General features: G+C 69.3%; 52 protein-coding genes and 9 pseudogenes (1 of these 61 only partly in view). 35 read left to right on the top strand and 26 right to left on the bottom strand.

Going from position 1 to position 55878, the window contains the following annotated elements:
• Positions 1-417, bottom strand: the 5' end (the start) of a protein-coding gene (locus ACFVV1_RS12180) for a M20/M25/M40 family metallo-hydrolase (protein ID WP_389988454.1). 927 nt of this gene lie to the left of the window's left edge; only the first 417 of its 1344 coding nucleotides appear in the window; it begins with the start codon at positions 415-417; its stop codon lies off the left edge, out of view.
• Complete coding sequence (locus tag ACFVV1_RS12175) at positions 410-1243, bottom strand: M55 family metallopeptidase (RefSeq protein WP_389988451.1); 834 nt, start codon at positions 1241-1243, stop codon at positions 410-412. The genes ACFVV1_RS12180 and ACFVV1_RS12175 overlap by 8 nt, the downstream gene beginning before the upstream one ends.
• A gap of 838 nt (positions 1244-2081) precedes the next feature.
• Here ACFVV1_RS12175 and ACFVV1_RS12170 point away from each other — a divergent pair.
• From ACFVV1_RS12170 to ACFVV1_RS12140, 7 genes and pseudogenes are all read left to right on the top strand, one after another.
• The gene (locus ACFVV1_RS12170; protein WP_389988448.1) at positions 2082-2312 is read left to right on the top strand and encodes a hypothetical protein; all 231 of its coding nucleotides are present in this window, start codon (positions 2082-2084) and stop codon (positions 2310-2312) included.
• 31 nt (positions 2313-2343) lie between these two features.
• The gene (locus ACFVV1_RS12165; RefSeq protein ID WP_389988445.1) at positions 2344-2910 is read left to right on the top strand and encodes a YcxB family protein; all 567 of its coding nucleotides are present in this window, start codon (positions 2344-2346) and stop codon (positions 2908-2910) included.
• A 498-nt stretch (positions 2911-3408) separates the two neighbouring features.
• Positions 3409-3556: pseudogene (locus ACFVV1_RS12160) on the top strand (IS5/IS1182 family transposase); the annotation flags it as partial.
• Positions 3533-4057: a transposase gene (locus ACFVV1_RS12155; protein ID WP_389989071.1), complete on the top strand. Its 525-nt coding sequence runs from the start codon at positions 3533-3535 to the stop codon at positions 4055-4057. The pseudogene ACFVV1_RS12160 and the gene ACFVV1_RS12155, both read left to right, overlap by 24 nt.
• Before the next feature lie 421 nt (positions 4058-4478).
• Positions 4479-5423, top strand: coding sequence for an ABC transporter ATP-binding protein (locus tag ACFVV1_RS12150; protein WP_389988442.1), 945 nt, complete (start codon positions 4479-4481; stop codon positions 5421-5423).
• Positions 5420-6394 (top strand): ABC transporter permease, encoded by a 975-nt coding sequence (locus ACFVV1_RS12145; protein WP_389988439.1) that lies wholly within the window; start codon positions 5420-5422, stop codon positions 6392-6394. Before ACFVV1_RS12150 ends, ACFVV1_RS12145 begins: the two co-directional genes overlap by 4 nt.
• 44 nt (positions 6395-6438) lie before the next feature.
• Positions 6439-6843 carry a GntR family transcriptional regulator gene (locus ACFVV1_RS12140; protein WP_389989069.1) on the top strand — a complete coding sequence of 135 codons (405 nt, stop codon included), beginning with the start codon at positions 6439-6441 and terminating at the stop codon, positions 6841-6843.
• A gap of 95 nt (positions 6844-6938) precedes the next feature.
• Here ACFVV1_RS12140 and ACFVV1_RS12135 read toward each other — a convergent pair whose 3' ends face one another.
• From ACFVV1_RS12135 to ACFVV1_RS12110, 6 genes are all read right to left on the bottom strand, one after another.
• Positions 6939-7496 (bottom strand): DinB family protein, encoded by a 558-nt coding sequence (locus ACFVV1_RS12135; protein ID WP_389988436.1) that lies wholly within the window; start codon positions 7494-7496, stop codon positions 6939-6941.
• Positions 7497-7527: 31 nt separating this feature from the next.
• Positions 7528-7791, bottom strand: a complete 264-nt coding sequence (locus ACFVV1_RS12130; protein ID WP_389988433.1) for an alpha/beta fold hydrolase — start codon at positions 7789-7791, stop codon at positions 7528-7530.
• A gap of 221 nt (positions 7792-8012) precedes the next feature.
• Positions 8013-8519, bottom strand: coding sequence for a DinB family protein (locus tag ACFVV1_RS12125; protein WP_389988430.1), 507 nt, complete (start codon positions 8517-8519; stop codon positions 8013-8015).
• Positions 8520-8596: 77 nt separating this feature from the next.
• Entirely contained in the window at positions 8597-8740 is a 144-nt protein-coding gene (locus ACFVV1_RS12120) for a hypothetical protein (RefSeq protein WP_389988427.1), read from the bottom strand.
• 118 nt (positions 8741-8858) lie between these two features.
• Entirely contained in the window at positions 8859-11309 is a 2451-nt protein-coding gene (locus tag ACFVV1_RS12115; protein WP_389988424.1) for an MFS transporter, read from the bottom strand.
• Between the two features lie 187 nt (positions 11310-11496).
• The gene (locus tag ACFVV1_RS12110) at positions 11497-11940 is read right to left on the bottom strand and encodes an SRPBCC family protein (protein ID WP_389988421.1); all 444 of its coding nucleotides are present in this window, start codon (positions 11938-11940) and stop codon (positions 11497-11499) included.
• A gap of 159 nt (positions 11941-12099) precedes the next feature.
• Here ACFVV1_RS12110 and ACFVV1_RS12105 point away from each other — a divergent pair.
• The 3 genes and pseudogenes from ACFVV1_RS12105 to ACFVV1_RS12095 all read left to right on the top strand — a co-directional run.
• Positions 12100-12554 (top strand): annotated as a pseudogene (locus tag ACFVV1_RS12105) (radical SAM protein); the annotation flags it as partial.
• Between the two features lie 163 nt (positions 12555-12717).
• Complete coding sequence (locus ACFVV1_RS12100) at positions 12718-14322, top strand: alpha/beta hydrolase (protein ID WP_389988418.1); 1605 nt, start codon at positions 12718-12720, stop codon at positions 14320-14322.
• Positions 14323-14389: 67 nt separating this feature from the next.
• Positions 14390-14959, top strand: a complete 570-nt coding sequence (locus tag ACFVV1_RS12095; protein ID WP_389988415.1) for a GNAT family N-acetyltransferase — start codon at positions 14390-14392, stop codon at positions 14957-14959.
• On the opposite strand, the gene ACFVV1_RS12090 is transcribed toward ACFVV1_RS12095, so the two are convergent.
• Positions 14931-15509, bottom strand: coding sequence for an adenylosuccinate lyase (locus tag ACFVV1_RS12090; protein ID WP_389988412.1), 579 nt, complete (start codon positions 15507-15509; stop codon positions 14931-14933). The two genes, ACFVV1_RS12095 and ACFVV1_RS12090, sit on opposite strands and share 29 nt — an antisense overlap.
• Before the next feature lie 458 nt (positions 15510-15967).
• Here ACFVV1_RS12090 and ACFVV1_RS12085 point away from each other — a divergent pair, with 458 nt between their 5' ends.
• The 10 genes from ACFVV1_RS12085 (at position 15968) to pssA (ending at position 27683) form a co-directional block, all read left to right on the top strand.
• Complete coding sequence (locus tag ACFVV1_RS12085; RefSeq protein WP_389988409.1) at positions 15968-17749, top strand: 3-hydroxyacyl-CoA dehydrogenase family protein; 1782 nt, start codon at positions 15968-15970, stop codon at positions 17747-17749.
• Between the two features lie 91 nt (positions 17750-17840).
• Positions 17841-18656, top strand: coding sequence for a TetR family transcriptional regulator (locus ACFVV1_RS12080; protein WP_389988406.1), 816 nt, complete (start codon positions 17841-17843; stop codon positions 18654-18656).
• 72 nt (positions 18657-18728) lie between these two features.
• The gene (locus ACFVV1_RS12075) at positions 18729-19523 is read left to right on the top strand and encodes a GNAT family N-acetyltransferase (RefSeq protein ID WP_389988403.1); all 795 of its coding nucleotides are present in this window, start codon (positions 18729-18731) and stop codon (positions 19521-19523) included.
• A 360-nt stretch (positions 19524-19883) separates the two neighbouring features.
• Positions 19884-21293 carry a crotonyl-CoA carboxylase/reductase gene (gene ccrA / locus ACFVV1_RS12070; RefSeq protein ID WP_389988400.1) on the top strand — a complete coding sequence of 470 codons (1410 nt, stop codon included), beginning with the start codon at positions 19884-19886 and terminating at the stop codon, positions 21291-21293.
• Between the two features lies 1 nt (position 21294).
• Positions 21295-23307: a protein meaA gene (locus ACFVV1_RS12065; protein ID WP_389988397.1), complete on the top strand. Its 2013-nt coding sequence runs from the start codon at positions 21295-21297 to the stop codon at positions 23305-23307.
• Positions 23304-24266, top strand: a complete 963-nt coding sequence (locus ACFVV1_RS12060; RefSeq protein ID WP_389988394.1) for an HpcH/HpaI aldolase/citrate lyase family protein — start codon at positions 23304-23306, stop codon at positions 24264-24266. The genes ACFVV1_RS12065 and ACFVV1_RS12060 overlap by 4 nt, the downstream gene beginning before the upstream one ends.
• A 2-nt stretch (positions 24267-24268) precedes the next feature.
• Positions 24269-24802, top strand: a complete 534-nt coding sequence (locus tag ACFVV1_RS12055; RefSeq protein ID WP_389988391.1) for a MaoC family dehydratase — start codon at positions 24269-24271, stop codon at positions 24800-24802.
• A gap of 2 nt (positions 24803-24804) precedes the next feature.
• Complete coding sequence (locus tag ACFVV1_RS12050) at positions 24805-26010, top strand: acyl-CoA dehydrogenase family protein (protein WP_389988388.1); 1206 nt, start codon at positions 24805-24807, stop codon at positions 26008-26010.
• Positions 26011-26191: 181 nt separating this feature from the next.
• Positions 26192-26839: a phosphatidylserine decarboxylase gene (locus ACFVV1_RS12045; protein ID WP_389988385.1), complete on the top strand. Its 648-nt coding sequence runs from the start codon at positions 26192-26194 to the stop codon at positions 26837-26839.
• Positions 26840-26861: 22 nt separating this feature from the next.
• Positions 26862-27683: a CDP-diacylglycerol--serine O-phosphatidyltransferase gene (gene pssA / locus ACFVV1_RS12040; protein WP_389988382.1), complete on the top strand. Its 822-nt coding sequence runs from the start codon at positions 26862-26864 to the stop codon at positions 27681-27683.
• 128 nt (positions 27684-27811) lie between these two features.
• Here the strand turns inward: pssA and ACFVV1_RS12035 are convergent, their stop codons facing one another.
• On the bottom strand, positions 27812-28843 hold the full coding sequence (locus ACFVV1_RS12035) for a zinc-binding alcohol dehydrogenase family protein (protein ID WP_389988379.1): 1032 nt from the start codon (positions 28841-28843) through the stop codon (positions 27812-27814).
• 128 nt (positions 28844-28971) lie between these two features.
• Between ACFVV1_RS12035 and ACFVV1_RS12030 the strand changes: the two genes are divergently transcribed.
• The 3 genes from ACFVV1_RS12030 to ACFVV1_RS12020 all read left to right on the top strand — a co-directional run bounded on the left by ACFVV1_RS12030 (position 28972) and on the right by ACFVV1_RS12020 (position 31464).
• Complete coding sequence (locus ACFVV1_RS12030) at positions 28972-29799, top strand: PP2C family protein-serine/threonine phosphatase (protein ID WP_389988376.1); 828 nt, start codon at positions 28972-28974, stop codon at positions 29797-29799.
• 102 nt (positions 29800-29901) lie between these two features.
• Positions 29902-30840 (top strand): MASE1 domain-containing protein, encoded by a 939-nt coding sequence (locus ACFVV1_RS12025; RefSeq protein WP_389988373.1) that lies wholly within the window; start codon positions 29902-29904, stop codon positions 30838-30840.
• A gap of 129 nt (positions 30841-30969) precedes the next feature.
• Positions 30970-31464 (top strand): SRPBCC family protein, encoded by a 495-nt coding sequence (locus tag ACFVV1_RS12020; protein WP_389988370.1) that lies wholly within the window; start codon positions 30970-30972, stop codon positions 31462-31464.
• 116 nt (positions 31465-31580) lie between these two features.
• Here ACFVV1_RS12020 and ACFVV1_RS12015 read toward each other — a convergent pair whose 3' ends face one another.
• Positions 31581-32696 carry a glycerate kinase gene (locus ACFVV1_RS12015; protein WP_389988367.1) on the bottom strand — a complete coding sequence of 372 codons (1116 nt, stop codon included), beginning with the start codon at positions 32694-32696 and terminating at the stop codon, positions 31581-31583.
• A gap of 131 nt (positions 32697-32827) precedes the next feature.
• Here ACFVV1_RS12015 and ACFVV1_RS12010 point away from each other — a divergent pair, with 131 nt between their 5' ends.
• From ACFVV1_RS12010 to ACFVV1_RS12000, 3 genes are all read left to right on the top strand, one after another.
• Positions 32828-33328, top strand: coding sequence for an NUDIX domain-containing protein (locus ACFVV1_RS12010; protein WP_389988364.1), 501 nt, complete (start codon positions 32828-32830; stop codon positions 33326-33328).
• A 203-nt stretch (positions 33329-33531) separates the two neighbouring features.
• Complete coding sequence (locus ACFVV1_RS12005) at positions 33532-34758, top strand: hypothetical protein (protein WP_389988361.1); 1227 nt, start codon at positions 33532-33534, stop codon at positions 34756-34758.
• Positions 34759-34817: 59 nt separating this feature from the next.
• Positions 34818-35567, top strand: coding sequence for an NAD-dependent deacetylase (locus tag ACFVV1_RS12000; protein ID WP_389988358.1), 750 nt, complete (start codon positions 34818-34820; stop codon positions 35565-35567).
• Positions 35568-35676: 109 nt separating this feature from the next.
• On the opposite strand, the gene ACFVV1_RS11995 is transcribed toward ACFVV1_RS12000, so the two are convergent.
• Entirely contained in the window at positions 35677-36081 is a 405-nt protein-coding gene (locus ACFVV1_RS11995) for a (2Fe-2S) ferredoxin domain-containing protein (RefSeq protein WP_389988355.1), read from the bottom strand.
• A 338-nt stretch (positions 36082-36419) separates the two neighbouring features.
• Between ACFVV1_RS11995 and ACFVV1_RS11990 the strand changes: the two genes are divergently transcribed.
• Positions 36420-37004 carry a TMEM165/GDT1 family protein gene (locus ACFVV1_RS11990; protein ID WP_389988352.1) on the top strand — a complete coding sequence of 195 codons (585 nt, stop codon included), beginning with the start codon at positions 36420-36422 and terminating at the stop codon, positions 37002-37004.
• A 112-nt stretch (positions 37005-37116) separates the two neighbouring features.
• Here ACFVV1_RS11990 and ACFVV1_RS11985 read toward each other — a convergent pair whose 3' ends face one another.
• Positions 37117-37641: a methylated-DNA--[protein]-cysteine S-methyltransferase gene (locus ACFVV1_RS11985; RefSeq protein WP_389988348.1), complete on the bottom strand. Its 525-nt coding sequence runs from the start codon at positions 37639-37641 to the stop codon at positions 37117-37119.
• Between the two features lie 19 nt (positions 37642-37660).
• Complete coding sequence (locus ACFVV1_RS11980; protein WP_389988345.1) at positions 37661-39133, bottom strand: AlkA N-terminal domain-containing protein; 1473 nt, start codon at positions 39131-39133, stop codon at positions 37661-37663.
• 135 nt (positions 39134-39268) lie between these two features.
• Here ACFVV1_RS11980 and ACFVV1_RS11975 point away from each other — a divergent pair, with 135 nt between their 5' ends.
• Positions 39269-39562, top strand: coding sequence for a hypothetical protein (locus tag ACFVV1_RS11975; RefSeq protein ID WP_389988341.1), 294 nt, complete (start codon positions 39269-39271; stop codon positions 39560-39562).
• A gap of 236 nt (positions 39563-39798) precedes the next feature.
• On the opposite strand, the gene rpsN is transcribed toward ACFVV1_RS11975, so the two are convergent.
• Together rpsN and rpmB are read right to left on the bottom strand one after the other, a co-directional pair.
• Positions 39799-40104, bottom strand: coding sequence for a 30S ribosomal protein S14 (gene rpsN, locus ACFVV1_RS11970; RefSeq protein ID WP_389988337.1), 306 nt, complete (start codon positions 40102-40104; stop codon positions 39799-39801).
• Positions 40104-40340: a 50S ribosomal protein L28 gene (gene rpmB / locus ACFVV1_RS11965; protein ID WP_389988334.1), complete on the bottom strand. Its 237-nt coding sequence runs from the start codon at positions 40338-40340 to the stop codon at positions 40104-40106. The genes rpsN and rpmB overlap by 1 nt, the downstream gene beginning before the upstream one ends.
• Positions 40341-40405: 65 nt before the next feature.
• Between rpmB and rpmG the strand changes: the two genes are divergently transcribed.
• From rpmG to rpsR, 4 genes are read left to right on the top strand one after another with little or no spacing between them, the layout of a single operon-like run.
• Positions 40406-40570 carry a 50S ribosomal protein L33 gene (gene rpmG / locus ACFVV1_RS11960; protein WP_389988331.1) on the top strand — a complete coding sequence of 55 codons (165 nt, stop codon included), beginning with the start codon at positions 40406-40408 and terminating at the stop codon, positions 40568-40570.
• Positions 40571-40601: 31 nt separating this feature from the next.
• Entirely contained in the window at positions 40602-40856 is a 255-nt protein-coding gene (locus ACFVV1_RS11955) for a type B 50S ribosomal protein L31 (protein WP_389988328.1), read from the top strand.
• A complete protein-coding gene (locus tag ACFVV1_RS11950; RefSeq protein ID WP_389988325.1) occupies positions 40856-42010 on the top strand; it encodes a CobW family GTP-binding protein in 1155 nt (384 codons plus the stop codon). The genes ACFVV1_RS11955 and ACFVV1_RS11950 overlap by 1 nt, the downstream gene beginning before the upstream one ends.
• Before the next feature lie 49 nt (positions 42011-42059).
• Entirely contained in the window at positions 42060-42296 is a 237-nt protein-coding gene (gene rpsR, locus ACFVV1_RS11945) for a 30S ribosomal protein S18 (RefSeq protein WP_389988322.1), read from the top strand.
• Between the two features lie 106 nt (positions 42297-42402).
• Here the strand turns inward: rpsR and ACFVV1_RS11940 are convergent.
• The 5 genes and pseudogenes from ACFVV1_RS11940 to ACFVV1_RS11920 form a co-directional block, all read right to left on the bottom strand.
• Positions 42403-42663 (bottom strand): annotated as a pseudogene (locus ACFVV1_RS11940) (macro domain-containing protein); the annotation flags it as partial.
• Positions 42664-42998: 335 nt separating this feature from the next.
• Positions 42999-43406 (bottom strand): DUF6223 family protein, encoded by a 408-nt coding sequence (locus tag ACFVV1_RS11935; protein WP_389988319.1) that lies wholly within the window; start codon positions 43404-43406, stop codon positions 42999-43001.
• A gap of 251 nt (positions 43407-43657) precedes the next feature.
• Positions 43658-43920 (bottom strand): annotated as a pseudogene (locus tag ACFVV1_RS11930) (IS5/IS1182 family transposase); the annotation flags it as partial.
• Between the two features lie 57 nt (positions 43921-43977).
• Positions 43978-44358, bottom strand: a pseudogene (locus tag ACFVV1_RS11925) (phenylacetate--CoA ligase family protein); the annotation flags it as partial.
• 193 nt (positions 44359-44551) lie between these two features.
• Positions 44552-45577 (bottom strand): annotated as a pseudogene (locus ACFVV1_RS11920) (aspartate kinase); the annotation flags it as partial.
• Between the two features lie 353 nt (positions 45578-45930).
• Between ACFVV1_RS11920 and ACFVV1_RS11915 the strand changes: the two are divergent.
• The 3 genes and pseudogenes from ACFVV1_RS11915 (at position 45931) to ACFVV1_RS11905 (ending at position 49839) form a co-directional block, all read left to right on the top strand.
• Positions 45931-47906 (top strand): annotated as a pseudogene (locus tag ACFVV1_RS11915) (anthranilate synthase family protein).
• Between the two features lie 146 nt (positions 47907-48052).
• Positions 48053-49183: a sensor histidine kinase gene (locus tag ACFVV1_RS11910; RefSeq protein WP_389988316.1), complete on the top strand. Its 1131-nt coding sequence runs from the start codon at positions 48053-48055 to the stop codon at positions 49181-49183.
• On the top strand, positions 49180-49839 hold the full coding sequence (locus ACFVV1_RS11905; protein ID WP_389988313.1) for a response regulator: 660 nt from the start codon (positions 49180-49182) through the stop codon (positions 49837-49839). The genes ACFVV1_RS11910 and ACFVV1_RS11905 overlap by 4 nt, the downstream gene beginning before the upstream one ends.
• Positions 49840-49926: 87 nt before the next feature.
• Here ACFVV1_RS11905 and ACFVV1_RS11900 read toward each other — a convergent pair whose 3' ends face one another.
• The 5 genes and pseudogenes from ACFVV1_RS11900 to ACFVV1_RS11880 form a co-directional block, all read right to left on the bottom strand.
• Positions 49927-50820 carry an aromatic prenyltransferase gene (locus tag ACFVV1_RS11900; protein WP_389988310.1) on the bottom strand — a complete coding sequence of 298 codons (894 nt, stop codon included), beginning with the start codon at positions 50818-50820 and terminating at the stop codon, positions 49927-49929.
• 253 nt (positions 50821-51073) lie between these two features.
• Positions 51074-51739 carry a hypothetical protein gene (locus ACFVV1_RS11895; RefSeq protein WP_389988307.1) on the bottom strand — a complete coding sequence of 222 codons (666 nt, stop codon included), beginning with the start codon at positions 51737-51739 and terminating at the stop codon, positions 51074-51076.
• Between the two features lie 587 nt (positions 51740-52326).
• Positions 52327-54504: an MMPL family transporter gene (locus tag ACFVV1_RS11890; protein WP_389988304.1), complete on the bottom strand. Its 2178-nt coding sequence runs from the start codon at positions 54502-54504 to the stop codon at positions 52327-52329.
• A 405-nt stretch (positions 54505-54909) separates the two neighbouring features.
• A pseudogene (locus ACFVV1_RS11885) lies at positions 54910-55388 on the bottom strand (transposase).
• A gap of 264 nt (positions 55389-55652) precedes the next feature.
• Positions 55653-55878, bottom strand: a pseudogene (locus tag ACFVV1_RS11880) (hypothetical protein); the annotation flags it as partial.

The raw sequence follows: 55878 nt of genomic DNA, 5'->3' as shown, positions 1-55878 counted from the left end.
CCGTGCCCAGGCCCGGACGACGGCCAGGACCATCGCGTCCATGTTCTTCATGTCGATGGCGCCGCGCCCCCATACGACGCCGTCGCGGACCTCGCCGGAGAAGGGGTGCACGGCCCAGTCGCCGGCCTCGGCCGGGACGACGTCGAGATGGCCGTGCACGAGCAGGGCGTCGGCGGACGGGTCGGTGCCCTCGATCCGGGCCACCACGTTGGTGCGTCCCGGGGTGCGCTCCAGCAGGGTGGGTTCCAGTCCGGCGGCGGCCAGCCGCTCCGCGACGTATTCGGCGGCCGGACGTTCCCGGCAGTCACCGCCGCCGCGGTTGGTGGTGTCGATCCGGATCAGTTCGGAGGTGAACGTCACCGATTCGTCGAGCGCCCGCTCGTCGACGCTCTCCTGCGGGTCGGTCGCCTCAGCCATACTGCTCCTCCACGGCGGAAGACACGATCGTCGTCACCGCCTTGAACGTGCGGATACCTTCGTACATCGTCGCGCTGGTGTAGGCGACGCGCCGTTCACCGCTGGGCGCCACGCCGGGGACCACGGTGGCCGCCGCGGCCAGATGCTCGGCGTCGAACTCCAGCTCGACGGTGAAGGGGCCGCCCTCCACCGGGGTGTGCCGCACGGCGAGCGCGGTCGCGTCCTTGGCCGCCGCACGGATGTCCGCGGCGGTACGGGCCGGGGTGCGGCACACCGCCGCGTACCGCGACACATAGTCCTTCACGGCGACCTTGCGGGCCCCGGGAGCGTACCCGTCCGCGTCCACGCAGGTCAGGTCGTCGCCGGTGACGAGGATGACGGGAACGCCGTACTCGGCCACGACATGCGCGTTGAGCAGCCCCTCACTGGCCCGGGTGCCGTTGAGCCACACCCCGGTGATGGAGTTCGCCAGATAGGTGTGGGCGAGGACCCCCTCCGTACCGGCGCCGGTGTGGTAGCCGACGAAGGCGATGGCATCGACGTCGCCGTGCTGGATGCCCTCCACCATGGAGAGGGACTTGTGCCTGCCGGTGAGCATCTGGACCCGGTCGTCGAGCTGCTCCAGCAGGAGGTTGCGCATGGACCAGTGGGCCTCGTTGATGAGCACCTCGTCGGCGCCGCCGTCGTAGAAGCCGAGGGCTGCAGCGTTCACATCGGAGGTGAACAGGGCACGGCACCGCTCCCACTGGGGAGTGCCCGGCAGCACATCGGCCGGCCAAGTGACGCCGGTGGCGCCTTCCATGTCCGCACTGATCAGGATCTTCATGATGAGTCCGTCTTCTTACAGGTCAGGGGTTATCCGGGCCGGTCGTGACACCAGTTGCTGACATCAGATCCTGAAGGCCATCAAGCAGGCACCCAAATCGGCGCCCCCATACAAGCATCTTTGCTGGCCAACCGTCTCCCCTCCTCCGTCACCGGGGCCGAAACGCCCCGATGGGGCGGTCTTTGCCGGGTCGCCCCGCGAAGGTGTGGCCGCGCCGCTTGTAAGGCAACGTTCCGGGCAGTCCGCCCGCATGAACGATGCATCAACAAATCTGTGGGAAGAGGGACTTGGCGAACTGCTCCTGCGGATCGGGGACCGCCCGTGTCCCCGACGACCGCGTCTTCGCCACCAAGGGCGAACTGGCGCGGGCCATCATCCTGCGGGCCCTCGCCTCACCCCTGCCCATCGGCTGGGTCACCGCGGACTCCGCCTACGGCCAGGACACCTGGAGCGCCGGTACGGCACCGAGTTCTGGATCGAGACCCCCAGTTCTCCCCGCCGGTGCAGAAGTTCCTGCAGAGCAGGAAGGTCGATCTGTCCCGCTGGGGCGGACCGAGCCCTGGCATTACTGCGGTTGAACTCGCGGTGTCGTACGGGCTGACGGTCCTCGACCTGGGCTGAGGTCGGCCCGCCCGCTACGATCTCGGCTCGTCACCGAGCAGCACCGGGGAGGGGCCGTGACAGAGGGGCGGAGTGTGGCGGCGGGCGCCGTCGCCGAGCTGAGAAACGAGCTGGGGTGGCCGGACTGGTCCGACGCGTTCCACGCACGCGGGCGGGTACGGGGGATCAAGGGCCGGCTGCAAGGACTGCTACCGCCGGTGCTCTTCACGGTGACGCCGTGCGCTTCGCGGGCACGCGCGTGGAGACCCGCCGGGGCTGGCGGAGCCTCGGCGGGTACGTGGAGACCGCCGCCGGATTCGTCCTGCTGATGCCCCCGCCGTACCTGCTCGTTGTGCACTATCTGCCGAAGCGCGCCATGGGCAGGGACGACACCGATCGGTTGCGCGGCGTACTCGATCGCCACCTGCCCCGTCACGGCGGCCGTCCGCCCGGCACTGAGGTTCGGTAGGATCCGCAGGTCTTCGTACCGGGGAGGGATCATGGCCGAGAGCCGCAGCGCCGAAGGCACCAACAACAGCGCGGAAACCTCTGACGATGTCGTGGACGAGCAGCCCGCGGTCCAGCTGGTGTACCGGCCCCAGTCTGCCGACACACTGGTCGGCCTGCGGGTCCGCGAGCGGATCAAGCGGACCGGGCTGCTGCTGCGGGGCGTGTTCCTCGCACTGTGGGTAGGGCACTGGCTGGTCTCCGCCGTGGGCCGCGGGAGTATCGACGTGGTCTCGACGGTGCTGTTCTTGTTCGTCGTCCTGGTGGTGTGGGGGTACCCGCGGCTACAGGCCGCCCACGTGCAGCGGATCACCGCATGGCAGGGCGAGTACCGCGCCACCGTGTCTCCGGCCGGGATCACCTGCCGCAGCGACCACAGCACGTTGGTCCAGAAGTGGTCCGTCTTCCAGGGCTACCGGGAGACGGCAGGTCACTTCGTCCTGCTCAGCCGGGACCCCAACATCATGTGCCTCGATGTCCTGCCCAAGCGGGGCGTGCATGAGGCCGAGGGCCTCGACCGGCTGCGGGCCATCCTGGACCAGCACACCACTCGCGTGTGACGGACTTGAAAGGCACCCGGCGCCGGCCAGGAGCTGCCCGGTCGATCATGTGTCTGTCGCTTGATCAGCTCGTTGTTGCGGGCATGGGGCGGGGTGCACGCGGTGATCTGTCGGATGCGCAGTGGGAGCGGCTGCGGCCATTCCTGCCGGTAGGCAACGGTCGGTGCGGGCGGTGGCGTGATCGACGGGATCCTGCACCAGGTACGGACCGGTGTTCGATGGCGTGACCTACCGGAGCGAGTGGGCGAAGGCCGCCACTGTCAGCGCGGGGGCCACCAAGACGCCCGCAAAGAACTGCAGGACTCTGTGCGCGGCCCATCGGCGTGCGGGCGGGCGGGGTTTCGGCGGCCCGGCGTTCGCCCTGTCAGCCGTGTCGGGAGCCGGCGGAAGCAGAGGGCCGAGCTTGCGCGTCGACGCAGGCGGCGGCACGGGCTCGGTCTCAGCCTCGTGGCCGGTCGCTTCCGTACGGAGGTTCGTGAGGCGCTGATGTACCGCTGACTGGGCCGCCACCGCTCGACCATCGAACGCAACGTCCTGGCTCACCGGCTGTCGCCGTCTCCATCGACGCTACGAGCGCAAGGCCGAGCACTTCCTCGCCTTCACGAGCATCGCCTGCACCCTCATCTGCTGCCGCACACTGGCTTCGCTGCGAGCGGCCCGCACTTCAGCCCGGGAAGTCGCCTGGCTGCAGGCCGCCGAGACCGGCGAGGGCATACCCGCTGTCCGGGCCGGCGGACGAGAACTTCCCGGCCTGGTCCTGGACCTCGACGCCACGCTGATCACCTGCCACTCGGAGAAGGAACAGGCCGCGCCCACCTATAACGGCGGCTTCGGCTTCCATCCACTGGTGTGTTTCCTCGCGAACACCGGCGAGGCCGTGTCCGGCCGACTGCCACCCGGCAACTGCGGAGCCGACACTGCCGCCGATCACATTGCGGTGCTGGACGACGCCCTCGCGCAGATCCCCGCCGCTCACCGGCACGGCACCGCGATCCTGGTCCGCGCCGACAGCGTCGGATCCGCGAAAGCCTTCCCGGCCCACATCCGAACCTTGCGCGGGCACGGGTTGGACCTGCGGTTCTCGGTCGGATACGCGGTCACCGAGCCGGTCCGCCGCGCGATCCGCTCGCTGCCCGAAGACCTCTGACATCCCGCCCTGGACCAGAACCGGACACTGCGCGACGGTGCCGAGGTCGCCGAGCTGACCGGCATGGTCGACCTTGCCGGCTACCCGGCCGGCACTCGCATCATCGTGCTCCGAGAGCGTCCGCACCCCGGAGCACAGCTGTCCTTGTTCAATCACGACGAGGGCCTGCGGCACCAGGCATTCCTTACCGATACCCCTTACCCCGGGGGTCACGCCACGCGCCGAGGAACCGCCAGGGCAGAGGCACATCAACGTTCAATGGTCCAGTCCTCCGAAGGGAGCGCCACCCACACCCCGAACAGGCGCAATTCCGGGCACCTCACGCCCGGGCGGCGGGCGGACCCGCTTGCGTCACCTTGACAGCCCTCTCCCACCCAGACCATGATTCCATTAATTGACTAATGGAATTGAGGCGAAGTGCATGGCAGACGCATTGACTCCGGCCGGCGCGTCCGGCGCCTGGGCGCTGGAGGCCCGCGGCCTGGGTAAGCGCTACCGCCGCGGCTGGGCGCTGCGCGACTGCTCGTTCCGGCTGCCGGCCGGGCGGATCTGCGGTCTCGTAGGTCCCAACGGGGCAGGAAAGAGCACCCTTTTGGGGCTCACGACGCGGCAGGTCCAGCAGACAGAGGGTGAGCTCCGCATCTTCGGCGTGCCGGTGGACGATCCCGCGGTGATGCCGCGATTCGCGTTCCTCGGGCAGGACAAGCCGCTGTTCAAGCGGTTCACCGTGGCCGAGACGCTGCGCCTGGGCAGCGAGCTCAACCCCGACTGGGACATGCCCGCCGCGGAGCGGATCGTGCGGTCGGGCCAGGTGCCGATGCACGCCCGTATCGGCACTCTCTCCGGCGGCCAGCGCACCCGTGTCGCGTTCGCGCTCGCCTTCGGCAAGCGGCCCGATCTGCTGCTGCTCGACGAGCCGATGTCCGACCTCGACCCACTGGCCCGCCACGACATGAGCACCCTCCTGATGTCGGAGGCCGTCGAGCGCGGCACCACCGTGGTGATGTCCTCGCACATGCTGTCCGAGCTGGAGGACATGTGCGACTACCTGCTGGTCCTCGCCGACGGCAGGATCCGGATGGCGGGTGACGCGGACGCACTCGTCCCCGCCCACGCGCTGGTGACGGGACTCGCCACGGACGGGAACCCGGCCGACCTGCTGGCCCCCCACACCGTGATCGAAATCCGCGTCCAGGGCAGGCAGTTCCACGCGCTGGTGCGAACGAACGGCCCGCTGTCGGCGGACTGGGTGGTCGCTGAACCCAGCCTGGAGGAAGTGCTGCTGGCGCATCTCCGCTCGTCGGACGCGCCCCCCTTGTTCACACCCGGTGCCCGCGTCGAGGCCGAAGGGATCCACACCTCATGAGCGCCACCCTGACCGACACCCCCCGGACCGGCCGGACGCCCCGTCCCCGGCTGCTGCGCGGGCTGAACTGGCTCGTCGTACGCCAGCACCGGGCCGCGCTGCTCTCCCTGCTCGCCGTGACGGTCCTCGGCTCGATCTGGATCGTGTACCAGCGCGGCAAGATGTCCCAGGCGCTCGAAGCGGCCGGCTGGCCGGACAAGCAGCTGTCGCAGCCGTCGTTCGCGTCGACGGGGCTCAGCCTCACCGTCACCGCCCTGGGCGCGCTGCCGGTGATCCTCGCCGTCTTCCTCGGCGCCACGCTGATCTCGGGCGATCAGGAGCACGGCACCGCGCAGCTGATCACCACCCAGTCCGTGTCCCGGCGCCGCTGGGTGACGGTGAAACTCGCCTGGTGCTACGGGGCCGTGATCGTGTCCGGCGCGGTGCTCTCGGCGTTCTTCACCTGGTGGTGGAAGCCCTATCGTTCGGTGTTCCCCAGTCTGTGGCCGGAAGGCCCGGTCTTCGACAACACCGGCCCTGTGCTCCCTGCGTTGGGTCTCTTCCTGACCGCCGCCGGCATCACCATCGGCATGCTGCTGCGCCGTGTCCTCGCGTCCATGGCGGTCACCTTCGTCTTCGCCGCGTTCGTCGAGGTCGTCTGGGGCGAGCTGCGTGTACTTCTCGCGCCGTCGCGCATGGTCACCTACCCACTCGACGGCGACATGCCCGCACGGCTGAGCGAGTCGCACGAACTGGACCGCTGGATCGGCTCCGCCGACGGCCATCTCTACGGCTGGGGGCTCTGCGCCAAGACCACCGAAGCGGCCTCGGACACCTGTGTCAAGGAGCACGGCATCGTCAACAACGTCGTCGAGTACCTCGGTTACGACCAGATGCCGGCCATGCAGTGGACCGCGGCGGGCATCCTGCTCGTGGCCACCGCCGTACTCACCGCGTTCACCCTGTGGCGGGTCTCCCGGAGCCCCCTCTAGGACCCGCGCCGCAGGTGCATATTGTTTCGGCAGTCCAACGGGAGGTGAAGACGGTGGTCGTATTCCGCATCGACAGACGCAGCGGAGTGGCAACGTACCTCCAGATCGTTCGACAGGTCGAACAGGCGCTGCGGATGGGCGCCCTGGAGGAGGGCGACCGGCTGCCCACGGCGGCGCAGGTCGCGGCGGAGACCAAGGTCAACCCGAACACGACCCTCAAGGCGTACCGCGAGCTGGAGCGCGCGGGCCTCGCCGAGGTACGGCAGGGAGCGGGCACCTTCATCACCCGCTCCCTCGCCCCGGCCCAGGAGGGCCCCGACTCCCCGTTGCGCACCTCGCTCGCCGCGTGGCTGGACGAGGCGCGGTCCCAGGGCCTGAGCGGCCAGGAGGTCAGCGCCCTCTTCCGGTCGGTCCACGCGGCGGTGTATCCGTCCGGGGCCGATGACTGAGAGCCGGTTCCGTGCTCCTCGTCCACGAGGTAGGGAAGTACTCCTGGTCCACGAGGTACGGAAGTACTCCTCGTCCACGGAGTGCGGAACCGTGCTCAACCCTGTGCGGGGTAGTCGCCCGTGGCGCCGTCGGTCCGCTCGCGCAACAGGTCCGCGTGACCGTTGTGGCGGGCATACTCCTGGATCATCACCAGGTACACCCAGCGAAGACTGACGAGCCGCCCGCGGGTCTTCGACCGGAACGTCTCGTCGAGACCGCGCCCCGCGACCGCGGCGTCGCACGCCTCGACCTCGGCGCGGTACGCGGCGAAGTCCCGTTCCGCGTAAGCGGCGTCGACACCCTCGATGCCTTCGTCCCCGTCATGGGGACCGGCGAAGACGTCACCGATCGGCTCACCGGCGAAGCTCCGCCGGAACCACCAGCGTTCGATCTCCGCCATGTGCCGCACCAGACCGAGGAGTGTGAGGTTCGACGGTTCGGCGGTGGTGCGGGCCAGTTGCGCCGGGTCGAGTCCGGCGCACTTGGTGAGCAGCGCCTCCCGGTGCCAGCGGAGCCAGCCCTCCAGCATGACGCGCTCGTCCGCGGTGCCCGGAACGTTCAGCTGGTCGCCATCGGATGTCGTACGTTCGATGCGGGGCGCCGTCCAGGTCATGGCGGTCATCCTCCCACCGGGCGCGCCGCGTTCAGCGGATTGAAGAGTGTCCGCCGTCGGGGGCGGTGTCCAGCTCGGCGCCGTCGATCTGCGCATGCGCCCAACGCGTCACCTCGATGGGAACGTTGCCGTCCGCGTCGCCGTGGAGGAACACAGTCGGTACGGAGATCGTGCCCAGCGGGTCGGGCAGCGGCGGTGAGTGGCAGGACAGACCGGTCGGGGCCGAGTCCACGCCCTGGCGCGGGGCCTCGGTCGTGTCCAGGTCGGACAGCGCCAGGAGCTCGGGGGTGCCCATGACCAGTCGATCGGCCCGGGGCCAGGCGTCGAGATCGGCTCGCGCTCGCTCGTGGCCGCAGAGATCCCGTCGGACGCCGAGCTCACCGAGGACTTCCAGATGATGTGCACCGCGTTGGTCGGGCCCAGGACCACGGCGCTCGACGAGGCGTCCCTGGAGGAGGCCCTGCCTGGGCCCACCGCTGCACCGACCGGCCCGAAACCCCCTGACGCCGGGGGTGTTCACTCGCCGGTGGCTCCGTCGATGCCCTCCCTGAGCAGGTCCGCGTGGCCGTTGTGCCGCGCGTACTCCTCGATCATGTGAGTGAGGATGTAACGCAGCGAGAACACCTCGTCGCCGTAACTCCCGGTGATCTCAAGGGACTCGGCGGCCTCCACGGTCGCCCTCGAGCGCGCGCACTCCTCGCGCCAGATCCCGAACGCCTCATCGGGGTCGGCGGTTTCCACCTCGAACTCGGCGAACTCGCCCGCGTTCGGCCCGGGCCAGTGCGGCGGCGCCACCTCGTCCTTCAACACGCGACGGAACCACGAACGCTCCACCTCGGCAAGATGGCGGACCAGCCCGAGCAGAGTCAGGTCCGAAGTGGGAACGGCCGGCCGTCTCAATTGCTCGGGCGTGAGCCCGGCGCATTTCATGGCCAGGGTCTCGCGCTGGAACTGGAGGAAGCCACTCAGCGACGTACGTTCGTCGCCCGCCTGCGGAGGGTACGTTCTCTTGTCATCCTGCATCGAGTCATCATGCCAACCACGACGGCCATGCGCTCGATGATTTCGCCGCGCCCGGCGGCAGGGGCGCGCCGGGGCGCTCAGCCGGCGCACTGACCCTTCAGGATCTCCTCGATCCGGACCAGCTCCTCGTCGGCGAACTCCAGGTTGCGGACCGCCTCGACGCTGTTCTCCAGCTGGGCGACGCTGCTCGCTCGGCCCCGGGTCCGGCGTCCGCCGGTCATCGGCGGAAGCGCCCCCGGGGGTGGTGCGCCTGGCGCACCCGGCCACGCACGGAACAGCTTCGGCAGGGTATCCGGCCGGGCGCCGGGCGGTGGGACCACCCGCCGTCCCGTGGAACGGTCAGTCCTCGTGCCCCAGTTGGAGGTCACGTTCGGTCCGTCCGCCGCCCGCGACCTGGAGGACGGTGGCCACCGGCGGATACCCGGCCGCGATCACCGTGTACTCACCGGTGGACAGGTCCACGAACCGGAACGCGCCGTCAGGCCCGGTGGTCAGGGTGTCGACCACATTGCCCGCCGCGTCCAGGAGCGTGACCCGGGCGTCCTCGACGGGCCGGCCGCCGCTCGCCCGTACGACGCCGCGCAGCACCGCACCACCGGCGAGTTCGATGTCCTGCCGGGTCTCCCTGGCGGCCTGCACGCTCACCGGCAGGGCGGCGGGCCGGAAGGCGGGGGCGCTGGCGGCCAGGGTGTACTCGCCGGCCACCAACTCCGTGATCACATAGCCGCCTTCGCGGCCACTGCGGGTGGACGCGACCACTTCGCCGCGCACATCGGTGAGGGTGACGGCAGCATCGCGCACCGGGATCCCGTCGGCGGTGACGACGGCCCCGGCAAGACGCCCGGCGCCGCCGAGCACCACATCGAGTTCGACGGGCCGTTCGCCCACGGTGACGCTGACGGCCTGCGGCTGGTGGCCGCCGGCCGCGGCGATGAGGACGTAACTGCCGGCGCCGGGCACGCTCAGCGCGTACCGCCCGTCGTCCCCGCTCGCGCCCCGTCCGACCTGCTGTCCCTGGACGTCGATGAGGGTGAGGGCGGCACGCGGGACCTTCGTACCGTCGGGGTGCTGGACGCTGCCGCACACGGGCACGCCCGACAGGTACACAGGCGTCGGAGCGGCGGCGGTGGCGCGGGCGGCGGGGATCGGTGCGGACTCGGCGGCGGTTTCGGGGCTGTGGTGGGACACCAGCGGTTTCTCCTTGAGGAAGAAGGCGAAGAACAGGCCGAGCGCGAGCACCGGCACGAGGTAGAGGAAGATCCGCGGCATCGCGTCGGCGTACGCCTGGATATAACTGTCGCGCAGCGCGGGCTCCATGGCATGGACCAGCTGCGGGGTGATCGACTCGGGGTCGGGGAGGTCGGCGCCGGACGGCAGACGGACCGCGAGCGCGTCCGCGAGGCGGCCGGCGAAGAGCGTCCCGAAGACGGCGGCGCCGACGCTGCCGCCGATCTGCCGGAAGTAGTTGTTGGCACTGGTGGCGGAACCGAGATCGGCGGGCTGTACGGAGTTCTGCACGGCGAGCACGAGTACCGGCATGATCAGGCCGATCCCGATGCCGAGCACGGCCTGCGCGATGCTGTATTCGAGGCGCGGAGTGCCGGTTTCGAGCCGGGAGAGCAGCCACATGCCGACCACCGAGACGGCGCCGCCGAGGATCGGATGGACACGGTAGCGGCCGGTACGGGAGATCAGCTGGCCGGAGACGACGGACGCCACGACGATGCCGCCCATCATCGGCAGCATCAGCAGCCCGGACTCGGTGGCGGTGGCGCCGTCGACCATCTGCAGGAACGTCGGCAGATAGCTGGCGGCACCGAACAGCGCGACCCCGACGACGGCGCCGACGAGCGCGGTGACATTGAAGATCGAGTCACGGAACAGCCGCAGCGGAATGATCGGTTCGGCTGCCCGGTGCTCGACGACGAGGAACAGCAGGGCCGTTCCGACGGCCCCGGCGCCGAGCCCCAGGATGGTGCGCGATCCCCAGGCGTACTCCGTACCGCCCCAGCTGGTCAGCAGCACCAGGCAGGTGGACGCGGCCGCGAGGAGCAGCGCGCCGAGAATGTCGAGGCGGGGGCGGACCGTGGGCCGGGGGAGTTTCAGTACGACGGTGATGACGGCGAGGGTGATCAGGCCGAACGGGACGTTGATGTAGAAGCACCAGCGCCAGGAGGCATGGTCGGTGAAGAAGCCGCCGAGCAGCGGGCCGGCGACGGAGGCGAGGCCGAAGGCGGCACCGATGAGTCCCATGAACCGGCCGCGTTCACGGGGCGGCACGACATCCGCGATGATCGCCTGGACACCGATCATGAGTCCGCCGCCGCCGATGCCCTGGACGGCGCGGAAGGCGATCAGTTCGTCCATGGTGCGGGACCAGCCGGCCAGTGCGGAGCCGATGACGAAGACGACGATCGCGAACTGGAAGACGCCCTTGCGGCCGAAGAGGTCGCCGAGCTTTCCGTAGATCGGCAGTCCGATGGTGGAGGCCAGGAGGTACGCGGTGACGGCCCAGGACATCTTCTCCAGGCCGTGCAGCTCACCGACGATCTTCGGCAGTGCGGTGGCGACGATCATCTGATCGAGCGCCGCGAGCAGCAGCGTCAGCATCAGTCCGAGGAAGACCAGCCGGATGTGGCGGGGGCTGGTCTCCGGCACGGGCGACGGAGCGGCGGCGGCCTCCTTCTCGGCGGGGAGTGGCGAGGGCTGCCGCAGCGGCAGCGTGGTCGCCGCTTCGCCGGCCCCCGTGCCGCTCGGCTCGTCCTCCAACAGAGTGATCCCACCCACCACGTGCCGCTCCCCTCGTCGCATCTGCGCCGCCCATTTCTCGCATCGGGCGACAAGCAAGGGCAAACGCGCCGGGGGGCGCTGACGGCGCACTCGGGGGGCTTAGCCCCCGGTGAGAGCCACTACGGCGCACAACCGACGGGTCGAGAAGACCACCCGAACCGGTGAGGCCGGTCAAGAGAGCATGGAGCTACTTCTCGACCTCGGTGGCGAGGTTCTGCAGCAGCTCGTCGTAGATCCGGCCAAGTCCCTTGGGAGCAAAGGTCTTCTCGAAGAATCCACCGATGCCGCCGGCGCCGTTCCAGACGGTCGACACGACCGTCTTCGACTTCCCCTCACCGGCCGGGGTGACGGTCCAGGTGGTGACCATGGAGGAGTTTCGGTCCTTCTCCACGAGCCGGCCGTCGGTGGGCTCGGTGACCTCCAGCAGGCAGTCGCGCACCCGCTTGCTGGTGGCCTGGAGCTTCCAGTGGACGAGAGTCCCCTCGCCGTCACCACCCTCGCGCACCTCGTACTCGCTGAAGTGGCCGGTCAGCACCTTGCTCCGGGTCTCCGCGTAATCGGCCAGCGCGTCGAACACCGTCTCCGCGTCCGCCGCGATGACTCGCTCTGTCGTGGCCTCGACCTGCGCCATGGCTGTTCCTCCAGCACTCGGTTGTTCGGGGGCGTGCTGAGCCAATCACCTCCGGCACGCCGCTCAAAATCCGGGCCGGGACGAAGGGGAGAAAACAATCAGAGGGACAAGTGTTCCATTCTCCGTCCAGTGCTGCCGAGGAGGCGTCCATGCGTGGGGACAATCCGGTCGAGAACCCCCTCCCCCGAGCGCCGCCTGGACGCCGTCCGCACCCTGAGCGAGCACGGCATCGACTGCGGCGTGCTGATGTCGCCCGTCATCCCGTTCCTCGGTGACCATCCGGACCAGTTGCGCGCCACGGTCCGGGCGATCGCCGCCGCCGGGGCGACCTCGGTGACGCCGCTCGTGCTCCATCTGCGCCCCGACGCCCGAAAGTGGTACATGCGGTGACTCGGGCAGCGCCACCCCAGCTGGTGCGGCGGTACGAGCGGCTCTACGCCGAGGGCGGCTATGCGCCCAAGTGGTACCAGCGGCGCATCACACGGTACGTCCACGAGCCGGCGACCGAGTTCGGTATCGGCTCCTCCCACCGAGGCTCGGCCCGCAGGCTGCCCCTGCGCCAGGAGCAGCGGTCACCGCTCGACGGCCCCGAGCCGACCCGGCCGAACCTGCTCCGACAGCGAGGATGTGACGTATCCGATTCGGGGGCTCGGCACATCCGGTGGGGGCAAATGGGTCAACTCTCACCAGAACAGGTCATTCCGTGCGCGAATGCGGGGAGCATGCGGCCGGGGCTGCACCCCGCGCAGCCGCGTTTCCCCCACCACGGGAGGCCATATGACGAAACGTCCAGGAATTCTGCTTGCCGTCGGTGCGACGGTCGCCGGTCTGGTGACCGCCGCTCCGCCCGCGGCGACTGCCGACACCGGCACGCCGCGCGCCGCGGCCCAGCTCAGGTGGACCGATTGCGGCACCGAGTCGTACCCGAGGCTGCAGTGCTCATCGGTCAGTACACCGCTCGATCATGACGATCCGTCGGGCCGGCGGATCACCCTCGCCCTGTCCCGGATCCCGCACACCTCGAAGACCTTCCAGGGCCCCTTGTTCGTCAACCCCGGCGGCCCCGGGGGCAGCGGCCTCTCGCTGGCCGGGTTCGTCGCGTCCTCGCTGCCGAAGCGGGTTGCCGCGCAGTACGACGTGATCGGCTTCGACCCGCGCGGCGTCGGGAAGAGCGAGCCGGCGATGGACTGCGTACCGAAGTACTTCGCTCCGCTGCGTCCCGACTCGTTGCCGGGCTCGCCCGCCGTGGAGGAGGCCAACCGGAACCGGGCCCGCTCGTTCGCGAAGGCATGCGGGGAGAAGTATCCGGATCTGCTGCCGCACATGGATACGGTCAGCGCCGTCAAGGATCTCGATGTGATCCGGCAGGCGACCGGTTCCCGGCAGATCAACTACTTCGGGTACTCCTACGGGACCTACCTCGGCGCGGTGTACGCCAAGCTGTTCCCGGAGCGGGTGCGGCGGCTGGCGCTCGACTCGAACGTCGACCCGGAGGGCGTCTGGTACGACGACAACATCGGCCAGAACTACGCCTTCGACGCCCGTCACAAGGCGTTCGCCGCCTGGGTGGCGAAGCACGACAGCGCGTACGGGCTCGGCAGCGACCCCGCAGCGGTCGAGCGTGCCTGGTACGCGATGCGTGACGCCGTCGAGGCGCACCCCGCGGGCGGAATGGTCGGGGCGAGCGAGGTCGAGGACACCTTCCTTCCGGGCGGCTACTACAACGGCTACTGGCCCTACCTGGCCGATGCGTTCGCCGCGTATGTGAACGACCACGACCAGGACGCGCTCGTGAAGGCGTACCAGAAGTTCGGCGCGGTCGACGCGAAGGGCGACAACGGGTACTCGGTCTACTCGGCCGTGCAGTGCCGCGACGCCCAGTGGCCCCGCGAGTGGAACACCTGGCGCAACGACAGCTGGAACGTACAGGCCAAGGCGCCCTTCAACACCTGGAACAACACCTGGTACAACGCCCCGTGCGCCGACTGGCCGGTGGAGCCGCTGAACCCGGTACGGGTCTCCAACAGCAGCCTGCCGCCGGTGCTGCTCTTCCAGGCCACCGAGGACGCGGCCACGCCGTACGAGGGCGGTGTCACATTGCACCGCAATCTGCACGGCTCCAGCCTGGTGGTCGAGCAGGGCGGCGGAAATCACGGCATCACGCTGAGCGGCAACGACTGCCTGGACACCTATCTGGCGGACTATCTCGCCAAGGGCACCGTCCCGCGCGGCAGCGGCAGCAGCGCCGACGCGGACGCGGTCTGCGCCAAGTCCCCCGACCCGAATCCGCTGACCGGCAAGGCGGCGGCGAGGTCGGTCTCGGGAACAGAATCCGGCAGCAGGGGCAGCACCCTGCACGGCCTGCTCGGTTTCCGCGGCTGACGACCGTCGAACCAGGGCCGGACAAACCGGTACGGGCCATCCTGGCGCATGAGCCAGGATGGCCCGTATGACGATACGGACCACGCCGCCCCGCATGCCCGGTGTGCGCGTGCGGGACATGACCGTCGACGACTGCGAGGCAGTCGCGAAGGTCCGGGTGCGCGGCTGGCAGGCCGCGTACGCCGGGCTGATGCCGCAGTCGCATCTCGACGCCATGGACATCGCCGAGGACGCGCAACGGCGCCGCGGATTCTTCGCCGAGGGCAACACGGTCGTGAATGTGGTGGCCGAGCGGCCGGGCCTCGGGGTGATCGGCTGGGCCTGCTACGGCCCGTACCGCGAGAACGACGGACGGACGGCGCGGGGCGAGCTGTACGCGCTCTATGTGGCGCCCGAGCAGATCGCGACCGGGGCCGGCAGCGCCCTGATGACGGAGGTGCTCACCCGCGCCGCCGCGGACGGCTTCCCGGACCTGGTGCTGTGGGTCCTGAAGGAGAACGCCCCGGCCCGCCGCTTCTACGAGCGCGCCGGTTTCCTCCCCGACGGCGCCGAGGAGCCCTTCGAGGTGGACGGCGTGCTCGTGCCCGAGCTGCGCTACGTACGCACCCTCACGCCTCCCGCCCCCGCAGCCGGCTGAGCGCGTCCCGCGCCGCGTCGCCCAGTCGCGGGTGCGGCACAGCCGCCTCCAGAAGCGGGCGGGCCCGCTCGTCCCCGAGCTGCCCGAGCCCCTCCACGCAGGCGAGCGCCACCCGCCAGCACGGATCACCGGGGGCCAGCAGCCGCTCCAGGGTGCTCATCAGCGCCGGTACGGACTCCGGGGCCCGCAGCGCGGTGAGGAGCCGTACCGGGTGCAGGGCGTACGCGGTGCGCAGGGTGTTGGTCGCCAGGGCGGCGGCGGCCCGCGGGGTGCGGGGGTCGCCGAGGCGCACCAGGGCGTGGGCGGCGCAGACGCAGCGCTCGGGGTCACGGTGGTTGAGCAGCAGGACCAGCGTCTCGAAGGCCCGTCGGTCACCGGCGCAGCCGAGCCGGAACGCGGCGATCTCCCTTGCCCAGAGCGGGCGTTCGCGTTCCACGAGGACGCGGGCCAGTTCCTCGTCGTCATCGGTGGCGAGTAGTCTGCGGTACGCCGCCGACTCCCCCGCCTCGTCAGCCAGCCGGTCCGTCAGTGACCGGAACTCCTCGTCCATGACCGTCAGCGTATCGACGGGAACTCTGCGTATCGAGGGCCGGGGCGAAGGTGACATGGCACGGGCTCATGTGACATGGCGCGAGGCAACGTGACATGGCACGGGGCAACGTGACATGGCACGGGGCAACGTGACACGTCACGGACGAATGTGACATGGCCCACGGCAACTCGGGACTGGCGCGCTCGTTACCCACCAGTTAAGCTCACGTGAGCGGGACACACTCCCCGTCGGCTCCGATGGCCTGGTGACGCAGCCATCCGGAGTGCTTGTCGGTTCGGCAGCTTTGCGAGACGTGACTCCGGGACAGAGTCCGTCGCCCCTTCCCGGTCCGGGCGCGCCCAGCGCTCCCCGGCCCTGAGCACCACGACACGCAATTCCCGCACGCTCTGCGCCAGTTCACCCTTTCAGCGCGCGCCGTGCTCCTCACAGTCGTCACTCATCCCTGGAGTCCCGTGATGGACACCCCGCTCAGCACCATCGCCGTAGTCGGTCTCGGCACCATGGGCACCGGCATTGCCGAGGTCCTCGCCCGCGCCGGCCACGAGGTCATAGGTATCGACATCAACGAAGCGGCCGCCCGTCAGGCCGTCGCCGCCCTGGAAGCCGCGACCGCCCGCGCCGTGCGGCGCGAGCGGATCACGGAGGAGGAGCGGAGCGACGCCCTCGCCCGGTTCCGTACCTTCGGGGACCTTCGGGCCGCCGCGGAGGCGGAACTGGTCATCGAGGTCGTGCCCGAGTCGTACGAGATCAAGCAGCAGGTCTTCCGAGAGCTCGACACCATCGTCTCCCCCACCGCGATCCTGGCGACCGGCACCAACGCCCTGTCGGTGACCCGGCTGGCCGCCGAGTCGCTGCGCCCCGAGCGCGTGCTCGGCCTGCACTTCTTCAACCCGGCGCCCGCGATGAAGCTGGTCGAGGTGGTCTCCTCGGTGCTGACCGCGCCGCCGGCCGTCGAGGCGGTCACCGCGCTCGCCCGCAGCCTGGGCAAGGAACCGGTCGCGGTCGGCGACCGGCCGGGTTTCGTCGCCGACGGGCTGCTGTTCGGGTATCTCAACCAGGCCGCCGCGATGTACGAGGCGAACTACGCCTCCCGTGAGGACATCGACGCGGCGATGAAGCTGGGCTGCGGCCTGCCGATGGGCCCGCTCGCCCTGCTCGACCTGATCGGTATCGACACGGCCCGTACCGTCCTGGAGGCGATGTACTCCGCGTCGCAGGACCGGCTGCATGCCCCGTCCCCCGTCCTCAGGCAACTCAGCGAGGCGGGGCTGACCGGCCGCAAGTCGGGCCGCGGCTTCTACACGTACGCGGAGTCCGCCAGCCAGACCGTGGTGCCGGACGCGCTCACCCCGCGGGACAGCGCGTCCGCGGTGGCCGGGCGCACGGTGCGGTCGGTGGGGGTCGCGGGCTCGGGGACGATGGCCTCGGGGATCGCCGAGGTCTTCGCGAAGGCCGGCTACGACGTGGTGCTCGCCGCCCGCAGCCAGGAGAAGGCGGACGCTGCGAAGGGCCGGATCGCCAAGTCCCTGGAGCGTTCCGTCACCAAGGGGCGGCTGACCGCCGAGGCCCGGGACGAGGCCCTGGCCCGGATCACCGCGGCCGGTTCACCGGACGCCTTCGCCGATGTCGATCTCGCGGTCGAGGCGGTCGCCGAGGACCTGGCGGTCAAGCAGCAGCTGTTCGGGACGCTGGACAAGGTCTGCAAGCCGGGTGCGGTGCTCGCCACCACCACCTCGTCGCTGCCGGTCGTGGCGATCGCGCGCGCCACCTCGCGTCCGCAGGACGTCATCGGGATGCACTTCTTCAACCCGGCGCCCGCGATGAAGCTGGTCGAGGTCGTCCGCACGGTGCTCACCGCGGACGATGTCCACGCCACCGTCCGCGAGGTGTGCGTCAAGGTCCGCAAGCACCCGGTGGACTGCGGGGACCGGGCCGGCTTCATCGTGAACGCGCTGCTGTTCCCGTACCTCAACAACGCGATCAAGATGGTCGAGGAGCACTACGCGAGCCTCGACGACATCGACGCCGCGATGAAGCTGGGCGGCGGCTACCCGATGGGCCCGTTCGAACTCCTCGACGTCGTCGGACTCGACGTCTCGCTCGCCATCGAGAAGGTGCTGCACGGCGAGTTCCGCGACCCGGGCCTGGCCCCGGCGCCGCTGCTGGAGCATCTGGTGGCCGCCGGCTGCCTCGGTCGCAAGACGGGGCGCGGCTTCCGCGAATATGCCCGGCGCTGAGCCGGGAGCCGGGTGGGGAGGGCTGCTCGATCCGTCGGGCGGCCCGCCCCCACAGGCGCGTTCCCCTGCACCGATGCAGTACGTTCACACCATGTCCCAGCCCGCCAGGTCCCCCCGTGTCTCCGCCGCGCCCGACCCCCAGGAGAGTGCCGCAGGCACCCGCGCCGCCGCCCAACGGCTCAAAATGCGCCGTGAGCTGGCCGCCGCGGCAATGGAACTCTTCGCCACGAAGGGGTACGAGGCGACGACGGTCGACGAGATCGCGGGCGCCGCGGGAGTCGCCCGGCGGACCTTCTTCCGGCACTTCCGTTCCAAGGAAGAGGCGATCTTCCCGGACCACGACGACACCCTCGTCAGGGCCGAGGCCGTCCTCAATGCCGCCCCCGCGCACGAGCACCCCCTCGACACCGTCTGCCGCGGCATCAAGGAAGTCATGAAGATGTACGCGGCGAAGCCCGCGGTCTCAGTGGCCCGCTACAAGCTGACCCGCGAGGTCCCGACCCTGCGCGAGGCCGAGATCGCCTCGGTGGCCCGCTACGAGCGGCTGTTCACGCGCTATCTGCTGGGCCATTTCGACGAGCGCGACCACCACGTCGGCAACGACGACCCGCTGCTCGCGGAGGTCGCCGCGTCCGCCGTCGTCACCGCGCACAACCATGTGCTGCGCCGCTGGCTGCGGGCGGGCGGCGAGGGCGATGTGGAGGCCCAGCTCGACCACGCGTTCTCGATCGTCCGCGACACGTTCGGGACCGGCATCGGCGCGGGCCGGATCGCGGGCGCCGAACCGGCGAAGCAGCCGGCCGCCTCGGTGACGTCCCAGGGCGAGGTGCTGGTCGCGGTGGCGCGGACGGACGCGCCGCTCGACGAAGTGATGCGCACGATCCAGCAGGCGCTCAAGGACCGCTGACCGGGGGCGGGGACGGCTCCCCGCACCGGAAATCGGGTTGCCGCTCCCGTGCCCCGCTGCTCCAGAGTGCGGATGAATCATGATCGCGACACACTTCTGACCCTCTTCGGCCGCGAGATGCGCGAGCACGCCCGCCCCGACGGCCCCGGAGTGCGGGTCGAGCGCACCGGTGACGTCGTACGACAGGTCGGCACGGCCGATGACTGGAACGGCGTCGTCTGGTCGGCCCCGGACCTGGATCCTGTACGGGCGGACGCGGCGATAGCGGCGCAGGTCGCGCACTACACGGCTCTCGGGCACGACGAGTTCGAGTGGAAGCTGTACGCGCACGACCGGCCGGCCGATCTGGCGGAGCGGCTCGTCGCGGCCGGCTTCGAGGCGGAGGAGCCGGAGACCCTGCTGGTGGCTCCCACGGACAGCCTCTCGACGACGGTGGACCTCCCCGAGGGCGTCCGGCTGCGCACCATGCGCGACGCGGACGACGTGGAGCTGATGGTCCGGGCCATGCAGGCGTTCGGTTCCCAGTGGTCCCGGCTGCGGCATCAGGTGCTGGCGAGGCTCACCGAGGCCCCGGACACGTTCGTCGGGGTGCTGGCCATGGCCGGGGACGAGCCGGTGAGCGCGGCACGGATGGAACTGCACCCGGGCACCGGCTTCGCGGGACTGTGGGGCGGCGGCACGGTCCCCGCATGGCGCGGGAAGGGAATCTACCGGGCCCTGGTCGCCCACCGGGCCCGGATCGCGGCGGATCGCGGCTACCGCTACCTTCAGGTCGACGCCTCCGACCAGAGCTGCCCGATCCTCCAGCGCCTCGGATTCCTCGCCCTGAGCACCACGACTCCGTACGTGTACCGGCCCTCGCGCTGACCACTCCCGGCGGGACAGAACCGCGTAAAACACCTCTCCTCCTGCTCATGCGTGCCCGGCGGGTGACAAGTGAGAGAAATTGTTGGCACCGAGTGCCTTGCCAGGTGTCACGGAGTGCCATACGTTGAAGTTGTCCGGGCGGCCGGCGTGCTGAGACCTCACGTACGCCGGCTGTCCCCGCAAGCCATGTGCCTGCGCGCCCGGACGCCTGCGTCACAGGCAAACCCTTCTGCTCCACAGAGCAAGCCGAAGCCGTACCAGCCGAACCGACGGCAGCACCTCCACACCACACAGCTCCCCCCGCTGCTCGCAGGGACTCTCAATCGCTCCCTCAGCGCCCCCATCCGCCGGAGGCACACCGTGAAGGAAATCCTGGACGCGATCCAATCGCAGGACAGTACGGCCGCGGATTTCGCGGCCCTGTCCATCCCTGAGTCGTACCGCGCGGTGACCGTGCACAAGGACGAGACGGAGATGTTCGCCGGGCTCGCCACCCGCGACAAGGACCCCCGCAAGTCGCTGCATCTGGACGAGGTCCCGGTGCCCGAACTCGGGCCCGGTGAGGCACTGGTCGCCGTCATGGCGAGCTCGGTGAACTACAACTCCGTCTGGACCTCGATCTTCGAGCCGATGGCCACCTTCGGCTTCCTGGAGCGCTACGGAAAGCTCAGCGAGCTCACCAGGCGCCACGACCTGCCGTACCACGTCATCGGCTCCGACCTGGCGGGCGTCGTCCTGCGTACCGGCCCGGGCGTCAACGCCTGGAAGCCCGGCGACGAGGTCGTCGCACACTGCCTCTCGGTCGAGCTGGAGTCCTCGGACGGCCACAACGACACGATGCTCGACCCCGAGCAGCGCATCTGGGGCTTCGAGACCAACTTCGGCGGTCTGGCAGAGATCGCACTTGTCAAGTCCAACCAGCTGATGCCGAAGCCGCAGCACCTCAGCTGGGAGGAGGCCGCCGCTCCGGGCCTGGTCAACTCCACCGCGTACCGCCAGCTCGTCTCGCGCAACGGCGCGGACATGAAGCAGGGCGACAACGTGCTGATCTGGGGCGCCAGCGGCGGACTCGGTTCATACGCCACGCAGTTCGCGCTGGCGGGTGGCGCCAACCCGATCTGTGTCGTCTCCAGCGAGCAGAAGGCGGACATCTGCCGGAAGATGGGCGCGGAGGCGATCATCGACCGCACCGCCGAGGGCTACGCGTTCTGGAAGGACGAACACAACCAGGACCCGCGCGAGTGGAAGCGGTTCGGCAAGCGCATCCGTGAACTCACCGGCGGCGAGGACGTGGACATCGTCTTCGAACATCCGGGCCGCGAGACGTTCGGCGCCTCGGTGTACGTGACCCGCAAGGGCGGCACGATCGTCACCTGCGCCTCCACGTCCGGCTACAACCACGAGTACGACAACCGCTACCTGTGGATGTCGCTGAAGAAGATCGTGGGCTCGCACTTCGCCAACTACCGCGAGGCGTGGGAGGCCAACCGACTGGTGGCCAAGGGCAAGATCCACCCGACGCTGTCGAAGGTCTACTCCCTGGAGGAGACCGGCCAGGCCGCGTACGACGTCCACCGCAACCTCCACCAGGGCAAGGTCGGCGTGCTGGCGCTGGCCCCCCGCGAGGGTCTGGGTGTGCGCGACGAGGAGCTGCGCGAGCAGCACATCGACGCCATCAACCTGTTCCGGGACGCGTCAGCGGAGCGGACCGACAGGCACAGCCGTGACGCGTCAGCGGAGCGGACCGACGAGCACGGCCGGGACGTCTGACATGAGCGGGCGTCAGAAGGACCGCCCGTGGCTCATGCGGACGTACGCCGGTCACTCGACCGCCGACGCGTCCAACGAGCTCTACCGGCGCAACCTCGCCAAGGGCCAGACCGGCCTGTCCGTCGCCTTCGACCTGCCGACGCAGACCGGGTACGACCCCGACCACATCCTCGCCCGCGGCGAGGTCGGCCGGGTCGGCGTGCCCGTGTCGCACCTCGGTGACATGCGCCGGCTGTTCCAGGACATCCCCCTGGAGCAGATGAACACCTCGATGACGATCAACGCCACCGCGATGTGGCTGCTGGCGCTCTACCAGGTGGTCGCCGAGGAGCAGGGCGCCGATCCCACGAAGCTCCAGGGCACCACGCAGAACGACATCGTCAAGGAGTACCTCTCGCGCGGGACGCATGTCTTCCCGCCCGGCCCCTCGCTCCGGCTGACCACCGACATGATCACGTACACGGTCAACCACATCCCGAAGTGGAACCCGATCAACATCTGCAGCTACCACCTGCAGGAGGCGGGAGCCACTCCGGTCCAGGAGATCGCGTACGCCATGTCGACGGCCATCGCGGTCCTGGACGCCGTACGGGAATCCGGCCAGGTGCCCGAGGAGAAGTTCGGCGATGTGGTCGCACGGATCTCCTTCTTCGTGAACGCGGGCGTCCGCTTCATCGAGGAGATGTGCAAGATGCGCGCCTTCGGCCGCATCTGGGACCGGGTCACCCGCGAGCGGTACGGCATCACCGATGCCAAGCAGCGCCGCTTCCGCTACGGCGTCCAGGTCAACTCGCTCGGTCTGACCGAGGCGCAGCCGGAGAACAACGTCCAGCGCATCGTCCTGGAGATGCTGGCCGTCACCCTGTCCAAGGACGCCCGAGCGCGGGCCGTCCAGCTGCCCGCCTGGAACGAGGCGCTGGGGCTCCCCCGGCCGTGGGACCAGCAGTGGTCGCTCCGGATCCAGCAGGTCCTCGCGCACGAGAGCGATCTGCTGGAGTACGAGGACATCTTCGCCGGCTCGCATGTCATCGAGGCCAAGGTGGACGAGCTGGTCACCGAGTCGCTCGCCGAGATCGGCCGGATCCGGGAGATGGGCGGCGCCATGGCGGCCGTCGAGTCCGGCTATCTGAAGTCCGAGCTGGTCGCCTCGCACGCGGCCCGCCGGGCCCGGATCGAGGGCGGCGAGGAAAAGATCGTCGGCGTCAACATCTACGAGACGACGGAACCGAACCCGCTCACAGCGGACCTCGACGGGGCGATCATGACGGTCGACCCCGCCAATGAGGCCAGGGTCGTCACAGCCCTCCACGAGTGGCGCGACAACCGTGACGAGGCGCGCGCCTCCGAGGCCCTCGCGGCGCTGAAGAAGGCCGCGGCCGGCACCGAGAACATGATGGAAGCGACCGTGGAATGCGCCCGCGCGGGTGTCACCACCGGCGAGTGGTCCTGGGCGCTGCGCGATGTCTTCGGCGAGTTCCGGGCTCCGACGGGCGTCTCGTCGGCCCCGGTCGCGGTGACCGCGGAGGCCGGCACACCGCTCGCTCTGGTCCGCGAGAAGGTCGCCCGGACCGCGGCCGACCTGGGTGCCGGGCGGCTGCGGCTGCTGGTCGGCAAGCCGGGCCTGGACGGGCACTCCAACGGCGCCGAACAGATCGCCGTACGGGCCCGCGACGCCGGCTTCGAGGTCGTCTACCAGGGAATCAGGCTGACCCCCGAGCAGATCGTCTCGGCCGCCCTCGCCGAGGACGTGCACTGCGTCGGCCTGTCGATCCTGTCCGGTTCGCACGCCGAACTCGTCCCCGACGTACTCACCCGGCTGCGCGAGGCGGGCGCCGCCGACATCCCGGTGATCGCGGGCGGGATCATTCCGCCCGCCGATGCCGCGGCCCTGATCGGAGCCGGTGTCGCCGCCGTGTTCACCCCGAAGGATTTCGGTATCACGGAGATCATCGGCCGTATCGTCGACGAGATCCGGAAAGCGAACAAGCTCGACCCTCTGGAGGTCCCCGCATGACTGCCGTCAACCGCCTGCGTCCGCGCCGCTCGTGCCTGGCCGTGCCCGGCTCGAACCCGCGGTTCCTGGAGAAGGCCCAGGGCCTCCCGGCCGACCAGGTCTTCCTCGACCTGGAGGACGCCTGCGCGCCGCTCGCCAAGGAGGGCGCCCGGCACACCATCGTCGAAGCGCTGAACAACGGCGACTGGACGGGCAAGACCCGGGTCGTGCGGGTCAACGACTGGACGACACACTGGACGTACCGCGATGTCATCACGGTCGTCGAGGGCGCCGGCCAGAACCTCGACTGCATCATGCTGCCGAAGGTCCAGGACGCCCAGCAGGTCGTCGCCCTGGACCTGCTGCTGACCCAGATCGAGAAGACGATGGGCTTCGAGGTCGGCAGGATCGGCATCGAGGCGCAGATCGAGAACGCCAAGGGCCTGGTGAACATCGACGACATCGCCGCCGCCTCGCCCCGTCTGGAAGCCCTGATCTTCGGCCCGGCCGACTTCATGGCGTCGATCAACATGAAGACCCTGGTCGTCGGCCAGCAGCCGCCCGGATACGGCGCGGACGCGTACCACTACATCCTGATGCGCATTCTGATGGCGGCCCGTACGCACGACCTCCAGGCGATCGACGGCCCCTTCCTGCAGATCCGCGACGTGGACGCGTACCGCGAGGTCGCGGGCCGTGCGGCGGCGCTGGGCTTCGACGGCAAGTGGGTGCTGCACCCCGGTCAGGTCGACGCGGCCAACGAGGTGTTCTCGCCCTCGCAGGAGGACTACGACCACGCCGAGCTGATCCTCGACGCGTACGAGTGGTGCACCTCCGAGGAAGGCGGCAAGAAGGGCTCGGCGATGCTCGGCGACGAGATGATCGACGAGGCCAGCCGGAAGATGGCGCTCGTCATCGCCGGCAAGGGCCGCGCGGCCGGTATGCAGCGCACCTCCAAGTTCGAAGCGCCGGAGGCCTGATCATGCAGTTCGGGCGCACCTATGAGGAGTTCGAGGTCGGTGCACTCTACAAGCACTGGCCCGGAAAGACGGTCACGGAGTACGACGACCACCTCTTCTGCCTGCTGACCATGAATCATCACCCGCTGCACATGGACAGCAACTACGCGGAGAGGACGACCGACTTCGGAAAGAACGTTGTCGTCGGCAACTACATCTACTCGCTGCTGCTCGGCATGTCGGTTCCGGATGTCTCCGGAAAGGCCATCGCCAATCTTGAGGTCGAGTCGCTGAAGCATGTCGCGCCGACGTTCCACGGCGACACGATCTACGGCGAGACGACCGTTCTCGACAAGACTCCGTCAAAATCCAGGGCCGACCGCGGAATCGTCTACGTGGAGACCCGGGGGTACAAGCAGGACGGCACGCTGGTCTGCGTGTTCCGTCGCAAGGTGATGGTCCCCACCGAGACGTACATCAAGGAGCGCGGCGGGGAGCAGCCCGGCCGTCCCGAGCTGAACCAGCCCTCGCAGAAGAACGTGGAGAAGGAGAAGTAGCCATGACGCGACTCGCCCAGACTGCCGGCCTCAATGACGTCCAGCAGGAAATCCTCTCCACGGTCCGGGATTTCGTCGACAAGGAGATCATTCCGGTCGCGACCCAGCTGGAGCACCGTGACGAGTACCCGGCGGAGATCGTCGAGGGGCTCAAGGAGCTCGGCCTGTTCGGGCTGATGATTCCCGAGGAGTACGGGGGGCTGGGTGAGTCGCTTCTCACATACGCGCTGTGCGTGGAGGAAATCGCGCGCGGCTGGATGAGCGTGTCGGGAATCATCAATACGCACTTCATCGTGGCGTACATGCTCAAGCAGCACGGCACCCAGGAGCAGAAGGACACGTTCCTGCCCCGAATGGCGCTGGGCGAGGTCCGGGGCGCCTTCTCGATGTCCGAGCCGGCGCTGGGCTCCGACGTCGCCGCGATCACCTCCAAGGGCGTCAGGGACGGCGACGAGTACGTCCTGAACGGTCAGAAGATGTGGCTGACGAACGGCGGTACGTCCTCGCTCGTCGCCGTCCTGTGCCGGAGTGACGAAGGCCACCCCGAGGGGACCGCTCCGCACAAGTCGATGACGACTTTCCTGGTGGAGAAGGAGCCCGGTTTCGGCGAGGTCCGGCCCGGCCTCACCATTCCCGGCAAAATCGACAAAATGGGCTATAAAGGTGTGGATACGACCGAACTCATCATGGATGGGCTACGCATTCCAGCCAATCGGGTACTGGGCGGCACCACCGGCCGAGGGTTTTACCAAATGATGGACGGCGTCGAGGTCGGCCGGGTAAATGTGGCCGCGCGTGGCTGTGGCGTCGCTCAGCGTGCATTCGAACTGGGCATTTCCTATGCCCAGCAGCGTCAGACCTTCGGAAAGCCGATCGCCCAGCACCAGGCGATCCAGTTCAAGCTGGCCGAAATGGCCACCAAGGTCGAGGCCGCCCATGCAATGATGGTAAATGCAGCACGCAAAAAGGACTCCGGCGAACGAAATGACCTGGAGGCAGGGATGGCGAAGTACCTCGCCTCCGAGTACTGCAAGGAAGTCGTCGAGGACGCCTTTCGAATCCACGGCGGCTACGGCTTCTCCAAGGAGTACGAGATCGAGCGCCTCTACCGGGAGGCGCCGATGCTGTTGATCGGTGAAGGTACCGCCGAGATCCAGAAAATGATCATTGGGCGCCGACTCCTGGAGGAGTACCGGTTCCAGGGTTGATTGTCCCTTTCAAGCCGATTTGGCAGCGAAGAAGATCACACCCTGTCATCCTCGGCCGGTGCCTTCAAGCCGTCCGACTCGGCTGCTGGCTTGCCCAGTTGCGGCTCGCAACCGCTAACATCGCCGGAAAAGCCGCCGTCCCCCGTTGCCAGCGCGGCATCATCCGCTACGAAGGTCATCCATGCCCGACAGCCAAACCTCTGCACCACGCGGCGGAGTCCGCCTTGCGCGCGGAGCTTCGCCGTGGCTCCTGCCGACCGTCGCCACCGCGGCACTCAGCCTCGCCCGGGCCCGCAGGTCCGGACGCTGGGCGGCGGTGGCCGTGCCCACCACCGCGCTCGCGGCGGGCATGCTGTGGTTCTTCCGCGACCCCGAGCGCGAGATCACCCAGGGCCGGGTCATCTCACCGGCCGACGGTGTGGTGCAGAGCATCATGCCGTGGAAGGACGGACGTACCCGCGTCGCGATCTTCATGAGCCCCCTGAATGTCCACGTCAACCGTGCGCCCCTCGCCGGCACGGTGACCTCCGTCGAGCACGTCCCCGGTGGGTTCGTTCCGGCGTTCAACAAGGAGAGCGAGAACAACGAGCGCGTTGTCTGGCACTTCGACACCGAACTCGGCGACATCGAGATGGTGCAGATCGCGGGTGCGGTCGCACGTCGTATCGTCCCCTACATCCCGCAGGGCACGAAGGTGGAGCAGGGCGAGCGCATCGGCCTGATCCGCTTCGGCTCCCGGGTCGACATCTACCTTCCGGAAGGTATCGATGTCGCGGTCGAGGTCGGCCAGGCCACCACCGCGGGGGTGACTCGAATTGACCGTGATTGATCCTGAGACTCAGGCCGGCTGGGTGCCCGAGGCTGAGTCGGAGGAGGACGCCGGCGAGGACATGCCGCTCTCTCTGCGGCTGTCGATAGCGGACACCCTCACTCTCGGCAATGCCACGTGCGGTTTCATGGCGGTGTACTTCACCACCACCGGAATCCTCATCCCGCACCTCACGGGCAGCGACGAGAGCGGCATGGCCCGGCACTCCGCGGCCACCGCCGTGATCCTCATGCTGTTGGCCGCGGTGTTCGACCTCTTCGACGGGCTCGTGGCTCGCAAGCTGCGCTCCTCGCCGATGGGTGCCGAGCTGGACAACCTCTCGGACCTGATCAGCTTCGGGCTCGCCCCGGCGTACTTCGTCCTCGTCTACGGCATGGTCGCGGACGACGCACACCAGCGGGTGTCGGCGCTGGCGGCGATCGTGGTGCTGCTGGCGGTGGTGCTCAGGCTTGCCAGATTCTCCTGCGTGACCATGAAGGACGGCATGTTCCAGGGCATGCCGAGCCCCTTCGGAGCGCTCACGGTCGTCTCGATCGTGCTCCTGGAGCTGCCCTTCGTACCGACGCTGCTCGCGATCATCGGGGTGGCGTGGCTGATGGTCAGCCGGGTCGAGTACCCGAAACCGCGAGGCGTTCTCGCGGTGGCGATGCTCAGCTGGATCGTGGGCGCGATGGGACTCCTCGCCGCGTGGGCGTTCGACGCCCCCGGCGGTCAACTGCTCCTCCAGACCGGCTGTGCGCTGCAGGTGGTCCTGGGAGCGGTCATCCCGCTCTTCGCGACGGCCCGGCGGGTGAACACCTTCCGCGGCAACCGGCGCGAGGCCCGGGCGGCCCAGCTGCCGTAGGGCCGGAACAACGGAACATGTGAGAGGGCCCCGGGTGCTCCCCAGCACCCGGGGCCCTCTCACGTGTCCGAAGGGCTGACAGCACGCATGTGATCCGTGCGAAACCGATCGGTCCGGACCGGTGGCTCTCAGCCGGGCACGAGTACGGCGGCCCCGTTCACCCGGTCCGCCGCCAGGTCGGCCAGTGCCTGGTCGGCCCTGCTCAGCGGGTAGGGACTCACCGTGACCCGAATGCCCACGCGCCCCGCCAGAGCGAGGAATTCGCGGCCGTCCTCGCGGGTGTTGGACGTGACGCTGCGCAGATTGCGCTCCTGGAACAGATGGCGCTGATAGTTCAGCACGGGAACGTCCGACAGATGGATTCCGGCGATGGCCAGCGTGCCGGACCGGTCCAGTGCCTCCAACGCCACCGGCACCAGGTCGCCGACGGGTGCGAACAGGATCGCCGAGTCCAGGGGTTCCGGCGGGCGGTCGTAGGCGCCGCCCGCCGATGCGGCCCCCAGGTCGAGAGCGAGCTCGCGTGCCCGTGCCGAGCGGGTCAGTACGTGAACGGTGGCGCCCTCGGCGATGGCCACCTGGGCGGCGAGGTGGGCCGACGCGCCGAAGCCGTAGATACCCAGCCGCCCTCCCTCGGGCAGCGCGCTGCGCCTGAGGGCCCGGTATCCGATGATGCCCGCGCAGAGGAGCGGGGCGAGCCGGGCGGCGTCCTGGTCGTCCGGGAGCCGGTAGGCGTACGACTCCGGAACCAGCGCCGTGCCGGCGAAGCCGCCGTCCGCGTCCCACCCCGTGTAGACGGACCGCGGGCAGAGGTTCTCCCGGCCGCCCCGGCAGTACCGGCAGCTCCCGCACGTACCGCGCAGCCAGGCTCCCCCCACCCGGTCACCGATACGGAAGAGGCCGGCCCCGTCGCCGAGGGCCGCCACCCGGCCGACGATCTCGTGGCCGGGGACGGTGGAGGGACGGTGCGGCGGGAGATCGCCCTCTGCCAGATGGAGATCCGTACGACAGACGCCGCACGCTTCCACGTTCAGCAGCAGCTCCCCGGGGCCGGGAGCGGGCACCCTACGGCGCACGCGCGCCAAGGGCCCGGTGCCGATGGGACCGGGTGTCTGGACGGCCCAGCCGGTCTGCTCGGCCGGGGCCGGCGCGGGGACAGCCACAAGTCCAGCGTGCGGCGGCGCGGGCGCGGAGGCAACCGGCTTCGACCGCGTGCGCCCGGGCCGTGCTGCGCCCGCCGGCAGGAGGGCTAAAGTTTCACCAGGGGCGCACCCATAGGCGCGGGAACGTCATGCACCGACACCACAGCACACCGGACAGCACCCAGGAGCTCCTGGCCACCCTCGGGCGCCTGGTCGAACAGGCGCTGGAGAACATCAGGATCGAACGGTCACGGGCGGAGATGGGCATGGCGCTGCAGCGGCACATGCTCCCGGCCGAACTACCCGATTTCCCGGGGATCCGGATCGCGGCCCGCTACTCGCCCTCGCAGGACGGTCTGGCTGTCGGCGGTGACTTCTACGACGCGTTCCCGATGCGGGACGGGGTCGCCGGTATCGCCATCGGTGACGTGCAGGGGCATGGGGTGGAGGCCGCGGCCTTCATGGGTGAGGCCCGGGCCAGTCTCCGGGCGCTCGCCAGCGTCACGGACGACCCCGGAGAGGTACTGGCCTGCGCCAACGATCTCCTGATCTCGTTGGGCGGCGACCTGTTCACGACCTGTTGCCTGCTGAGCATCGCCCCGCAGAGCGGTGCGCTTTCCATCGCCCGGGCCGGACACGTCCCGATCATCTGGGGCACCGACGGCGGCGATTCGGGTATCTCCCTGGACGTCGGCGGCGTTCCCCTGGGGATACTGCCCGGCCAGGAGTATCCCGTGACCCGTCGGAGGATGAAGCGATCCGGATATCTGGTCCTGGTGACCGACGGGGTCGTGGAAGGACCGGCCTACCCGATCGACGAGGGGCTGGCCACGGTGTCCGCGCTGGTCGGCACGGCGGACACGACGGATCCCGCCGAGCTCGCCGCACGGGTGATCCGGGTGGCGGATCTGACCGGTCATGAGGACGACGCCGCTGTCCTCGTCATCCGCTACGACGGTGCACCGGGCGCCCGCTAGCGGGATGCGCCTCGTCCGTCCGTTTCGCGGGTATGGCGTCGGTGTGGCTCCGGCGTGCCAGAGCGGTCGGGGCACCCGGGTGTGGTGTCTGATGCTGATGTGGTGGACAGCGCACAGCTCCGGCGGCACACAGCCACGGCCCTCACGCTCCTGGCGGTGGCCGTCTGCTACTACGCGACGGCCCGCCTGGGGCTGCTCCAGCAGCTGGTGCGCGGCCAGGTCACGCCGCTGTGGCCACCGACCGGGATCGCGGTCGCGGCCCTGCTCGTGTTCGGTCTGCGCGTCTGGCCGGGGATCGCGCTCGGCGCCCTCGCGGCCAACGTGTTCATCGGGCCTTCCGCCCTGCCCGTACTGATCATCGCGGTGGGAAACACCCTGGCCCCGATCTGCTCCTGCCTGATGCTGCGCCGGGCCGGCTTCCGTGACGACCTCGACCGCTTACGGGATGCGCTGGCCCTGGTCTTCCTCGGTGCGCTGGGCGGCATGCTCATCAGCTCGACCGTGGGCAGCGGCATCCTGGTCCTGTCCGGGGCGCTCCCGGCCGGGGGCTTCTGGCCGACCTGGTCGGTCTGGTGGACGGGCGACGCCATGGGCGTCATGGTCGTCACGCCGTTCCTTCTCCTCCTGCGCAGGGCCCGGCTGCCGCACGGTGTCGGCCTGCCCCGATGGGCCGAGGCGGTCGCGCTGGTGGCGTGTACGACGGCCGTCACCCTCCTGGCGACCGACACCTCCCATACCTCGCTCCTCTTCCTCGTGTTCCCCTTCCTGATCTGGGCCGCGTTCCGCTTCGAACGGGCGGGCGCCGCGTGCTGCGCGCTCGGCGTGTCCGTGTTCGTGATCCTCGCCGCCGGACGGATGACCGGCCCCTTCGCCCACCACGGTCTCCTCACCAACATGATCACGCTCCAGGCGTTCAACGGAGCGGTCTCACTCACCGCTCTGCTCCTCGCGGCGGTCGTCACCGAACGGAAGCGCACATATCAGGAAATCAAGCGGCTCTGCGAGCAACTCTCCGAGAAGGTGGCGCGACTCGACACCTGATTCACTCCATCGGCCGTGCGAAGCGTGCGCGGACCCCCGATCCGCATCAGGCTGAGGGGCGACGGCACCGCGACGAGGGCTACCGGACGCCGAGACTTCGGGCAACCGGTCGCCGTAAGAGGTGGAGCCATGCCCCGTGTGTCAGCGAATGTCCATGTGTCGCGCCCCGCCGACGAGATCTTCTCGTTCCTACGGGATCCGCGGAATCTGGCCGTGTGGTCATCGAGCATAGATCGCGTGATCGAGGGCCCGATCACCACGGAACTCGGCGACGAGTACACCTGCAAGTTCCCGGGCAGGCGGCGGGCGCACCGCCTCACGTGCACCGCGAGCACACCGGTCGAGTACCTGGCGTTCCGCGGTGCGTGCATGTGGACCCCGTTGGGGCGCCACTCGCCGGAACTGGAGTTCCGGCTGAGTCCCAGCCGACGGGGAACGATGGTCAACGTTTCGGTCAAGCCCCATCTGGACGGCGGCATGATCATACTTGCCCCGTTCGTGACGATGGCGTGGCGTCGTGACCTGCCGGCGGAGCTGCGGATCCTGGCGGAGCTGCTCGCCGATGGGGATCGTCCTGACGCGGACACGAGTGATGGTCCGGGAGCCGCGCCGTCCGCGGGGTGACGCGGAGGGGTGGGTGGTCTGCCCTCACCTGCCCCGGAGGAACGCGATTTTTCGATCGCCGGACGGGCCCGGTTTTCTGCCCCGTCCGGCGATCCACGGTCGTAACCGGGGACGTACTACAGCAGGAAGTCGCGCGCGATCGCCTCGGACGCCCGTTCCAGTAGCGGTCCCGCCTGGGCCATGGAGACCGCGGGGTCCGGTTCCAGGTCCGTGAGGGCGTACGCGCGGCTGATGCCCGCGCCGCTCAGGGCCTCCGGCGGCAGGGCGAGGCGGCCGCAGACCGCCACTACCTCGATGCCCGCGGCGCGGGCGGCCGCGGCCACGCCCGCCGGGGCCTTGCCGTGGAGGGTCTGCTCGTCGAGCGAGCCCTCGCCGGTGATCACCAACGTGGCACGTGCCAGGGCGGGGGCGAAGCCGAGGACGTCGAGCATGACCTCGATGCCGGGGCGGAACCGGGCACCGAGGGCGACCAGCGCCCCGTAGCCGATGCCGCCCGCCGCTCCCGCTCCGGGCAGCCGGGCCTGGTCCTGGCCCAGGACGGACGCGTAGTGGGCGAGCGCGGCGTCGAGCGTCGCGATGTCCTCCTCGGTCGCGCCCTTCTGCCGTCCGTAGACCTCGGGGGCGCCCTTCGGGCCCGTCAGCGGGTTGTCCACGTCGCTGGCGAGGATCAGGTCGACGTCGGCCATGCGCGGGTCGAGGCCGGACAGGTCCGCCTCGGCCAGGTCGGCGAGGCCACCGCCCCCCGGGCCGACCGGCTTGCCGTCCGCGTCCAGGAAACGGGCGCCCAGCGCGGCCAGCATGCCGGCACCGCCGTCCGTGGTCGCGCTGCCGCCGACGCCGAACACGATCGTCCGGGCGCCCGCGTCGAGCGCCGCGGCCAGCAGCTCGCCGGAGCCGTACGTCGTAGCCGTGAGCGGGGCGAACACCCCTGCGGGGAGGTGCTGGAGGCCCGAGGCCTCGGCCATCTCCACCACGGCGGTGGTGTCGCGCAGCGCGTACGCTGCGGTCACCTGATCCCCGAGCGGCCCGGTCACCCGCGCCTCGTGGCGATCGAACCCGGCAGCCACCGCCGCCGCCACCGTGCCGTCGCCGCCGTCCGCCACGGGCAGGGCCTCGACCCGCACCCCGGGCACGACGCGCCGCAGCCCGGCCGTCACCCGCTCCGCGACCTGTACGGCCGTGAGCGAGCCCTTGAACTTGTCCGCCGCGACGAGCACGCGTGCGGTCTCCATCACTGCTCCGTCCGCCACCTTGCATCCCTTGCTTTCGAACAGGCAGTCGCGCCGCCCCCGACTCTATCCGCAGCGCATACCCGCTGCCCAGAGCCGTCTCGCTCCGGCATCGCCCGCACTACGCTGCCCGCGTGACCACCACTGATTACGCCACCTACATCGCGGGGCTCCCCCGGGTCCTGGCCGCCGCGGCGAGCGTGTTCCGGGACGTCCACGGGCGAGTGCTGCTCGTCGAACCGAACTACCGGGACGGCTGGGCACTGCCCGGCGGGACCGTCGAATCCGACGAGGGCGAGAGCCCGCGTCAGGCCGCGCGGCGCGAGACGGCCGAGGAGATCGGGCTCGACCGGAAGCCGGGCCGGCTGCTCGCGGTCGACTGGGCACGCGGCCCGATGCGGCCGCCGATCGCCGCGTATCTGTACGACGGCGGAGTGCTGGACGACGCGGAGCTGAAGGCGATCCGGCTGCAGGAGGAGGAGCTCCTGTCCTGGGAACTGGTCGAGCCCGACGACCTCGACCGCTATCTGCTCGGCGGTCTCGCGCTGCGTCTGAGGGCGGCGCTGGATGCGCTCGATTCCAGTGGCGGCGCGGTGGAGCTGGAGGACGGCCGTCCGGTGACGGCTGACCTGTAGGCCCGCACGGTGAAGGGCCGACCGGTACGCCCGCCGGCCCATATTTCCGTTGTGCTTCCTCACGCCCCTTTGCGCCCCGTTGTCTTGACGTGCCGTCAACTGATAGTCCGGTCGACGGCTGCCGGACACCCGAGTTCATGTGTCATTGGTCCGCAGTGCACGCTCGACCGGCATCATCCGAACTCCACGACAGCGGAGGGATCATGCGTACACACCCGGGACACCTCGGCGGGCTGCTGGCCACCATCGTCGCAGCGTTCACCTGTACGACAGTCCTCGCCACGGCGTCGACCGCGACCGCGGAGCCGGTATCGGCCCCCGCCGCGCACCGCCAGGTGCCGCTCTCGGTCGACGGCGGCGCCTGGCAGTCGGGCCATGTCCAGGGCATGGCCATCGACCGCCGCAAGGGCTTCATGTACTTCTCGATGACCAACCTGCTGGTCAAGACAGACCTCAACGGCAACCCGGTCGGCTCGGTCACCGGATTCACCGGCCACCTCGGCGATCTGGACTTCAACGAGAAGGACGGCAGGGTCTACGGCTCGCTGGAGTACAAGGAGGCGAAGTCCTTCTACGTCGCGATCCTCGACGTCGACCGCATCACCCGGATGGACATGGACGCCCAGTCCACGGGTGTCGTCTCGACCGTCTATCTCAAGGAGGTCGTGAAGGACTTCACCGCCGACATGAACGGCGACGGCGTCCTCGACGGCGACACGGCCGATACGCCCGACCACCGGTACGGCTGCAGCGGCATCGACGGCGTCGCGTTCGGTCCGGCGTTCGGCGACCGGCGCGGCAGGCTCGGCGAGCGGAAGCTGACGGTCGCGTACGGCGTGTACGCCAACACGGGCCGCACGGACAACGACCACCAGGTGCTGCTCCAGTACGACGTCACACGGTGGAAGAAGTACGAGCGCCCGCTGACCGAGTCGGCCCCGCACACCAGCGGCCCCGCACACGTGGACGGCAAGTTCTTCGCGTACACCGGGAACACCACGTACGGCGTGCAGAACCTGGAGTACGACGGGTACAGCGGCAACTGGCTGATGGCTGCTTACAAGGGCGCCAAGCCGGGCTTCCCCAACTATTCGGTCTTCGCGCTGGACGGTGCGAAGAAGCCCGTACGCGGCTCCGTCCGCGGGCAGCAGAAGCCGGAGCGCGGCCTGCTGCTCCCGCTGCTGCGCGAGGGTGCGCACGATGCGGCGACGGGTACGTACGGGTGGCCGGCGCCGGGGCAGTACGGCCAGTACGGGCTGATCTCGCTCGACGACGGCCGGTTCTATGTCGCGCAGAGCGGCACGGTCAAGGACGGCGGCGTCACCAAGCAGACCGCCCGCGCCGTGCTGAACACCTGGACGGGCCGGACCCCGTCACCGTTCAGCCCTGTCGGCCCCGCGGCGCTCGGCCCTGTCGGCCCCGCGGCCTGACGTCCGCCTCGCGCGGAAACTCCTCGCGGGTGCCGGCCGGCGCTGCGTAGGCTCGTGCCATGACTCTCGTCGCGATCCTCAGCGGCGCCGGCATCTCCACGGACTCCGGCATCCCCGACTACCGCGGCCCGGGCGGGCTCTGGCGCAAGGATCCGGAGGCCGAGAAGCTCGTCACGTACGACTTCTACATGACCGATCCGGAGATCCGCCGCCGCTCCTGGCAAATGCGCCGCACGAGCGCGACCTGGGACGCCGAGCCGAACGCGGCCCACCGCGCGGTGGCGGAGCTGGAGCGGTCCGGCGCCCCGGTGCGGGTGATCACGCAGAACGTCGACGGTCTGCATCAGCTCGCCGGTCTCCCCGCCCGCAAGGTCCTCGAACTGCACGGCACCGCGCACGAGACGGTCTGCACCCGCTGCCACGCCCGCGCTCCGATGGCCGAGGCCCTGGCCCGCGTCGAGGCGGGCGAGACCGACCCGCCGTGCACGGTCTGCGGCGGCATCCTGAAGTCGGCGACGGTCATGTTCGGCGAGCGGCTCGATCCGGTGGTGCTGGGCGAGGCGATGTCGATCGCCAAGGCCTGCGAGGTGTTCATCGCGGTCGGTACGACACTGCAGGTGCAGCCCGCCGCATCGCTGGCCGGGATCGCGGTGGACAACGGGGCCCGGCTGATCGTGGTGAACGCGGAGCCCACGCCGTACGACGAACTGGCCGAGGAGACCATCCGCGAGCCCATCGGCACGGCGCTTCCCGCGCTGCTGGAGCGACTGGGCGCCGCCCCGGACCCGGGCCCGGACTCCCGTGGCTGAGTGGCCGGTGCGGCCATCCATCGCGTCCTGGCCCCGGGCGGCCAGCTGTTGCTGATGGTCAAGCCAGTGGCGGCTCAGCGGCCCGGCCGGGATCTCCGATGCCTCCCGGTCAGTGTTCGAGTTCCCGCTGTACGCGGCGCGAGGGGCGGAACGTGTACAGGTCGAGGATCTCGGGCGCGTCCACCAGCCCCGGACCGCCCGCCCCGACCCAGGCGGCGATGTCCTTCACGGCGTCCGGGTCGTTGACCAGCCCGAGCCAGACCGGGCGGCCGCCCGCCCTGCGGCCTTCCGCGGAGGGCTGTACGACGATGACGTCGGCCTGCTCGCAGGCGTCCAGGCACTCCACGGCGCGGACCGTGGCGGCCTCGCCGAGCGAGCGGCGCAGTTCGGCGAGCCGGCCGGCGTGGTCGACCTCCGGGATCTTCGCTGTCCCGCAGCAGCAGCCGCGGCAGACACTGACGGTGGGCCGGGGCGTGCCCCGGGCCGGGGCAGCCTTGCGGGTGCGGCGGCTCATACGGGGACGCCTCCGGTGTCGGCGCGGATGATCACCGTGGGACTGTACCGATACCTGCCACCGGATCGAACACCTGCACTCCCCCGTCGGCCGGTGGGGTAGAGTTGATGGCTGCGAAGGGGAGTAGCCCCGCAAACCGGTCGTCGACACACTGGAGCCCCCGGGTTCCCGGTGGCCGGGCCCGTAGCTCCTTACGGGCGGGCGAGACCTTCGGTCAGGTATGACACGCCCGCGCCCCGTGGGCGCTGACGTCATGCCGGGCCGAGTGGTCCTCCGAAAAGCCCGAGTGGCGCTTCGCGAAGGCCCCGGGGCCCGGCTCTCACAGAAAGCCACCCGGAATGCACCTCGACCCCCTGGCGATTCTCACCGCCTTCGGGCTGATCTTCCTCGCGGAACTCCCGGACAAGACGATGTTCGCGTCGCTTGCCATGGGCACCCGCATGCGACCGCTGTATGTCTGGTTCGGCACGTCGTCCGCGTTCATCGTGCACGTCGCCATCGCCGTCGGGGCGGGCAGCCTGATCGGGCTGCTGCCCGACTGGATCGTCAAGCTCGTCTCGGCGTCCCTCTTCGCGTTCGGGGCGTTCATGCTGCTGCGCAACGGCGGCGGCGATGACGAGGAGGAGAACGGCACCAGGACGGTGACCGGCTTCTGGCCGGTCTACTCGACCGCGTTCATGGCGGTCTTCATCAGCGAGTGGGGCGACCTCACCCAGATCACCACGGCCAATCTGGCCGCAAGCAACGGCACTTGGTCCACGGCGATCGGGTCCGCGGCCGCCCTGATGTCCGTCTCGGCGCTGGCGCTGCTGGCGGGGCAGTTCATCGCGAAGCGGGTGCCGCTGAAGACGGTTCAGCGGATCGGCGGGGTCTGCATGCTGGGGCTGGCGATCTGGACCGTCGTGGAGATCTTCATCGGCTGACATCTCCGCCGCTTCCCATCGCACCGTTGTCCCTGCCGCCTCCGCAGGGCCGCAAAGGACGGGCTTGGTTCTCCAAGCCCGTCCTTCGCGCTTCTCCGCGCGTTCGGCGATGTCAGAAGAGCGCCGGTGCGTCGTCCTGCGTGCCGCTCTCGAAGGCCAGCAGCCGCTGCTTGCGGTCGAGCCCGCCGCCGTAACCGGTGAGGCTGCCCGAGGCACCGATGACGCGGTGGCACGGGACGATGATGCCCACCGGGTTCTTGCCGTTGGCGAGGCCCACCGCACGCGAGGCGCCCGGTTTACCGAGGAGCTCGGCCAGTTCGCCGTACGAGCGGGTCTCGCCGTACGGAATCAGCCGGAGCTGCTCCCAGACGCTGCGCTGGAACGGGGTGCCGTCGAGGTGCAGCGGCAGGTCGAACTCGCGCAGTTCACCGGCGAAATACGCGTCGAGCTGGCGGATCGTCTCCGTGAAGGGGCGCGGGTCGGGCTCGCCGAAGGTCTCCTCGGGCGGGCGGTGCCGTTGGCCGGTCATGTAGAGGCCCGCGAGGACGCCGTCGGTGGCGACGAGGGTGAGCGGACCGTACGGGCTGTCGACGACCGTGTGCTGCCGGGCCGCCGTACGGGTGTGCTTCGCGGTCATGGGTGACTTCCCAACGTGCTTATGCGGGCAGGTGGTTGATGGGATGATCGTCCACGGTCCAAAGGTACTGAACCGCGTAGGCCCGCCAGGGCCGCCAGGCTGTCGCGCGGGCGGTGAGCGCTGCGGGCGTCGACGGGAGGCCGAGCTCCTCGGCCGCGCGCCGGATGCCGAGGTCGGTGGGGAGGAAGGCGTCCGGGTCGCCGAGCGCCCGCATCGCGATCACCTCGACGGTCCAGGGGCCGAAGCCGGGAAGAGCGGTCAGTTCGGACCGGGCCTTCTCCCAGTCCGTGTCGGTGCCGAGCCCCAGCGTGCCGTCGGCGAGTGCGCCGACGAGGGTGGTGAGGGTGGTGCGGCGGCTGCGCGGCAGGGCGAGCTGTTCGGGGTCGAGTCCGGCGAGGGCCTCGGGGGTCGGGAAGAGATGGGTGAGGCCGCCCTCCGGGTCGTCGACGGGGACGCCGTGCGCGGTGACCAGCCGGGCCGCGTGGGTGCGGGCGGCCGCGGTCGAGACCTGCTGCCCGAGCACGGCCCGCACGGCGAATTCCGCACCGTCGACGGTACGCGGCACCCGTCGGCCGGGCGCCGTGTCGACCAAGGGGGCGAGCAGCGGATCGGCGCGCAGCTGGTCGTCGACGGCCACCGGGTCGGCGTCCAGGTCGAGCAGCCAGCGGCAGCGACTGATCGCGAGGGTGAGGTCGCGCGGATCGGTGAGGAAGAGCCGGCAGGCGATGTGGTCGGGGTGCGGGGTGAGAGCGACGATGCCGTGCCCGTACCGGAGGGTGAGCGTGCGGCGGTAGGCGCCGTCGCGCCACTCCTCGACGCCGGGGACCGCGGTCGCGGCGAGGTGGCCGAAGAGGTTGGTCGGGTTGAGCGGGGCCCGATACGGCAGCCGCAGCGCTATCACGCCGGGAGTGGGCGACGGTGCCGCGGACCGGGCGGCGCGGCTGCGCAGCTCGCCCGGGGCGAGCGCGAAGACCCCACGGACGGTGTCGTTGAAGGTGCGGATCGAGGAGAACCCGGCGGCGAACGCGACCTCGGCCATGGGCAGCCCGGTCGTCTCGATCAGCAGCCGCGCGGTCTGCGCGCGCTGCGCGCGGGCCAGGGCGAGCGGACCGGCGCCCAGCTCGGCGAGCAGCTGGCGCTCGATCTGCCGGGCGGAGTAGCCGAGCCGGGCCGCGAGACCGGGGACGCCTTCGCGGTCGACGACGCCGTCCCGGATGAGTCTCATCGCACGGGCGACGGAGTCGGCGCGGGCGTTCCACTCCGGGGAGCCGGGGCTGGTGTCGGGCCGGCACCGCTTGCAGGCCCGGAACCCGGCCTGCTGGCAGGCGGCGGCGCTGGGGTAGAAGGTCATGTTCTCGACCTTGGGCGGTACGACGGGGCAGCTGGGGCGGCAGTAGATCCGGGTGGTCAGGACCGCCGTGAAGAACCAGCCGTCGAAGCGGGCGTCCTTGGACTGGACGGCCCGCACGCAGCGCTCGGTGTCGGTGTGCATGGTTCAAGCATCGGCCACCGGGCACCCGGGGGCTCGCGAAAATCCGACATCAACCTCGCGCTGCCAGGGCCTCTTCGAATTCCGGAACGGACGACGCGGTGACCGGTCTCCGAGGACCCCTGTGCCATCGGATACATGGGGATGGCCTACGCCGACTCGGCGGTCGAGGTCATCTTGCTCAGTGACCACGCCGACGACCCGGCGTACGCCTGCGAGAACGTCGCCTCGGCTGCGTACCCCCTGAGCCGGGTCACCGATTTCCACGTCGACAAGCAGCCGGGGAAGCAGTTGGACCCGGTCATGGAGGAGCTGCTCCGGTTCATCCTCAGCAAGCGGGGCCAGCAGGTGGTCTCGGGTCAGCAGACCTTCCTGCTGCTGCACTCCGGCCAGACCCGCGACAGCCTCGACGCACTCGACACCGCACCCTGATCACTCCTTGCCGATCGCCCCGGCACCGTCCGGCCCGGCACGCATGGCGCAGCCCGGTGATCGATCCGATCACCGGGCTGCGCCATGTCACACCTTTACGCGGACCGGGGCCGTACGATGTCACACCTTTACGCAGACCCGGGCTGCGCCATGTCACACCTTCACGCGGGTGGCGGCCGGCCTCGCTCCTCCTGCCGGAGACCGCGACCGACCGCCACCCAACCCGAACAGCCCGGTCACCAGGAGGACTTGGTGACCCCGGGAAGGAATCCGGCATGGGCCTGCTCACGCATCCGCACGCGTGAGAGCCCGAACTTCCGGAGGTGTCCGCGCGGCCGCCCGTCCACGCCATCCCGGTTTCGCACCCGGGTCGCGCTGGCGTCGCGCGGCTGGCGCCGAAGCTCGTCCATGGCGGCGCGGCGTTCGGCGTCCGTGGCGGACGGCCTGCGGATGATCTTCTTCAACTCGGCGCGTCGGACGGCATGTCGCTCGACGATCGCCTTGCGCTTCTCGTTCTGCGCGATCTTGCTCTTCTTGGCCATCAGACCTTCACTCCCCTGGCGCGGATGCGGGCGACGGCCGCCTCGATCCCGATGGTGTCGATGGTCTTGATCGCCTTGGCGCCGAGCGTCAGCCGGATGTTCCGGCCCTCGCTCGGCAGCCAGTACCTCTTGCGCTGGATGTTGGGGTCGAAGCGGCGCGAGGTACGCCGATGCGAAGGGGAGATGTTGTTGCCGAATCCCGGCCGGGCGTCGGTCAGTTGACAGTGGGCGGACATGGCCTTACCTGCTTTCCGGCGAACCGCTTGTTGGAAATGGAAATCATTGCCATATAGTAGCTCTCATGCCACGCAACGAACTACGCCCGGTCGTCAAGCTCCGCTCCACCGCCGGGACCGGCTACACGTACGTCACCCGCAAGAACCGCCGGAACGACCCCGAGCGCATGGTTCTGCGCAAGTACGACCCGGTCGCCCGCACGCACGTCGACTTCCGCGAAGAACGCTGACCGCTCCCGCCCGACCCAGAAGGACACCCTCATGAAGCCCGGAATCCACCCCGCGTACGGCCCCGTCGTCTTCCGCGACAAGGCCGCCGGCTCCGCCTTCCTCACCCGTTCCACCGCGACCGGCGACAAGACGGTCGAGTGGGAGGACGGCAACATCTACCCCGTCGTCGATGTCGAGATCTCCTCCGCGAGTCATCCCCTCTACACAGGTACCGCCCGCGTTCTGGACACCGCCGGACGCGTCGAGCGGTTCGAGCGCCGCTACGGCCGTCGCGGGGCGAACTGATGCAGGCCCAGGCCCGGTTGCCCGTCGTGATCGTCTGCGGGCTCCACTCCGACGCCCGCAAGGAGGTCGTGGACCGGCTGCTGCGTACCGTCCCCGGCAGCGTCGCCCTCCACCACGATCTGACCACCGCCGCCGAAGGCACCGTGCGGCGTGTCGTGCGGGACGCGTCGGGTGAGCTGTCCCGCGGCGACGCCCCGCTCGTCAACGACTGCGCCTGCTGCGCGCTGCGCGAGGACCTGGTCCCCGAACTGGAGCGGCTCGCCGGCACCGGTTCGGCCAGGCTGGCGATCGTCGAGCTGTGGGACTCCGTCGAGCCCAGGTCGATGGCCGAGGTCGTCGTCGCGCACGGCGGTCACGCACTCGAACTCACCAACGTGATGACCGCCGTCGACCCCGCGCTCGTGCTGCCCTGCCTCGGGAACGGCGACGACCTGGCCGAGGCGGGGCTCGCGGCGGCCACCACGGACCGGCGGACCGTGGGCGACACCTGGGCGCGGCAGCTGGAGTACGCACCCGTGCTCGCTCTCGTCGACAGCGAAGCCGCCGACGACGAGGACCGCGCACTGCTCACCCAGCTCCACCCGACCGCGCGTCAGGTGCCCGCCGGTTCGGGCGAACTCGGCCAACTGGCCTTCGCCGGCTTCGACGTGGAATCGGCCGCGGCGGCCCAGCACCCCGCCTGCGCGCTGCTGCCGCAGGAGGCGGACGAGGCCGGGGTCGCCACGCTCGTCTGGCACCGCCGCCGGCCCTTCCATCCCGAACGGCTCTACCAGGCGCTGGAAACCCTGTGCTGCGCGGCCGCGCGCAGCCGTGGCCGGTTCTGGCTCGCCGACCGCCCCGGCACCCTGCTGGCCTGGGACGCCGCCGGTGGTGCGCTCTGCGTGGAGAACGCGGGCCCGTGGCTGGCCTCCCTGCCGGACGCCGCCTGGGACCTGGTGGATCCGATGCGCAGGGCGGCGGCCTCGCTCGACTGGCACCCCGAGCACGGCGACTGCTGCCAGCACCTCGTCTTCACCTCCCCCGGCCTCGACCGCGACGGGGTGACGCGGCTCCTCGACTCCTGCCTGCTCACCGATGTCGAGTACGCCGCGGGGCCCGAGGCCTGGAAACAGCTCCCGGCCCCCTTCGACTCGCTCCTCGACCCGGTTTCCTGACCGCCGCAGCGCACACGGCTCCGCGCCCCCTCCATCCCAAGGAATTCACATGGCACGACGCAACGATCCCCACAAGCCCCTGAAGGCCCGTCCCAACCCGCTGGACACGGCCGGGATCACCTACATCGACTACAAGGACACCGAACTGCTACGGAAGTTCATCTCCGACCGCGGCAAGATCCGCAGTCGTCGCGTGACCCGGGTCACCGCACAGCAGCAGCGACAGCTCGCCCGGGCGATCAGGAACGCCCGCGAGATGGCATTGCTGCCCTACGCGCACAGGTAACAGCACAGGTTGCGTGCGTTCGCCGGACCGGCCCACGCGGTCTCGGACCCACGCGGTTCGGCGGACGCGGTTCGGCGGACGCGGTTCGGCGGACGCGGCGCGCCCGTCAGCCCTGCGCCGCAAGGACCTCTTCGAACTCCGCGTACGCGTGCGCGTCGAACAGTACGAACCGCACCTCCTCGACGGGCGGGGAGGCCGCCTCCAGAACCGTACGGACGGCGATGCGCGCCCCGTCGTCCATCGGCCGGCCGTAGATCCCGGTCGAGATGGCGGGGAGGGCGACGGTACGTGCCCCCGACTCCGCTGCCACCCGCAGCGATTCGCGATAGCAGGAGGTGAGGAGCCGGGACCGGCCCTCGGCGCTGCTTGGTCGGACACCATCCGGTGTGCAGGTAATCGGTGACGGCCCCGTCGCCCATACGGTCGACGAGGCTGGCGGCGGCTCCGCCAAGAATCACCGCGAGCGCCGGGGCTGCGGCCCGCGAGGTGGGGGCCGAGCGCCAGGCCGGCAAGCCGACGCGAGGTGTGCTTAGAGACGCATGGCCCGGGCGCAGCGAATCCCCGTACGGCGGGAAGGACTTCACGCGGTTCGGCCGTAGTGCCCTCGGCAAGAACGGTGCGTGGTCCCCGCACACGACCTCGGGCCGACCAGGCCACCGGAGTCGGCGGCTCCCGGCCGACCAAGAGATCGACGGTAAAGAGTCAGGCGACGGCCCGGCGGGAGCGGACCAGGGCCAGCGCACCGAGGACCACGCCGACCAGCGCCACCACCATGGCCACGACGGAGCCGCCTCGCCCGGAGCCGCTGCCCACACCGCCATCGGCAGCGGCCAGAGCCACGCCACCGATGACCAGGCCGAGCAGCGCCACCGCCAGGCCCGCGACGGCCCCGCCGCGCGCGTTGCCGGCGCCGCGGCCGGCGACACGCAGAGCCCGTACCCCGAGCACCACGCTGATCACCGCCACCACCAGGGCCGCGAGGGAAGGGCCTCGCCCGGAGCCACCGTCGTCACCGTCGGCGACCATGACATTCGCGGCCGCCGGCGCGGCAAGCACGAACCCCGCGGTCAGGGCGGCTGCGGTAGCGGTAAGCAAGTGACGGACGGACATGGAGGATCCCTTCGGTTTTCATGACGGGGTACGGGCCACAGCGTAGGTACCGGCATGGTCACGGGTCGTCATGCCGGAGTAGCCGTTCCGCCTACCGTCGGGGTGGTATCCGTTCAGGGCGGAGTCTTCTGTCACAGCAGACGCCTACCGCAATCGCAGCAGTCGTGCGCAGCCCACGCAGCCCACAACTACCCGCAGTTTTCCCGAGACTCACCGCTGTCCGACCTCTCGTCGACAACTCGGTTCATTGAGCTGCGGGCCGCGGTGACGTCGTGGGCACGGCCGGGCAGTGCGGGTGAGATCCACAGCAAAGGACGCGCAGCAGGCCGGGTGCACGCCAGGAGAGGCGGTCGATGACGGCGGTGGCGTAGGCGTGCTCGGTGCCGACGCAGATGCCGAAGTCGACGGCGATCTGCGCGAGCGTGTCGTGCCTGGGGTGGACCAGACCGACGAGGGCCCGCTGGTGGGGTGGGAGCTTGCAGCGGCGGTCACCCTCACGGGTGACGATGAGCATGGAGGTGAGCGGCTCGCCACCGACGAACAGCGCACGCAGCACGGGGAAGTCGGCGCCGGGCCGGTGCCCGGCCGCGGTCGCGGCGGCGGCGGCCCAGATGAGGCATTCGGTCGGCACCGACCAGGTCAGCGTGACCCCCAGGTCGTGCATGACCCGGACCACGCGGGCGTACGGCATGGCCAGCGACCGGTTGTCGCCGGGCACCACTGTGGCCCCATGCAGCCGGCCGGCGGCGTGCGCGAGATGCCCCGTCAGCAACAGCGCGTACGGCGTGCGCACCAGGAAGATGTCCTCGCCGGATATCCCGATCCACTTGCGGGCGAAGCGCTCGGCCAGGTCGACCCAGTCCTCCGCCGTGTAGTACGAAGGCGTGGGCCGGCCTGCCGTCCCGCTCGACTCGTGATACGTGGCCAGCCGCTCCTTCGGGACAGCGAGCATTCCGTAGGGGTAGTTGTCCCGCAGGTCCTGCTTCGTGGTCAGCCGCAAGGCGGCGAGGTCGGCGGCGGTCGTGGGCAGGGCCGCCGAGTTCAGCCGCCGGCGGTAGAACGGCGAGCGGGCTGCCCAGGAGACGGTTTGCTGCATCGACAGCATCGACGGTGCGTTCGCGCGGCACGATCACGGAAAGCCGCATCTGGGATGTGGAGATCCAACTCGTCGGAATCCCGGCCGCGGCCAGCGCCGCCAGGAGCCTGGTCGTGTACTCGGGACGGCTGAGCAGGCCCATCCCGACGACCGAGACCTTGCCGACGTTCTCGTCGAAGTGCACACCCCCGCCGTAGGCGGCCGTCACCTCGTACAGTGCGGCCCGCACCGAGTCGGCCTGGCTGCGGCGGATCGTGAATCCCATGCGGAACTCGCTCTCGTAGGGACCGGACCTGGCCACCAGGTCCACCACCGTCCCCTGGGCGGCCAGCACCTCGAACACATCGGGAGCCAGGTCCCGACGGCTGTCGCGGCAGTGCACGAGCACGCGAGCGACATCGGTGTCGTGGGTCACTGCCACGACGGCCCGCCGGGTCTCCAGCGGCCGGTCGTCCGGCCGGTCGACGACGGTTGTTCCGGGCGCCTGCGATGACACGTTCCGGACGCGCACTTCGACCCCTTCCATTGCGGCCAGTTCGATGCAACGGGTGTGCAGCACCTTCGCGCCCGCGAACGCCATCTCCGCCATGACGCCAGGTTCGACCCACGGCAGGCACCGCGCCGCGGGCAGGATGCGGGGATCGGCGCTGAAGACGCCGTCCACGTCGGTGTAGATTTCGCAAGCCGATGCGCGAAGTCGCGCTGCCAGCGCCACCGCGGTGGTGTCGGAGCCACCACGCCCGAGCGTGGCGACGTCCCCGGCGCGGTCGACCCCTTGGAATCCCGTGACCACGGCGACCTGGCCGGCCTCCAGAGCCGCCCGCACCCGTGCCGCCCCGATCCGCGAGATGAGCGCTTCGCCATGCCGATCGGTGGTCTCGATGCCGGCCTGATGACCGGTCAGCGAGATCGCCGGCACCCCCAGCCTGTTCAGGGTGAGGGCCATGAGCGCCGCCGACTCCTGCTCGCCCACGGCCAGCAACTGATCCAGTTCCCGGGACGGGGACGGGGCTCCGATGTCGGCCGCCAGTCGCAGCAAATCATCGGTTCTGCTGCCGCGTGCCGAGACGACCACGGCCACGGCCACGGCCACCGACGATCCGCGCCGCCGCGCCGCCGCGCCGCAGCGATACGGAGGGCGGCATGACGAACACAGTCAAGCGTCTGCAAAGAGGTACCGCCATATTTTTGGACCAGCACATCCACAGTCGTTTTCACCGCTCTCGTCGAACTGGTATGCCACGACAGTAATCACGATGCACCGCCCCGCCCACTACCCGCCCGAGTAGTGCCACCACATTCAGTTATTCACGCCATACCGGCGGCCGTTACCTGAAACACGCGATGGCGGCTTCACGTCATTGTGCGATGCCTTTCGCCTCCGCAATATCGAGAGGGGTCATCTGATCTCACGCAAAGGGGAGCGATATGTATGGGACGGATTCGAGCACGGCCGGCCCCCCGGATGCTCTGACCGGCCTCGGCGAGGACGGACGTGCCTTCGCCCTGCTGTACCGGCCCGGCTCGGCAGGGAACGCGCACGTGGAGGTCCTGACCGGCGAGGTCTGCGAGGTGCCCTGCCTCGCCGAACTGCCCCTGCCTGACGGGCCGGTGGGCGGCGCGCGGCACGACCTGCTCGTGGCGGTTCCGTACCGGCAGATCACCGAACGCGGCTTCGCCTGCCGCGACGATCACGCGCCCCTGCTCGCCCTGCGCGTCCAGGAGCAGGCCGCGATCAGGCCCTGGCAGGCCTGCCCGAGCTGAACGTGCGCGTGTCCGAGGCCGGATTCGACATCAGCGACGAGGACTACGCGGCGATCGTGGAGCGGGTGCTGCGTGACGAGATCGGACAGGGCGCCGGTTCCAACTTCGTCATCCGCCGTTCCTTCGTCGCGCGCTTGGACGACTACTCGGTGCGCACGGAACTGGCCGTCTTCCGGCGGCTGCTGACCGGCGAGCCGGGGTCGTACTGGACGTTCCTGTTCCACACCGAGGCGGGCACGTTCATCGGCGCATCGCCGGAACGGCACGTCAGCATGGCTGACCACACCGTCTCGATGAACCCCATCAGCGGGACCTACCGGCACCCGTCGACCGGTCCGGACATTTCCGGGATCCTGGAGTTCCTGAACGACCGGAAAGAGGCCGACGAACTCTATATGGTCGTCGATGAAGAACTGAAAATGATGGCCCGTATGTGCACCTTCGGCGGCCGGATTCACGGCCCGTTTCTCAAGGAAATGGCGCGCCTGACCCACTCCGAATACATCCTGACCGGGCACAGCGATCTCGATATACGCGACGTGCTGCGAGAGACCCTGCTCGCGCCGACCGTCACCGGCAGTCCGCTGGAAAACGCCTTCCGGGTCATCGGACGTCATGAGACGACTGGGCGCGGATACTACGGCGGCGTTCTCGCGCTGATCGGCCGCGATGCGGCGGGCAGCCGCACCCTCGACTCGGCGATCGTGATCCGGACCGCCGAGGTCGACGACGACGGCCGGCTGCGCCTGGGCGTCGGCGCCACCCTCGTCCGTGACTCCCACCCGGATTCCGAGGTGGCCGAGACCCGGGCCAAGGCCGCGGGCGTGCTCCAAGCGCTCGGCCTCGCACCGGAGGACTACGGTGCCGGCGGCGGCGCGTCCGTCCCGGTGGGCGCGCACGCGTCACCGGCCGCCGATCCCCGGGTGCGCCAGGCACTTCAGTCCCGCAACACCACGCTGTCGCGGTTCCGGCTCGACGGAGCGCAGCACAGCACGCCGGTCCCGGCGCTGGCCGGGCGGCACGTGCTGATCGTCGACAACGAGGACACCTTCATGGGGATGCTCGGCCATCAGCTGCGAGCCCTCGGCCTGCGGGCCACCCTCACGCGCTTCGACCATCCGCTGCCCCCCGAGGAGTTCGACCTCGTCATCGTCGGTCCCGGTCCCGGCGACCCCCGCGACGCGACGGACCCGCGCATCGCCACGCTTCGCGCGTTCACCCGTGACCTGCTCGCCGGCAGCGTCCCGTTCCTGTCCATCTGCCTGGGCCACCAGATACTCGCCTCCGAGCTGGGCCTGGAAATCGTCCGGTGCTCGGCGCCCAACCAGGGCGTGCAGAAGCTGGTCAACATGTTCGGCCGGAACGAACTCGTGGGCTTCTACAACACCTACGCCGCCCGCGCCGAACACGACTTCATTCCCGGCACCGGGCAGCGAAAGCCCATAGACGTCAGCCGGCACCCCGGGACCGGCGAAGTGCACGCCCTGCGCGGTGCGGGATTTCGTTCCGTGCAGTTCCACGTCGAATCCATACTCACCCAGCACAGCCCGCAGATCCTCGGCGAGCTGCTCACCTCGTTGCTGAGGGAGGCGGGAAATACCGGTGTTCCCGGTGCGCGCGTGGGAGCGCGCCGCCGGTAATCGGACACACACGCCACGCTCCACGTCATTGCGTGCCCTGTCGCCGTGAAGGCCGCCGGGCGCCTCGAAGGTACTGCGTGGGCGGTAGACGACCGTTCCTTCACAAGGAGGACTCGCACACGGCAGGAGCCGACTAAGGTGCGCCTATGAGCACAGGACTGTCCCGTGTCTGGGCCCAGGTCAGGGACTGGGTTGTCGCGGTCGGTATGGCCGCGGTACTGCTGGTCACCGCGCTGTCCGGGAATCACGTCGCCACGGACCTCGACCTGCTCGGCTACGCGCTGGTGGTGACGAGCGGTCTGGCCCTGGCCGCCGGCCGCCGGGCTCCTGTTCCCGTCCTGGTCGTCACGGGGCTGTGCGTGGTGGGGTACAACGCGGTCGGCTTCGAAGTGCCCGCCGTCGCGTACCTGTTCGCGGTGTACGCCGCCGTACGGTCGGGGCACGGCCTCGTCACCGTGCTGGTGTCCGTGGCGATGCTGCTCGGCCTCCCCTTCGCGGTCATGGCCTCCCCCGCGGACGGACCCGCGGCAGACGCGTTCGCACAGGCCCGAGGCGTCCTCGAGCTGGCCTGGCTGATCGCCGCCGGTGCCGCGGGTGAGGCGCTGCGGCAGGCCGAGCGGCGGGCAGACGAAGCCGAGCGCACCCGCGAGGAGACCGCGCGGCTGCGCGCGACCGAGGAACGGCTGCACATTGCACGGGAACTGCACGATTCGCTCACCCATCAGATCTCGATCATCAAGGTGCAGGCCGAAGTCGCCGTCCACCTGGCGCGCAAGCGTGGCGAGCAAGTGCCGGAGGCCGTGCTGGCGATCCAACAGGCCGGCCGCGAGGCGACCCGCGAACTGCGAGCGACCCTGGAGACGCTGCGCGACGACACCAAGTCCCCGTCGCATGGGCTCGCCCACGTCCCTGAACTGGTGCAGAACACCCATGGGATAGGCCTGCAGACAACGCTGACGATCGAGGGACAACGACAAGACGTGTCGGACGCGGTCGACCGGACCGCCTACCGGATCGTCCAGGAGTCGCTCACCAACGTCGCCCGCCACTCCGCCGCCACCACCGCGTCGATCCGAATCGACTACCTTCCGGACGCTCTCGCCATTCGGGTCGATGACGACGGGACGGCCATGCCGGGCTCCGCCCCGGTGCCCGGCGTCGGGCTGCTGGGGATGCGCGAACGGGTCACCGCCCTGGGCGGCCGCCTGCGGGCGGAACCGCGCGCCGAGGGCGGTTTCACTGTCCAGGCCGAACTCCCGGTGGCGCGGACCTCATGATTCGTGTTCTGCTGGTCGACGACCAGCCGCTCCTTCGCAGCGGATTCCGCGCGCTTCTCGACGCCGAGGACGATATCGAGGTGGTGGCCGAGGCCGCCGATGGCAAGGAGGGCCTGGCCCTCACCAGGAAATACCTGCCCGATATCGTGCTCGTCGACATCCAGATGCCGGTCATGGACGGCATCGAGACGACCCGGCAGATCGCTGCGGACCCAGCCTTGTCCGGGGCCCACGTGGTCATCCTGACCAACTACGGCCTCGACGAGTACGTGTTCAACGCGCTGCGCGCCGGCGCCGCAGGGTTCCTCGTCAAGGACATCGTGCCGGACGACCTTCTTCACTCCGTACGCGTCGCCGCGCGCGGTGACTCCCTGCTCGCGCCGTCGATCACCAAAATGCTGATCAGCCGGTACGTCGCCCAACCGCTCAGCACAGAGGTCACGAGGCTGGAGGAGCTGACCAACCGCGAACGCGAGGCCGTCACCATGGCCGCGCAGGGCCTGTCCAACGACGAGATCGCCGACCGCATGGTGATCAGCCCACTGACCGCGAAAACCCATATCAACCGGGCCATGATCAAGCTCCAGGCCCGCGACCGGGCCCAGCTCGTGGTCTTCGCCTACGAGTCCGGCCTGGTATCCCCCCGAAGCCGCTGAAAGACAGCGGAACCGGAGGGGTGCCCCGGATCCGCTTGTCCGTAGGTGGGGCTGCAACCGATCAACGAGATCTTCGGTCGAGTCAAATCACTGGATGAAGTCCATCGTCCCGGGCTTCCACTTGTAGTGCGACTCGAGCTTGTAGTAGTCGCCTTCGGGCGCCAACGCGACGCCGTAGACGAACTTACGGTCGGCGCCACTGTACGGAACGCTGCTCACGAACTTCTCGATCTCCGGTTCGATACGGACGGGAAGTGTCTTCAGTTCCGTGGTCGTCACGGCGAAGCAGATCCGCTCGATCCTCGAAGAGTCCCAACTCAGCGTGACATACAGCCCGAACGCCGCCTGGCCGAGCTTGAGCATCTGCTCACTCGGTTCCGCGAAGCCGGTTTCCCGGAGCATCGAGACGATCGTCTTCGATTCAAAGCACTCCGCGGGTACCTCGTTGAAGTACACGTTCATGGTTCGGTGCGGGTAGTCGATCCCGATCACGCCGACTCTGTCGTCCAGGCCGTAGCGGGCGAAGAAGTCACCGTTCTCGGCCAGGCTGCGCGGCATGGACGGGATGTCGACGAGCGTCGACAGCTCCTGGAGGTCGTCCGGGGCGAAGAACGAGTAGATCTTCTTGAAGCCGCCGACGACTCCGAAGTCGATTCCGTAACTGTCGATGGGCAGCCGTCCCTGCATATCGAAGAGCAGGGCGCCGACGGGATGCTTCGTCCTGGCGCCGAGGCCGTTCGACAGAGCGAGGGCGTAGGGATCGCGGTGCTTCGGGTGCGTCGTGAAACGGCAGTCGAGCTCTCCCACGTGGCGCACGCCGGTCGCGACCCGGAAGGCGACCACGGTCACGTCATGCTCGAACGCGTCCCCGTAGGTGGTCAGGATGGGCCCGACCTTGTCACGCGAGCAGGCTACGCCCAACAGCCGAGCCGATTCCTCGATGGCCGAATAGAGTTCTGCCACCTCGGCAGTTGCGGACATGTCTCCTCCAATTGTTCCCCGCCGGGCGAGAGCTGGCTGCCAAAACGCGTACGCCCACCGGCGTACGCGCACGGATCGTCATGCCGGCTGCCCTGTCGCGGCTCGTGGATTCGCTTGTGACCGGACAGTGCGGCCAGCCGGTAGGGGCCGGTCGTCGAGAAGGAGAGGTCGTGAATTCCGACGGCGAAACCCCCGGACATCGCTAGCCTCCGATCTCCGTGGTCGCGTTCTTGCGCTCCAACTAGACGTGGGCTCACATCAGTTCGCCCGGATTCGTCTGCGCCGCCAGAAGCGAGAGTTCGCCGCACAGCACCGTCGCGGCCGCGATGACCGCGAGCCGACGCGCGTTCTCGCCCGGTTCGCGCGCTTCCCGGCAGCCGAGCCGCGTCAGGTTCTCCTCGACGAAGTCGAGGCCCTTTCCGTTGCCGACCGTTCCCACGATCAGGTTCGGCAGGGTGCAGGAGAAGTACAGGTCGCCGTCCCGGTCTTCGGCCACGGTCACACCCTGTGAGCCTTCGACGATGTTGGCCGCGTCCTGGCCCGTCGCCAGATAGAACCCGAGCCGGTCCAGCATTCTGGCCACATCCTCCAGCATGAAGGATCTTCCCAATACGGCCGCGACCTTCAGGAAGTGCTGACAATTCGTGCTCAGATCGCCCAGCCGACGCTTCACGAACGCCAGAACGCGACGCGGAATCCGCGGTTCAGCGAGCTGAACCGTTCCGTTGTGTTCCTTTACAAGCCCTTCTTCGACAAGTCCTAGCGAAAATTCGGCAAGTAACCGATGGCTTCCGCCCGCACCGGCTGCGAAGTCGAGTAGTTCATGGTCCGGGTCACCCCCGAGGATGTCCCGCAAGACCTGTTCGTCGGTAGCATATTCGTTCAGCGGACCCGGAACCAGCCGCCTGGTGACGCTCACACCGTTGAGTACGGATCTCGGTTTGTGGTTCTCTATCGTCGGTCCCGATGTCATAACCCCGGCTTACCCCCGTATATTGTCCGGCGTTCTACAACCTCGCACACTTCGCGTGTTCAGTTATTGACGAAGCACCCAAGAATGACCCTGGCGTTTCATCAGCGGAGTTAACTGGGCCCTCCGGCGGTAATCGTACCGAACGCATTCGGCCAACATAAGAGGCAAGGAGAGATCTTTCACGCTCCAGCGCACCGTACGCATTGACAGATACCCGACCTGGGCGTAGTACGGCGCAGATCATAACCAAAATTCAGGAGCATTCCCATAGAACTTTTGTCATGGCATGGGCATGCAGTTCCCACGGTCTTCTGCATTACTTTTGCTGGACGCGGACCATGACATACGTAATGGGCCGCACGGAGCGGCTGCCGTCAGGTCGCAGCAGACAGATAGTCGTCACTGCGCACGAAGTCGAGAGCCCCCGTCCAATTCGGGACGGGGGCTCTCGACTTGGTACGCGGGAGGCTCTGCAAAGAAGTGCGGGCAACCCCTGCCGAGGGTTCCCCGCACTTCGACTCGACGAGGAAGGGTCAGACCCTGGCCTCTTCCTCGACGCCGGCCTTGGAAGCCGAGGTCGTCTTCGGTGCCCGGCTTCCGGGCATCCACCAGTTGGCCTTGCCGCACAGCTCCATCACCGCGGGGACGAGGACCATCCGGATGATGGTGGCGTCGATGAACACGGCGACGGCCATACCCAGACCGATCTGCTTGATCGAGACGTCGGGGCCGAGCAGCGAGGTCGTGAAGACGGCGACCATGACGGCGGCCGCGGCCGTGATGACCTTGGCGGTCCGCGCCAGACCCTGGGTGACCGCCGTCCGCGTGTCACCGGTGCGCTCGTACTCCTCACGGACCCGCGAGATCAGGAAGACCTCGTAGTCCATCGACAGACCGAACAGGACCGGGAACATCATCATCGGCACCCAGGTCGTGATCGGCATGTCGGTCGGGAACCCGAGGGCCGAGCCGAGCCATCCCCACTGCACGACCGCGACCAGCACACCGTAGGCGGCACCGATCGACAGTAGGTTCATCACCGCGGCCTGGAGAGCGATCGTGACCGACCGGACCAGCGCGACCAGCAGCACCAGGGACAGCAGGATGACGATCGCGACCATCCAGGGCAGACGCGTGCTGGTCTCCTCGGCGAAGTCGATCGCGCCGGCGTTCGGGCCGCCGACGTAGACCTTCTCCCCGCCGGGCGGCTCGGGCAGCACGTCGTCACGCAGCTTGTGCACCAGGTCCGTGGTCACCTCGTCCTGGAATCCCGTCTTGGGGAAGGCCATGAAGGTGGCGGCCTGCTGGTCCTTGCTGACCCGCGGCTCCGTGGCGTAGGCGATGCCCTCGGTCTTCCTGACCGCCTCGACCACGGGGCCCAGATCGGCACCCTGGGAGCCGACCTCGGTTGCGAAGATCAGGGGTGCGCCGTAGCCGGGGCCGAAGCCGTCGGAGAGGATCTCGTACGAGGTGTAGCTGCTCCTGTCGCGGGGCTGGACACTCGCGTCGGGCAGGCTCAGCCGCATCGACAGCGCGGGGGCGGCCAGCACCAGCAGGCCCGCGCCGGCCAGCACCGCGGCGAGCAGCGGCTTGCGCTGCACCACACCGGCCCAGCGCTCGGCAGGGGTACGGCGCTCCCGGGCCGGGACACCGTCGGTCCGCTGCTTGCGGGAGGTGCGCCGGGGCAGACGCAGCGAGTTGATCTTGTAGCCGGTGAAGCCCAGGAACGCCGGCAGCAGGGTCACTGCGGCGATCATCGTCACCAGCACGGTCACCGACGCGCCGATGGCCACGCCGGTCATCAGCCGCTGTCCCATGGCGATCAGGCCGAGCAGCGCGATCACGACGGTCGTGCCGGCGAACAGCACCGCGTGACCGGCGGTGGTGATGGCCTTGACCGTGGCGGCCTCGGGCTCGTTCCCCGCCTCCAGGCTCTCCCGGTAGCGCGTCACGATGAACAGTGCGTAGTCGATGCCGACACCGAGGCCGATCAGCGCGGCAACGAGCACGGTGAAGTCCGGTGAGGGGACGATGTGCCCGACGAGCTTGATCAGGGCAATACCACCGAGGATCGCCATCAGCGCGGTCACGATCGGCAGACCCATCGCCACCAGCGACCCGAAGGCGATGAACAGGATCACCGCCGCCGCCAGGACGCCCACGCTCTCGGCCGGACCCTGCGCAGGCGTCTCGGCCTTCTCCGCCTTGTCGCCGCCCAGTCCGAGCGTCACACCGTCACCGGAAGCGTCCTTGACCACGGTCACCAGGGGCTTGACCGCGGTCTTCTTCACATCCTTGTCGGTCAGCGGGATCGTCGTACGGGCGATACGACGATCCTCCGTCACCAACTGCTCGTCGTCGTACGGCGAGGTCACCGGTCCGGTGATGGGCGAGGCGTCCAGATCGGCGATCAGCTTCTCGATCTTCTCCCGGGCGGCGGGATCGTCGATCCCCTTCTCCGCCTTGATCGCGAGGGTCAGCGTGTCCCCTTGCTCCTCGGGGAAGTGCTTCTCGATCAGAGCCTGCGCCTTGGCCGACCCGGAGTCACCACCGGTGAAGTCGTTGTCCGGGGCGGCGCCGAAGCCGAAGCCGACGAACGCCAGGGCGATCACGCCGACGATCCAGGCCAAGAGGACCAAGCGGCGGCGCCGGTAACAGAACCGGGCTAGCCCCGCCAGAGCTCCATCCGTGCGGGGAGTCTCGGTTGGCATCGTCTCTCCTAGAGTCGTTGAGCGTTGCGCTCAATCCTCACAAGGAGGCTCCCCTGCGTCGACGTACGTATGAAGACACTATGCCGATGTCACTACCATGGTTGCCGTACTCCGTCCGCAGTACTGGGCGACCTGACAGCCGGCGAATCGGAGAACAAACACCGGTGAATTGGAGAACGAACAAGCATCACGAGCGTCGTCCCGGCGTCAGGACATCGCTCGTGACGCACTCGGCGCACCTCCTGCATGCCTGCAAGACCGGCCCCAACTCGGCCAATCCAGGGCCAGAGCCCGAGATTTTCAGCAGTCTTCCAGGGGCAGGCCGTGGCTGTCCGTCGTCTCGACGGGGCGTGCCGGGTCACGGAAGCCGCCGTTCAGCAACCGGGTCCCGGTTTACTGAGGTTTTCAGGGTGGGGTCGGTGTTGTGAGTGTCGGTCCGGTCCCGGCCAGGCATCCGTCGATGAGTTGGTGCTGGAGTTGGATGTGTCTGAGGCCTCGGCGGAGCGTTCGGGTGAGGTGGTCCGGGTCCTCGAAGACGGCGTTCGCCGTCGGGCCGCGCCGAAGAAGTGACCAGACGCTCCCGACGGGGTTGAGGTTCGGAGCATACGAGGGCAGCTGAGAAGACGGTGAGCCAGTCGTGTTCGGCCGCGTACTTCTTCTATGCCGGCTGCGCGATGGGTGTTGAGGTTGTCCGGGACCACCACGATCGGGCCGCCGAGCTGGATGCGCGCGCGGACCGGCAGGTCGCGGTAGTCGGTCCAGGCGAAACTTTTGCGGGCTCCTTCGAACGGCAGGTGGAATCGGGGCCGGTAGATCAGGCGGCTCTTCTCGCCCGGCTCGTAGCAGCACAGGGCAGCGACGGAGATCCGGCGGCGGGACAGCAGGTCGCGGAGCCGGCTGGTCTCTTCCGGGACAACTGATCACAACTGCACCTGCGCACAACGCGCTGCCTTTCTCCAGCGGCGCACCGCCAACACCCGCGCAACACAGGCCCTGATCTGCTCCTACCACTGCCTGACGACCCAACAGAGCGAGCGTCAAACGAACGTCACGAGCGTCATTCCAGCGTCAAGATGTCGCCTGTATCGCCCACACCGCACATACTGCGCACCAATAGAGCCGCAGGTCAGGCACCCTTTGCGGCAGGTTCAAGGATGGCAACGCGCTCCGCATGGTGCGTCATCGGGATCACGTCGCTGGTGGATGCTGTCCTGCACCATTGACATCCTCCCCTCCCTAAAGGAGGGGATTCCTGGCTCACGTTGGCTGCGGACCGGCAGTCCGTCAGCTCTTACACGATCAGCACCAGCCGGGTTGAGACCAGCCCGGACGAGCATCACGCGGGCGGAGTTCTTATCCCTGGGGGATACGGCT

Origin of the sequence: Streptomyces sp. NPDC058092, assembly GCF_042884935.1 — a bacterium.
Lineage (GTDB): Bacteria > Actinomycetota > Actinomycetes > Streptomycetales > Streptomycetaceae > Streptomyces.
Note: the sequence above shows the minus strand (reverse complement) of the source record. Positions and strands in the feature narration are given on the sequence as shown.

Bases quoted from the DNA above. Each gene is read 5' to 3' on its own strand.
- ACFVV1_RS12175 (WP_389988451.1), bottom strand. From the start codon at position 1,243: ATGAAGATCCTGATCAGTGCGGACATGGAAGGCGCCACCGGCGTCACT.
- ACFVV1_RS12165 (WP_389988445.1), top strand. From the start codon at position 2,344: ATGGCCGAGAGCCGCAGCGCCGAAGGCACCAACAACAGCGCGGAAACC.
- ACFVV1_RS12150 (WP_389988442.1), top strand. From the start codon at position 4,479: ATGGCAGACGCATTGACTCCGGCCGGCGCGTCCGGCGCCTGGGCGCTG.
- ACFVV1_RS12145 (WP_389988439.1), top strand. From the start codon at position 5,420: ATGAGCGCCACCCTGACCGACACCCCCCGGACCGGCCGGACGCCCCGT.
- ACFVV1_RS12135 (WP_389988436.1), bottom strand. From the start codon at position 7,496: ATGACCTGGACGGCGCCCCGCATCGAACGTACGACATCCGATGGCGAC.
- ACFVV1_RS12130 (WP_389988433.1), bottom strand. From the start codon at position 7,791: ATGGGCACCCCCGAGCTCCTGGCGCTGTCCGACCTGGACACGACCGAG.
- ACFVV1_RS12125 (WP_389988430.1), bottom strand. From the start codon at position 8,519: ATGCAGGATGACAAGAGAACGTACCCTCCGCAGGCGGGCGACGAACGT.
- ACFVV1_RS12120 (WP_389988427.1), bottom strand. From the start codon at position 8,740: ATGACCGGCGGACGCCGGACCCGGGGCCGAGCGAGCAGCGTCGCCCAG.
- ACFVV1_RS12110 (WP_389988421.1), bottom strand. From the start codon at position 11,940: ATGGCGCAGGTCGAGGCCACGACAGAGCGAGTCATCGCGGCGGACGCG.
- ACFVV1_RS12100 (WP_389988418.1), top strand. From the start codon at position 12,718: ATGACGAAACGTCCAGGAATTCTGCTTGCCGTCGGTGCGACGGTCGCC.
- ACFVV1_RS12095 (WP_389988415.1), top strand. From the start codon at position 14,390: ATGACGATACGGACCACGCCGCCCCGCATGCCCGGTGTGCGCGTGCGG.
- ACFVV1_RS12090 (WP_389988412.1), bottom strand. From the start codon at position 15,509: ATGGACGAGGAGTTCCGGTCACTGACGGACCGGCTGGCTGACGAGGCG.
- ACFVV1_RS12085 (WP_389988409.1), top strand. From the start codon at position 15,968: ATGGACACCCCGCTCAGCACCATCGCCGTAGTCGGTCTCGGCACCATG.
- ACFVV1_RS12080 (WP_389988406.1), top strand. From the start codon at position 17,841: ATGTCCCAGCCCGCCAGGTCCCCCCGTGTCTCCGCCGCGCCCGACCCC.
- ACFVV1_RS12075 (WP_389988403.1), top strand. From the start codon at position 18,729: ATGAATCATGATCGCGACACACTTCTGACCCTCTTCGGCCGCGAGATG.
- ACFVV1_RS12065 (WP_389988397.1), top strand. From the start codon at position 21,295: ATGAGCGGGCGTCAGAAGGACCGCCCGTGGCTCATGCGGACGTACGCC.
- ACFVV1_RS12060 (WP_389988394.1), top strand. From the start codon at position 23,304: ATGACTGCCGTCAACCGCCTGCGTCCGCGCCGCTCGTGCCTGGCCGTG.
- ACFVV1_RS12055 (WP_389988391.1), top strand. From the start codon at position 24,269: ATGCAGTTCGGGCGCACCTATGAGGAGTTCGAGGTCGGTGCACTCTAC.
- ACFVV1_RS12050 (WP_389988388.1), top strand. From the start codon at position 24,805: ATGACGCGACTCGCCCAGACTGCCGGCCTCAATGACGTCCAGCAGGAA.
- ACFVV1_RS12045 (WP_389988385.1), top strand. From the start codon at position 26,192: ATGCCCGACAGCCAAACCTCTGCACCACGCGGCGGAGTCCGCCTTGCG.
- ACFVV1_RS12030 (WP_389988376.1), top strand. From the start codon at position 28,972: ATGCACCGACACCACAGCACACCGGACAGCACCCAGGAGCTCCTGGCC.
- ACFVV1_RS12020 (WP_389988370.1), top strand. From the start codon at position 30,970: ATGCCCCGTGTGTCAGCGAATGTCCATGTGTCGCGCCCCGCCGACGAG.
- ACFVV1_RS12015 (WP_389988367.1), bottom strand. From the start codon at position 32,696: ATGGAGACCGCACGCGTGCTCGTCGCGGCGGACAAGTTCAAGGGCTCG.
- ACFVV1_RS12005 (WP_389988361.1), top strand. From the start codon at position 33,532: ATGCGTACACACCCGGGACACCTCGGCGGGCTGCTGGCCACCATCGTC.
- ACFVV1_RS12000 (WP_389988358.1), top strand. From the start codon at position 34,818: ATGACTCTCGTCGCGATCCTCAGCGGCGCCGGCATCTCCACGGACTCC.
- ACFVV1_RS11995 (WP_389988355.1), bottom strand. From the start codon at position 36,081: ATGAGCCGCCGCACCCGCAAGGCTGCCCCGGCCCGGGGCACGCCCCGG.
- ACFVV1_RS11990 (WP_389988352.1), top strand. From the start codon at position 36,420: ATGCACCTCGACCCCCTGGCGATTCTCACCGCCTTCGGGCTGATCTTC.
- ACFVV1_RS11985 (WP_389988348.1), bottom strand. From the start codon at position 37,641: ATGACCGCGAAGCACACCCGTACGGCGGCCCGGCAGCACACGGTCGTC.
- ACFVV1_RS11980 (WP_389988345.1), bottom strand. From the start codon at position 39,133: ATGCACACCGACACCGAGCGCTGCGTGCGGGCCGTCCAGTCCAAGGAC.
- ACFVV1_RS11975 (WP_389988341.1), top strand. From the start codon at position 39,269: ATGGGGATGGCCTACGCCGACTCGGCGGTCGAGGTCATCTTGCTCAGT.
- rpsN (WP_389988337.1), bottom strand. From the start codon at position 40,104: ATGGCCAAGAAGAGCAAGATCGCGCAGAACGAGAAGCGCAAGGCGATC.
- rpmB (WP_389988334.1), bottom strand. From the start codon at position 40,340: ATGTCCGCCCACTGTCAACTGACCGACGCCCGGCCGGGATTCGGCAAC.
- rpmG (WP_389988331.1), top strand. From the start codon at position 40,406: ATGCCACGCAACGAACTACGCCCGGTCGTCAAGCTCCGCTCCACCGCC.
- ACFVV1_RS11955 (WP_389988328.1), top strand. From the start codon at position 40,602: ATGAAGCCCGGAATCCACCCCGCGTACGGCCCCGTCGTCTTCCGCGAC.
- ACFVV1_RS11950 (WP_389988325.1), top strand. From the start codon at position 40,856: ATGCAGGCCCAGGCCCGGTTGCCCGTCGTGATCGTCTGCGGGCTCCAC.
- rpsR (WP_389988322.1), top strand. From the start codon at position 42,060: ATGGCACGACGCAACGATCCCCACAAGCCCCTGAAGGCCCGTCCCAAC.
- ACFVV1_RS11935 (WP_389988319.1), bottom strand. From the start codon at position 43,406: ATGTCCGTCCGTCACTTGCTTACCGCTACCGCAGCCGCCCTGACCGCG.
- ACFVV1_RS11910 (WP_389988316.1), top strand. From the start codon at position 48,053: ATGAGCACAGGACTGTCCCGTGTCTGGGCCCAGGTCAGGGACTGGGTT.
- ACFVV1_RS11905 (WP_389988313.1), top strand. From the start codon at position 49,180: ATGATTCGTGTTCTGCTGGTCGACGACCAGCCGCTCCTTCGCAGCGGA.
- ACFVV1_RS11900 (WP_389988310.1), bottom strand. From the start codon at position 50,820: ATGTCCGCAACTGCCGAGGTGGCAGAACTCTATTCGGCCATCGAGGAA.
- ACFVV1_RS11890 (WP_389988304.1), bottom strand. From the start codon at position 54,504: ATGCCAACCGAGACTCCCCGCACGGATGGAGCTCTGGCGGGGCTAGCC.